Source organism: Sphingomonas adhaesiva (assembly GCF_002374855.1).
In the GTDB taxonomy this organism is placed as follows: Bacteria; Pseudomonadota; Alphaproteobacteria; order Sphingomonadales; family Sphingomonadaceae; genus Sphingomonas; species Sphingomonas adhaesiva.
Genome location: NZ_NWVC01000008.1, coordinates 57672 through 110584 on the forward strand (window position 1 = coordinate 57672; position 52913 = coordinate 110584).

Sequence of the window (52913 nt, forward strand, 5' to 3'; positions counted from 1 at the left end):
CCTCCCCGCGCAATTCGTGCCCCACCGCCCGAGCCTCCTCGGCAAACGCGCTGTCGAAGCCCGCCGCGTCGATTTCCGCCCGCTCGAACCTGGCCCAGGCATTGTCATCGGGGTCGATCGCGTTGATCCGCCGCACCAGATCGTGCGGCAAGCCGCGCTCGCGCTCCATGCGGTTGAACGCCTCGAACGGCGACGACGTGATGACGCCGCCGAAATCGAAGATCACGGTATCGCGCATTGAAACTCCTTGATGACGGGGTCGCGCCCCAAATCAGTATTGCAGGGACAGACCGGGGCGCGCCCAGCGCGTCTTCACCAGCTTTCCGGTGCCCGACAGGGTGATATACGCATCGCGCATGTCGTCCCCGCCGAAGCAGATGTTGGTGGTGAAGATGTCGGGCGTGGCGACGAATTCGACCAGGTCACCATCGGGCGAGACGACGCTGATCCCGCTCTCCCCGATCGTCGCGACGCAGATGTTGCCGCCCGCTTCCATCCCCAGCGAATCGAAGAACTTGTACCCGGCGGGTCGGTACAACGGGATGCCCGGCCCGCCCGGCCCGGCATCCGGCGCGACCTTGCCCGGCGCGGTCACGTTGAACTTCATCAGCCGGCAGGTGTAGGTTTCCGCGGCGTACAGCACGCTGCCGTCCGGCGACAGGCCGACGCCGTTGGGGTTGTTCGACGGGAATACCACTTCCTCGATGAAGCTGCCGTCCGCCCTGGCATAGAAGATGCCGACGATATCGTGGCAGCGCGCGGCATAATCGACCTTGCCGTGATCGGTGAACCAGAAGCCGCCGTGCGCATCGAACACGATGTCGTTCGGGCCGCGAAGCGTCACGCCATGGTCGCCGCTCTTGTACAGCACCTCGACCGCGCCGGTAGCGGGATCAATCCGCTCGATCCGTCCGCCCGAATAGTCGCTCGCGATGCCGTGCGGGGCCAGCATGTCGCCGTTTTCGGCCCAGTCGAACCCGCCGTTGTTGCAGCAATACAGCATCCCGTCCGGCCCCAGTGCCAGGCCATTGGGGCCACCGCCCGGCTCCGCGACGGTCTGTTTGCTGCCGTCGGGGCGGATGCGGGTGAGCCGTCCCGCCGCGATCTCGACCAGGATGATACTGCCGTCCGGCATCACCACCGGGCCTTCGGGGAAGCGCAGCCCGTCCGCCACCAGCTCGAAGTCAGCCATCATCCTCTCCTCACCTTGTCGTCTTTGCGCCACGATCGACCAACCGTCGCCCCTTCGCAAGGCTTGTCGGTACGGCTACACCGTGCGGCATGGAGAGCAAACGCACCGGCGGCCGGGTTCTGGTCGATAATCTCGTCGCGCAAGGGTGCGACCGGATCTTCACCGTGCCGGGGGAAAGCTTCCTCGCGGTGCTCGATGCCCTGCACGACACCCCGGCGATCGACGTGGTGACGTGCCGCCAGGAAGGCGGCGTCACCTTCATGGCATGCGCCGACGGGACGCTGACGCACCGCCCCGGCGTCGCGTTCGTCACGCGCGTGCCGGGCGCGACCAATGCCGCGATCGGGGTGCATGTCGCGATGCAGGATTCGCAGCCGATGATCCTGTTCATCGGCGACATCGACCGCGGCACGCGCGACCGCGAGGCATTTCAGGAGATCGATTTTACCGCGATGTTCGCGCCGATCGCCAAATGGGCGGCGCGGATCGACGATGCGCGGCGCATCCCCGAATATGTCGCTCGCGCCTATGCCACCGCGATCGGCGGGCGCCCCGGCCCGGTGGTATTGGCCCTGCCCGAGGACATGCTGCTGGACGAGGTGACCGCGGTCGATCGCGCCCGCGTCGAGCGGGTGGCGCAGGCGGTGGACGCCGATGCGCTGGATCACCTGCGCGACCTGATGGTCACCGCCGAACGGCCGGTCGCGATCGTCGGCGGCGCCGGCTGGGACGCGACCGCAGCAGGCGCCTTCGCGGTATGGGCGACCCATGCCGGCGTCCCCGTCGTCGCGGCGTTCCGCCGGCAGGATGCGGTCCCCAACGACTGCCCCGCCTATGCCGGCAATCTGGGCTATGGCCCCAATCCTGCGGTGCTGGCGCGCGTGCGGGAAGCGGACCTGCTACTGGTGGTCGGCGCCCGGCTGGGGGAGGCGACGACGGACGGCTATACGCTGGTGACGCCGGATCATCCCGGCCAGCGGCTGATCCACGTCCACCCCGACCCGGACGAGCTGAACCGCACCTATGCCACCGATCTGGCGATCTGCGCGGGCATGGCCGAGTTCGCCGAGGCGCTGCTGCCGATCGACGGCCCGGTGGTGTCGCACACCGCCGCGGCGCACGATGCCTATCGCGAATGGACCACCGCCCGCCCGCGCGACGGGGTGACGCTGGATCTCGGCCCGTGCGTCGCGGCGATGCGCGCGCGATTGCCGGCGGACACGATCGTCTGCAACGGCGCGGGCAATTTCTCCGGCTGGTGGCATCGCTACTGGCGCTATGCCGGACCGGGAACGCAGCTGGCGCCTACCGCCGGCGCGATGGGCTATGGCGTACCCGCCGCGGTCGCCGCGGCGCTGCGCCGGCCGGGACGGATGGTCGTGGCGGTAGCGGGCGACGGCGATTTCCTGATGAACGGCCAGGAACTGGCCACCGCCGTCCAGCATGGCGCCGACATGCTGGTCATCGTGGTCGACAACGGTACCTACGGCACGATCCGCATGCACCAGGAGCGCGAGTTTCCGGGGCGTCCGTGCGCCACGCGGCTCGCCAACCCGGACTTCGCCGCACTGGCGCGGGCCTATGGCGGCTGGGCGGAAACGGTGGAGACGACCGCCGCCTTCGGACCCGCGCTGGACCGCGCAATGGAACAGACCGGGCTGCGGCTGCTCCACTGCAAGACCGACGTCGAGCAGATCACGGCCGGAACCACGCTGAGCGCGATCCGCGACCGCTGAGCAGCGCACAGCAAAAGGGCCGCCCCGTCGAACGGAGCGGCCCCATCCTTCCGGTGCGACCCGAAGGAAAGACTGGTCAGATGTCGTCGCCGAGCGCGCCCTTGACCTTGCCCTTGAACTGTTCGCCCTTGCCCTGCGCCTGCTGCGCCTGGCCTTCGGCCTTCAGGCTTTCGTCATGGTTGTGCTCGCCAAGCGCTTCCTTGGCCTTGCCCACCATCTCGTTGACATTGCCCTTGATCTTGTCGACCAGCTCGCCCATCGCCTTACTCCATTACTGGCTGTTGAACCGATGGCCTAAGAACGGCGGGCGGCGCGGGATGTTCCGCGCCAAAATGACCTAGATCAATCCGGCGAGGGGGCTGGACGGATCGGCGTAGCGGCGCTGGCCCATGCGCCCGGCGCAATAGCTCATCCGCCCGGCCTCCACCGCCGATTTCATCGCCGCGGCCATCAGCACTGGGTCCTTCGCCTCCGCGATCGCGGTGTTCATCAGCACCCCGTCGCAACCCAGCTCCATCGCCACCGCCGCATCCGACGCACAGCCGACGCCCGCGTCAACCAGCACCGGCACGTTCGCCCCCTCCACGATCAGCCGGATCGTCACGCGGTTCTGGATCCCCAGCCCCGACCCGATCGGCGCGCCCAGCGGCATGATCGCGACCGCGCCGGCCTCCTCCAGCTGCTTCGCGGCGATCGGATCGTCGACGCAATAGACCATCGGCTTGAAGCCTTCGCGCACCAGCACCTCGGTCGCCTTCAGCGTCTCGCGCATGTCGGGATAGAGCGTGCGCGCCTCGCCCAGCACCTCCAGCTTGACGAGATCCCAGCCGCCCGCCTCGCGCGCCAGCCGCAGCGTGCGGATCGCCTCGTCCGCGGTGAAGCAGCCGGCGGTGTTCGGCAGATACGTGACCTTCTTCGGGTCGATATAATCGGTCAGCATCGGCGTGTTCGGATCGCTGACGTTCACGCGGCGCACCGCGACGGTGACGATCTCCGCCCCGGACGCCTCCAGCGCGGCGGCGTTCTGCGCGAAATCCTTGTACTTGCCGGTGCCAACGATCAGCCGCGAGCGGAACGTGCGCCCCGCGACCGTCCATGTATCCGCATCATGATCGCCGCCGCCGACAAAGTGGACGATCTCCAGCTCGTCGCCGTCCTCGACCATGACCTGCGCCAGCGTGGAACGGGGCACGACCTCCAGATTGCGTTCGACCGCGACCTTTTCGGGGACCAGCCCCAGCGATTGCGCCAGATCGGCGATCGAAAGGCCGGCGTGAACGCGCTTGTGTTCGCCGTTCACGGTAATGGTGATGGTGCCGTCGCTATGGGTCATGCCCGCCACTTAGGGTGGGCGGGCGGACGGGGCAACGTTGCGCTGCGCCGCGGACGGTGCGATGACCTGCGCGCATGAGCGATACCGTCTTCGTCCTCAATGGCCCGAACCTGAACCTGCTCGGCACGCGCGAGCCGGACATCTACGGCCACGACACGCTGGACGATATCGCCGGCGCGCTGGAGGACCGGGCGCGCGAACTGGGGCTGGCGATCGACATGCGCCAGTCCAACCACGAAGGGCATCTGGTCGACTGGCTCCACGAAGCGCAGGCGTATGACGCACGCGCCATCATCCTGAACGCCGGCGCCTTCACGCACACCTCGATCGCGGTGCACGACGCGATCAAGGCGATCCGCACCCCGGTGATCGAGGTGCATCTGTCCAACCCGCACACGCGCGAGGAATTTCGCCACACGTCCTTCGTCGGACGCGCGGCGAAGGGCAGTATCGCCGGGTTCGGCGCTTTGTCGTATATGCTCGCGCTTGAAGCAGCGGCCCGCTTCTGACAGGAGGCGCGCCCTAATCTAGGGGAATGGGTCGCATGACCGACAACAACAATCCGGGCGCGATGCAGGTCGATGTCGATCTGGTCCGCCAGCTTGCCGAGCTGCTCGACACCACGCAGCTGACCGAGATCGAAGTCGAGGACGGCGATCGCAAGATCCGCGTCGCACGCAAGGCCGCCGCGGTCGCCGCACCGGTCCATTACGCGCCGGCACCCGCCGCCGCAGCGCCGGTCGCCGCCGCGGGCGCCGCGCCGCAGGTCGACGTCGCCGGCCCGTCCGCGCCGTCTGATGCCAATGCGGTGCGATCGCCGATGGTCGGCACCGTCTACCTGGCCGCCGAGCCCGGCGCCAAGCCGTTCGCCGCCGTCGGGCAGAGCGTGGCGGCGGGCGACACGCTGCTGATCGTCGAGGCGATGAAGGTGATGAACCCGATCGTCGCGCCCAGCGCGGGCGTGGTGAAGGCGGTGCTGGTCGAGAACGGCCAGCCGGTCGAGTTCGACCAGCCGCTGGTCGTCGTCGAGTAAGCGGCGTGGCGCAGATCAAGAAGCTGCTGATCGCCAACCGCGGCGAAATCGCGCTGCGCATCCATCGCGCGTGCCGCGAGATGGGGATCAAGACCGTCGCGGTCCATTCCACCGCCGATGCCGATGCGATGCACGTGCGGCTGGCGGACGAGGCGATCTGCATCGGGCCGCCCGCGGCGACCGACAGCTATCTGAACATCCCGAACATCATTTCCGCGGCGGAAATCAGCGGCGCGGACGCGATCCATCCGGGCTACGGCTTCCTGAGCGAGAATGCGAAGTTCGCCGAGATCGTCGAGCTGCACAATCTGATCTTCGTCGGGCCGAAGCCGGAGCATATCCGGGTGATGGGCGACAAGGTGGAGGCCAAGCGCACCGCCGGTGCGCTGGGCCTGCCGCTGGTACCCGGCTCCGACGGCGCGATCAGCGACGTCGCCGAGGCCAAGGCGCTGGCCGAGCGGATCGGCTATCCCGTCATCATCAAGGCCGCCAGCGGCGGCGGCGGGCGCGGCATGAAGGTGTGCCAGTCGGCCGACCAGCTGGAAACGCTGATGCAGCAGGCCGGGACCGAGGCGAAGGCGGCGTTCGGCGATGCCACCGTCTACATGGAAAAGTACCTCGGCAATCCGCGGCACATCGAATTCCAGATCTTCGGCGACGGCAACGGCAACGCCATCCACCTGGGCGAGCGCGACTGTTCGCTGCAGCGCCGCCACCAGAAGGTGCTGGAGGAGGCGCCCTCCCCGGTGATTTCCGCCGACGAGCGCGAGCGGATGGGCGGGATCGTCGCCAAGGCGATGGCCGACATGGGCTATCGCGGCGCGGGGACGATCGAGTTCCTGTGGGAAGACGGCGAATTCTACTTCATCGAGATGAACACCCGCCTGCAGGTGGAGCATCCGGTGACCGAGGCGATCACCGGGCTGGACCTGGTGCGCGAGCAGATCCGCGTCGCCGAGGGCCACCCGCTGACGTTGCGGCAGGAGGACGTGATCTTCCGCGGCCATGCGATCGAATGCCGCATCAATGCCGAGGACCCGCGCACCTTCGCCCCCTCCCCCGGCCTGGTGAAGCAATATCACGCGCCGGGCGGGATGCACGTGCGCGTCGATAGCGGGCTGTATGCCGGCTACAAGGTGCCGCCCTATTACGACAGCATGATCGCCAAGCTGATCGTCTACGGCACCACGCGCGAGGGCGCGCTGCGCCGGTTGCGCCGCGCGCTGGAGGAATTCGTGATCGAGGGGATGAAGACCACCATCCCGCTGCACCAGGCGTTGCTGGACGATCCCGAGTTCCGCGAGGGCCAGTATACGATCAAGTGGCTGGAGGAATGGCTGGCGCGGCAGGAGGGGTAATTCCTGCCCGCGCGGCCGGTGGTGCGGCCGGGGCGGGGCATTGCGCGCGGTGACAGTTCGGCGCACGATGCCATTCTGTCCCATTGCGAAGGCGTTGCCATGCGTCCTGCCACCCGTCTGATCGCCGCCGCTTTGGCCACCCTCGCCCCGCTGACCGTCGCAGCGCAGCTGGCGCCCGGCGTGCGGATGCCGCCGGAGATCGGCGCGGCCTATGGCCGGCTGGGCAAGGCGATGATGGCGCATGACGCCGCCGGGGTGCGCGGCGTCTGGGCGGAGGATTTCATCGTCAACTCGCCCGCCAACCGGGTCTTGCGGCGCGAGGAGGTAATCGCGGCGATGGCCGACGACCTGCTCGACTATAAGGATTTCCACAAGCATATCAACGCGATCGACCAGAAGCCGGAGGTGACCGTCGTCATGGGCTATGACACGATGGTGCCGCTGAAAGGGCCGGGCGCGGGACGGCAGGTGACGCGGCCGTTTACCGATGTGTGGGCCAAACGCGATGGCCGCTGGCAGCTGATCGCGCGACAGGCGACGATCGCCGACGCCAGGTGACCCCGTGCGGGCTGACCGGCGCGAATGTTGCGAATGTTGAGACGCCGGACGGGTTTTTCCGCGAATGTTGAGGCGCGCGGGTGGCGCGTCACCGATGCGACCGCGGGCGGGCGGGCGGCGTGCCGTTCGCGGCGAGACTGGACGGTGAGAAGGAGCGTCGGCCCGTGTGCCTGCCCCCGTGTGCCTGATCGCGCCGGTGTAGGACAGCGTTCGACGCGGCGGGCGGCGCTGACCGCCAGGCGTTGCACCGCCGACCAACCTCGCCTTCATCCCGCCACGACTTCCCGTTTCCCTGCCCAGACCCGTCGGTTTCGGGAAAGCACGATCGGGCACAGCTTTCGGGAAAACGACGCTCGCGGGAGTCCGTCAGCGTGATGGGGGCGCGGCGGGATTCCCATCACAGGTTCCCAATGGGGAACGGTGAGGCTTGCTGCGTGGCCCCTGCCGAGCGATGACCGGCCCGCAACTTCTAACCGAGGCCATCATGTCTGGCAGTGAGCAAAGCTATCTTCGCGATGTTCAGTATCGCTTCCCCGATAGGTTGAAGGCGCGATCGATCCTGCATACCCGCTACGGTCGGGGCGACTGGTTCGAATGGCTGGCCTCCAATATTCCGCTACCGGCGGGCGGTGTCATCGCCGACGTGGGTTGCGGTGCGGGATCGTTCTGGACGAACGCACCGCAAAGTGTGCCATCCGACCTGAAGCTGCGTCTGTTCGATATTTCCGAAGGCATGATAGATGCCGCCCGCGCCTCCATCGCCGCCATGCAGCGGTGGCACGATGTTGAGGCTTCCGTCGCTGACGCGGTTGCGCTGCCGATGACCGCTGCCAGCGTGGACACAACGATCGCGATCCACATGCTCTATCACCTGACCGACCCCGCTTCCGGGCTGAAGGAAATGGCGAGGGTTACGCGCGGAGGCGGTGTCGTGGCTGTGGTACTAAACCCGGCAGGCACGATGGCGGAGCTGTCGGCGCTGGCGCGCGCACCGTTCGGAGGCGAGACTGATCCTCGGCCGGAGCCGCTGTCGTCGGAGCAAGGGCTTACGCTCATGCAGAGGGAGTTCGCCAGCGTCGATGTGGTCAGGTACGACGACGAGCTTCGCGTGACCGATCCCATCGATCTATTGGGCTATCTCGGTAGTCTACCGATCGCTGACAAGCCGGGTGTCATGGATAAGCTGGCGGCTATCGTTCAAGACGCCTTCCGTAGAACGGATGGCGTCTTCACCATCACCAAGGCATCCGAACTGCTCATAGGACGCAGATAACTGACGGCGTAGCCCTTTCCCGTTCCCCGATCCTTCCCGGAAGACCCGCGACCGTCATCAGCGCATCGCCCGCCACGCGCCTCTACCCCCTTCCCCCTCACCCCGCCGCCGCGCTAGCATGGCGCGCATGTTCATCGGCCATTACGCCCCCGCCTTCGTCGCCGCCGCGCTGCCGGGGCGGGCGCGGCCGCGGCTGGGGGCGGTGTTCGTCGCGGCGCAGCTGGTGGATGTCGCGTTCTTCCTGTTCGTGCTGGCGGGGGTGGAGCATATGCGGCTGACCCCCGGCCATACCGCGATGAACGCGGGCGATTTCTGGTCGATGCCGTACACCCACAGCCTGATCGGGACATTGGGGTTCGCCGCGGGCTGGGCGGTCATCGCGCGGCTCAGGCGGCAGTCGTGGCGGGTCGCGTGGATCGGGGCGGCGGTGGTGGCATCGCACTGGCTGCTCGATTGGCTGGTCCATGCGCCCGACCTGACGTTGCTGGGTGCGGGCCATCGCTACGGGCTGGCGCTGTGGAACCGGCCGCAGATCGAGATGCCGCTGGAGCTGGGGCTGATCGCGCTGGCGGTCACCTTCTACGTCACGCGGACGCGCGCGATCGGGTGGCAGGGGCGGGTCGCGCCGGTCGTGCTGGTCGCCGTCCTGGTGGCGGTGCAGGCGATCGACTGGACGACGCCGCAGCCCGCCGCGCCGGTCGATCCCGCGCCGCCCTCGCTCGCCGTCGTCGCGCTGGTCGCCTATGCCGTGCTGGCGGGGCTGGCGTGGTGGACCGGGCGCGTGCGGCGCGTTCGGGCTGGACCGGCGGTGTCCATGCTGTAGGACGGCGCCCATGAAGGCGACCATCTGGCACAACCCGCGCTGTTCGAAGTCGCGTCAGGCACTTGCGCTGCTGGAAGAGGCGGGCGCGGCGGTCACGATCGTCGAATATCTGAAGGCGCCGCCGACGCGCGACGAGCTGGCGCGGCTGTACGATCGCGCCGGCATCGCCCCGCGCGACGCGCTGCGCAAGGACGCGCCCGCGGTCGCCGACGATGCCGCCGCGCTGGACCTGATGGCGCGCGATCCGGCGACGATCGAACGCCCGCTGGTGGAGACCGACAAGGGCGTGCGGCTCGCCCGCCCGCCCGAGCTGGTGCGCGAGATCCTGTGACGCGCGCGCCCTTCACGCTGCCCGACGCCGCCTTCTGGCGACGTGCCCGCGCCACCCGCGCGAGCGTGGTGATCGACGCCGACGCCTATTTCCGCCGCGCGCGCGAGGCGATGCTGAACGCCAAGCACCAGATCCTGCTGGTCGGATGGGATTTCGACGCGCGGATCACGCTGGCGTTCGGGGAGGATCACCCGGAGGCGCCGACCGATGTGGGCGACTTCATCGGCTGGCTGGTGAAGCGGACGCCCGGCTTGCAGGTCTATATCCTGCGCTGGGACAAGGGCGCGCTGAAGACGCTGTTCCGCGGGCGGACGTTGTGGACGCTGTTCAAGTGGCGGTTCTTCCGGAAACGGATCCACCTGCTGCTGGACGGGCACCACCCGGTCGCCGCATCGCACCACCAGAAGATCGTGGTGATCGACGACGACCTGGCGTTCTGCGGCGGGATCGACATGACCGACGAGCGATGGGACACGCGCGCGCACCGCGACGACGACCCGCACCGCCGGTCGCCGTCGGGCGGGGCGTACAAGCCGTGGCACGACGCCACCACCGCGCTGGAGGGGCCGGTCGCGGTCGCGCTGGGCGAATTGTGCCGCACCCGCTGGGAGATCGCTGGCGGCGAGCGCGTGGCCCCGCCGCCGCCGCGCGCCGGCGCGTGCTGGCCGGAAAGCCTGGCGGCGGACTTCACCGACGTGGACGTCGCGATTTCCCGCTCGCAGCCCGAACATGGCGGACTGCCCGCGATCCGCGAGATCGAGGAGCTGTACCTTTCGCTGATCGCGGGGGCGCGGACGCGCATCTACGCCGAGAGCCAATATTTCGCATCGCGCCGCATCGCCGAGGCGATCGCGCGGCGGGTGGCCGAACCGGACCCGCCCGAGATCGTCGTCGTCAACCCGGTGACCGCGCAAGGGTGGCTGGAGCCGCTGGCGATGGACACCGCGCGTGCACGGCTGGTGGCGGAGATCGAGAAGCGCGACCATCGCGACCGCTTCCGCCTGTACCACCCGATGACCGCGGGGGGCGAGGCGATCTATTGCCACGCCAAGGTGCTGGTGGTGGACGATCACGTCATCCGCGTGGGTTCGTCCAATTTCAACAACCGCTCGATGCGGCTGGACACCGAATGCGACGTGACGATCGCGCAGGAGCCGGAGACGATCGCGCGCATCCAGGCGGATCTGGTCGCCGAGCATCTGGACGCGCCGATCGCGGATGTGGCGGCGGGGATCGCCGCCGACGGGCTGATCGCGACGATCGAGCGGCTGCGCGGCACGGGCAAGACGCTGGTCCCCTATGCGCCGCCAGAGCTCAACGACGTCGAGCAGTGGCTGGCGGACAACGAGGTGCTGGACCCCGAAGGGCCGGAGGAGATGTTCGAGGCGTTCGCCAAGCGGCCGGGGCTGCTGCGGCGGTTGCGGCGGAGCTGACACACCTCGGCGAAGGCGACCCCCTCCCCTTTCATGCCGGACCCTTCGACTTCGCTCAGGAGAGCCGTGTTCCGGCATCCACCGCGCCGCACATCCGCAAAGGGTTACTTTTGCGGCACGGTGGACCCCGGAACAGGTCCGGGGTGACGATGCGTGCGGTCTAGGCGGCTCGCATCGCCGCACGTACGGCGGCGCCACGGCGCGCCTTCTTCCATCTGGCATCCCCCGCCCCATGCCGCTATGCGCGCGCCATGACCGCCATCACCCCCGAGATCGTCGCCGACCACGGCCTGTCGCCTGAGGAATATGACCGCGTGCTCCACGCGTTGGGGCGCGAGCCGAACCTGGTCGAGCTGGGCATCTTTTCGGTCATGTGGTCAGAGCATTGCAGCTACAAGTCGAGCCGCATCCACCTGAAGAAGCTGCCGACCACCGGCCCGCAGGTGATCTGCGGCCCGGGCGAGAACGCCGGCGTGGTCGATATCGGCGACGGGCAGGCGGCGATCTTCAAGATGGAGAGCCACAACCACCCGTCGTACATCGAGCCGTATCAGGGCGCGGCGACGGGCGTGGGCGGTATCCTGCGCGACGTGTTCACGATGGGCGCGCGGCCGATCGCGAACATGAACGCGCTGCGCTTCGGCCGGCCCGACCATCCCCGGATGCGCCACCTGATCGCCGGCGTCGTCCACGGCATCGGCGGCTACGGCAATTGCGTGGGCGTGCCGACGGTGGGCGGCGAGGTGAACTTCCACCCCGCGTATGACGGCAACATCCTGGTCAATGCGATGACGGTGGGCATCGCGCAGACCGACAAGATCTTCTATTCCGCCGCGTCCGGCGTCGGCAATCCGATCGTCTATGTCGGCAGCAAGACCGGGCGCGACGGCATCCACGGCGCGACGATGGCCTCGGCCGATTTCGGCGAGGATGCCGATGCCAAGCGCCCGACGGTGCAGGTCGGCGACCCGTTCACCGAGAAGCTGCTGATCGAGGCGTGCCTGGAACTGATGGCGTCCGACGCGATCGTCGCGATCCAAGACATGGGCGCCGCGGGCCTCACCTCCTCCTCGGTCGAGATGGCGAGCAAGGGCGGGGTCGGCATCGAGCTGGTCATGGACGACGTGCCGCAGCGCGAGGAGGGCATGACCCCCTATGAAATGATGCTCTCCGAATCGCAGGAGCGCATGCTGATGGTGCTGAAGCCCGGCCGCGAGGAGTTCGCCAAGGCGATCTTCGAGAAGTGGGAGCTGGACTTCGCGGTGATCGGCACGGTCACCGATACCGGGCGCATGGTGCTCAAGTGGCACGGCGAGACGGTGTGCGACATCCCGCTCGCCCCGCTGGCGGACGAGGCGCCGCTGTACGACCGCCCGCACGTCCCCACCCCGCCCGCCAGGGCGCTGGTCGACGTGCCGGAGAGCAAGGATCCGGCCGCCGACCTGCTGGCGCTGATGGGATCGCCCGATATCGCCAGCCGCCGCTGGATCTGGGAACAATATGACCACATGGTCGGCGCGGACACCGTGCAGCGCCCCGGCGGCGACGCGGCGGTGGTGCGCGTCCACGGCACCGACAAGGCGCTGGCGATCACCACCGACTGCACCCCGCGCTATTGCTTCGCCGACCCGGTGGAGGGCGGCAAGCAGGCGATCGCCGAGGCGTGGCGCAACCTGACCGCGGTGGGCGCCAGTCCGCTGGCGGTCACCAACTGCCTGAACTTCGCCAACCCGCAGCGCCCGGAGATCATGGGCCAGATCGTCGGCTGCCTGGAGGGGATGAGCGACGCGTGCCGTGCGCTCGACTTCCCGATCGTGTCGGGCAACGTGTCGCTCTATAACGAGAGCAAGGCGACCGGGGGCGGTTCGGCGATCCTGCCCACCCCCGCAATCGGCGCGATCGGCCTGCTGGCGGACTGGCAGAAGAACATGACGATCGCGTTCAAGCAGACCGGCGACATCATCGTCGCGGTCGGCACGCGCCACGGGCATCTGGGCCAGTCGCTGTGGCTGCGCGAACTGCACGGGCGCGAGGAAGGGCCGCCGCCGCGCGTCGACCTGGAGGCGGAGCGCCGCACCGGCGACTTCATCCGCGCCGAGATCGCGGCGGGGCACCTGAGCGCCGTCCATGACGTGTCCGACGGCGGCATCGCGGTGACGATCGCGGAGATGGCGCTGGCGGGCAACATCGGGGCGATGATCGACCGCGCGCTCCCCTACGACACCGCCGCCGCGCTGTTCGCGGAGGACCAGGGCGTCTATATCGTCACCGTCCACGACCATGCGCTGCTCGACTTCCTGCAGGCGGCGCTGGACGCGGGCGTCGAGGCCGAGCCGCTGGGCCGCACGATCGGGACGCGCGTGATCTTCGAACTGCGCGACGGCGATTTCTGCGTCCCGCTCGACGAGCTGCGCCGCGCGCACGAAGGGTTCTTCCCCGCACTGATGGGTGGATGACGCCGGGCGATCCCCCCGCCCTCGCGTCGGAGCCGCCGGCCGGCCCCGCGCCGCGGATCGCGCAGCTGGACATCATCCGCGGGCTGGCGGTGATGGGCATCCTGGTCGCCAACCTGCCGGCCTTCGCGCTGCCCGCCGCCGCCTATTTCTCGCCATTGGCGTGGGGCGGCACCGGCATCGCGGACCGGGCGGCGTGGTTCGTCACCTTCGTGCTGGTCGAAGGCAAGATGCGCGGGCTGTTCTCGATGCTGTTCGGGGCGTCGATGCTGCTGGTGATGGACCGCGCGGCGGCCGGCGGGCGATCCCCGGCAGCGGTGCATCTGTCGCGGATGGCGGTGCTGTTCGTGATCGGGCTGGTGCACCTCTACCTGATCTGGTGGGGCGACATATTGGCGCATTATGCGCTGGTCGGCACGATCGCGCTGGCGTTCGCGCGCGCGCGCATCCGCTTGCTGCTGTTCACCAGCGCCGTACTGCTGCTGATCGACCTGTTGCTGGCCACGTCGGTCGCGGCGATGCTGGTGGCGACGCCCTCCCCCGCGACGGCGCCGATGACCGCGGCGGTGGTGCAAGGGTTCGGCGTGCCGCCGCGCGGCGAACTGATCGCGGAGATCGCGGCGTATCGCACGTCCTTCGCCACCGCCGCGCGGTTCCGGATCGCGCATGCCGGCACCCCGCTGGACGGCCTGTACATCTTTGGCCTGCAGACGCTGAGCGCGATGCTGCTGGGGATGGCGGCGTTCCGCTCGGGGTTCCTGACGGGGGCATGGTCGCGGCGCGCCTATCGCCGGATCGCGGTGATCGCGCTGGGGACCAGCTTGCCGCTCTATGCGCTGCTGGCGTGGCATTCGATGGCGGGCGGGTTCGGGTATCGCCGCATCTTCCTCGCCTCGATCGTGCTGGGGCCGGCGCTGCGCCCGGTCACGACGATCGGCTATGCCGCGCTCGTCCTGCTGCTGCTGCGCGCCGACGGGCGGTGGAGCGCGCGAATCGCCGCGGTGGGGCGCACCGCGTTCAGCAACTATATCGGCACCTCGCTGGCGATGCTGCTGCTGTTCACCGGCGCCCACCAATTCGGCGCATGGTCGCGCGCATCATTGTATCTGCTCGCCCCGCCGGTCTGGATGGTCATGCTGTGGTGGTCGCCGTGGTGGCTGGGGCGCTTCGGCCAGGGGCCGCTGGAGCGCGTATGGCGTCGTCCCGCTGACGCCCCATGGAAGATGCGAACGAGACGCAATTAGACTTGCGACCGGATCGCAGTAGCGATAATGTCCGTCCCAGCGGAGGGAGGTTCCATGGTCGTCTGCGTGTGCAATGCGATTCGCGAATGTCAGGTGCGGGAAGCGGCGCGATCCGGCGCGACCACCGTGTGCCAGGCGTATCGCAGCGTCGGATGCCAGGCGAAATGCGGCCAGTGCATCCCGTTCGCGCGATCCATTATCGCCGAGGAACGCGCGGCTGCGTAACATTCGCAATCGCGAAAAACCGCAGAAATCCGCCAATTTTTCGCTGTCGTAACGGCGGATTTCACGCTATCCGCCTGCCATTCCCACATCGGAGGCAGGCATGAAGGGCGACCCCAAGGTCATCGATTTCCTCAACGAATCGCTGAAGAACGAACTGACCGCGATCAACCAATATTGGTTGCATTACCGCCTGCTGGAACATTGGGGCGTCTACAAGCTCGCCGAATACGAGCGCCACGAATCCATCGACGAGATGAAGCACGCCGACTGGCTGGCGGAGCGCATCCTGTTCCTGGACGGGCTGCCCAATTTCCAGCTGCTCGGCCGGTTGCGAATCGGCGAGACGGTGGAGGAAGTCCTCAAGTCCGACCTGGCGATGGAGATCGAGGCGGTCGCGCAGCTGAAGGCGGCGATCGCCTATTGCGAGGAAGTGAAGGACTTCGTCAGCCGCGACCTGTTCCAGCGCATCCTGGCCAGCGAGGAAGAGCATGTCGACACGCTGGAGCGCCAGTTCGAGATGATCGAGCGGATGGGGTTGCAGAACTACATCCAGCTCAACGCGATCAGCGAGAAGGACAAGCCGTCGGGTTCGCACTGAGTCTGGTGAATGTGGCGCCCCGGCGAAGGCTGGGGCGTCCCGCGGCTTTTGACGTTTGCGGTGGCGAGGCGCCCCGGCCTTTCGCGAGGTTGGTGCTAGAGCCGGTGTTCCTGCCCCTTGCATCCCGTCACTCTGGCGCAGCCGCGACCTTTGAAGAAGTCGGCACCCCCGCCGCTCCCCTCCGTCACCCCGGCCCCTTCGGCTTCACTCAGGAGAGCCTTGTTCCTGGGGCCACCGTGCCGCGAAATCAGGCGTTTGCCGGTGTGCGGAGACGTGGATGCCGGAACAAGTCCGGCATGACGGCATGTGTTTCGCAAAAATCCCGCAAAAGCCGGGGTCCATGTGGCCGCGAAAGCAGCGACCGATGCGTGCGGGGAGAGATGGATGCCGGATCGAGTCCGGCATGACGACGGTGGGTTCCCGGAAACTTCGTGTTCCTCAGGTGGCTGTAACCGCGTCCCGCGTCAGCCCTGGCGGTTGCCGAAGCCGGTGCCGCGTCGGCGGACCGCCAGCGGGCTGGCGTGGAGTTCCAGTTCGGTCAGCGTGCGCATGAACAGCGGGCGCAGCGCGACCACGTCGGCGATCGCGTCGCGCGGCGATTCGTGGTGTTCGACGCACTGGCGCGCGAAATTCTCGATCGTTTCGGCCAGCGTCGCCAGCGGATCGGCGCCGAACTGGCGCGCCTCGCCCTTCAGCGTATGCGCCGGGATGACCATCGCGGCGGCATTGTCCTTGCGCACCGCATCCTCGATCGCGCCCAGCGACTTGATGCCGTCTTCGCGGAAATAGCCGAGGATGCGCACGAAGCCCGCGCCCAGCTCCGCCTGCGCCTTCGCCAGCGCCTGGCGGTCGACCAGAATACTCCCTTCGAACGACACGCTGCGCCTCCATCACGGCGGTAGCCCCCCGCCGGCCGGCCACGATAGGCGCGAGTGGTAAATGTTGCGTAATCGTCAGCCCTTGAACGGGTTCTTGGGCGCACGCAGCGTCAGGCGCACCGGCACCGCGCCGAAGCCCAGATCGCGGCGGATGCCGTTGACCAGATAGCGCTGGTAGCTGGTCGGCAGTTCGTCGACGCGCGTGCCGAACAGGATGAAACCCGGCGGGCGGGTCTTCGCCTGGGTGACGTAGCGCAGCTTGATCCGCTTGCCGCCGGGCGCGGGCGGCGGATTGGCCTCCAGCGCGCGTTCGAACCAGCGGTTCAGCTCCCCGGTGCTGACGCGCCGCGACCACGCCTCGCGCGTGGCGAAGGCGGCGGCCATCAGCTGGTCGATGCCCTTGCCGGTCGCCGCCGACACGGTCAGCAGCGGCACGCCGCGCACCTGCGCCAGCCCTTCGTCCAGCGCGGTCCGCACGCCGTTGAACAGTTTCGAGGCGTCTTCCGCCACGTCCCACTTGTTGAGCGCGATGACCAGCGCGCGCCCTTCCTCCAGCACGCGATCGGCGATGCGCAGGTCCTGCGCCTCCAGCCCGAGCGTCGCGTCGAGCAGCAGGACGACGACCTCCGCGAAATCGACCGCGTGGAGCGCGTCGGCGACCGACAGCTTCTCCAGCTTGTCCTGCACCTTGGCGCGCTTGCGCATCCCGGCGGTGTCGATCAGCCGCACGTCGCGCGGGCCGTCCGGGCCGTTCCACACCCAGTCGATCGCGATCGAATCGCGGGTGATCCCGGCTTCCGGGCCGGTGATCATCCGGTCCTCGCCCAGGATACGGTTGACCAGCGTCGACTTGCCGGCGTTGGGGCGCCCGACGATCGCCAGCTTCAGCGGGGCGTTGGGGTTGTCGGGATCGTCCTCTTCCTCGTCCTCGGGCGGCTGGAGCGGTTCGAGGTGCGGCAGCAGCGCCTCGAACAGGTCGGCGACGCCCTCGCCATGTTCGGCCGACAGCTGCACCGGATCACCGAAGCCCATCGCGAGCGATTCGAGGATCCCCGCCTCACCCGCGCGGCCCTCCGCCTTGTTGGCGACCAGCACGATCGGGGTGCTCGACCCGCGCAGCCAGCGGGCGATCTCCTCGTCCAGCGGGACGATGCCGGCGCGCGCGTCGATCATGAACAGCGCGACGTCGGCGCTGTCGACCGCCGCCTGCGTCTGCTGGCGCATCCGGCCGGGCAGCGAGTTGGGATCCTCATCCTCGTAGCCGGCGGTATCGACGATGCGGAAATCGAGGCCGAGGAGGTGCGCGTCCCCCTCCCGCCGGTCGCGCGTGACGCCGGGGCGGTCGTCGACCAGCGCCAGCTTCTTGCCGACCAGACGGTTGAACAGCGTCGACTTGCCGACATTGGGACGGCCGACGATCGCGACGATGGGGAGACGGGACATGCGCGTCACCTAGTCGCAATGGCGACGAACGACAATGGCGGCGCAAGGGGGGCAGCGCCGCGCCGCCCCCGCTGGATCAGCGATAGGCGGTGATCTCGCCCTTGTCGTTGAGGACGTACATCGTCTGGTTGGCGACGACCGGCCCCATCGAGAACGGCACCTTGCCCTTGATCGTCACCTGCACCGCGCCGTCCGACGGCGACATGCCGACCAGCTCGCCCTCCGAATTGGTCGCCCACAGCCGCTCGCCGGCCAGCACCGGGCCGAACCAGTTATAGGGATTGCTGCGCTTCTTCTCGTTCTTGAACGCGCGCATCTGGCTGATCCAGCGGATCTTGCCGTTGGCGCGCGACACGCACACCAGTCGTGCATCGTCGGTGACGACGAAGATCCATTCGCCCGCGACCCACGGCGTCGAGATGCCGGCGAGATTCTGTTCCCACAGACGCTGGCCGGTGGCGATCTCCAGCGCGACCATGCGCCCGCCCTCGCCAATCGAATAGACGCGGCCGTCCTCGATCACCGGATCGGCATCGACGTCCGCCAGGCTCGACACCGAGGTGGTGATCGACGTGCGCGACAGCGCGTCCTGCCACAGCGTCCGGCCGTTTTCGTAGCGATAGGCGGTCAGTTCGCCGCTGGAGAAACCGGCGACGATCGTGCCCGCGCTGGACGATGGCGCCGCGACGCCGAACACGCCCTGTGTTTCCGGGTTGCCGGTCATCGTCCACACGACCTTCCCGTCGGCCTGCCCCAGCGCGTAGATCTGATTGTCCTGGCTGAGGACATAGACCTGACCGTTGGCGACCGTCGGCGCGCCGCGCAGCGGCCCGCCCGGCTTGGCGCGCCACACGACCGCACCGTCGGCGGCGTTCATCGCGACCACGTCGCCCAGCCCGTCGGTGGCATAGACCTTGCCCTCGTCATAGCTGACGCCGCCGCCGAAGCGCGCGGTGCGGTTCTGCTCGTTCTCGGTCAGCGAGCGCGTCCACAGCGGCGCGCCGGTGTCCGCGGCGAAGGCATGGATGGTGGCATCGACGTCGCTGACGAACAGCTTGCCTTCGGCCACCACCGGCGCCGCGGCGAGCCGGGCGCGGTTGCTGCCGCCGTCGATCCGCGCGCTCCACAGCTTCGCCGGATTGGCCGACAGCAGCAGGCTGCCCATCGACTTGGAGGCATTGCCGCCGGGCTGCGCCCATGCCTCGTTGGCGACGGGGGTGGGCAGCAGGACCTGCACCTCGGCAATGGTCTTGTCGGCCTCCGCGGCGTTCTCCGACATCAGGATCGGCACGCGCTGCCCCACGGTCGGGGTCTTCTTCGGCGCGCTCTTGAAGATGCCGCACCCGCCAAGGCTCACCAGCGCGGCAACCGCCAGCCCGGTCGCGAAGCGTGTCTTCATTGCTTGGTCTTACCTTCGTTGCTGGCGGCCGTGGCGGCGGCAGCGGGAGCCGCCCCCATCGCGCCGGCCATCTGAACCGCACGTTGACGCAGCGTCGGGGGCACGTCCTTGTCCGCGCCGATCCGCGCGAACACCTGCCCCGCCAGATCGCGACGCCCCTGCTTGAGATAGGCGATCGCCATCAGCTCGCCCGCGCTGCCCAGCCACGGATTGCCGGCGACCGCCAGCGGACGCATCCGTTCCACCACCACATCGGGCTTGAGCGTGTCGAATTCCGCCGACGTCTGGCGGATCAGCGCCAGATCGCGGAACGGCTGCGCGACCGAGGCGTCGCCGGCGACCGCGGCGAACTTCGCCGCCGCGCCGCGCAAGTCCTGGTTCTGGAGCAGGACGTCGGCCTGGCTGAAGATCGCGAGCACGCGGTATCCGTCGCGCTGCGAGGCGGCCAGCTGCGCCAGCGGGGCGGCCGCGGCCTTGGTATCCTGCGCCGCCAGATCGTCATATGCCTTCTGCAGCGTCTCGCCCTCGCGCTCGGCGGCCTGATGCTGGCGATGCTGCCAGAACAGATATCCGGCGAAGGCGGCCAGTACCAGCACGATGCCCGCGATGATCGCGCGGCCATAGGTGCGCCAGACGTGCAGCGCCTGATCGCGGCGCAGCTCCTCGTCGACTTCACGCACGAACGCTTCATTGTTCTGGGGCGTCAAAGCCACCGGTCACTCCGCAGAAGAGAGGGGGAAACCGATGCGCCTTAGCCGCCCTTGCGCAACAGGGGAAGCGTTACGCATACGCACATGGCGCTCATCGCGGGGCATAGGTCTGCTCGTCGGTGGGGAAGGCGCGCGAGCGCACCTCGGCGGCATAGGCCTGCGCGCGTTCGGCGACGAAGCCGGCCATGTCGCCGTACCGCTTCACGAATCGCGGCACGCGCTCGAACAGGCCCAGCATGTCCTCCGCGACCAGCACCTGGCCGTCGCATTGCGCAGACGCGCCGATGCCGATCGTAGGCACCGCCACCGTGTTGGTGATCTCGATCGCGATCGGCTCCACCACGCCCTCGATCACCACGGCGAAGGCGCCCGCTTCCGCCACGGCGCGGGCATCGCCGACGATCTTGTCCGCCTCCGCCTGGCTGCGCCCGCGCGCGCCATAGCCGCCCAGCGCGTTGACCGCCTGCGGCGTCAACCCGACATGCCCCATCACGGGAATGCCGCGTTCCGACAGGAAGGCGACGGTCGGCGCCATCGCCACCCCGCCCTCCAGCTTCACCGCCGCCGCGCCGCTCTGCTTCATCAGATAGGCCGCGCTTTCGAACGCCTGCTGCGGGGAGGCTTCGTAGCTGCCGAACGGCATGTCGACGACGACGACCGCGTGATAGCTGCCGCGCACCACCGCCGCGGCGTGCGCGGCCATCATCTCCAGCGTGACCGGTACGGTCGACGGCAGGCCGTAGATCACCTGCCCCAGGCTGTCGCCGACCAGCAGCAGGTCGCAATGCGGGTCCATCAGCTGCGCCATGCGCACGGTATAGGCGGTGAGCATCACCAGCGGCTCGCCCGTGCCGGCCGCGATCTTCGCCTTGCGATCGCGCACCGCGGGGACGGTCAGGCGCTTCATCGGCGCTGACACGGGATTGGCGCGGCTGGTCGCGCTGTTGATCGTGAAGGTGGTGGACATGGTGCGACGCTACTCCCTGCCGGTCACTCTCGCCAGAACTTCAGCCGATCCAGCCGCGGCGACGGCCCAGATGCGCCAGTTTCAGCGCGCCCGCCGCGACCGCCAGGATCAGCAGCGGGAAATAGGCGACCCAGATGCCCTTCACTGCGACGATGTCCGTCACCGCGAACAGCCAGCCGAACTGGATCATCACCGCGACCAGCGCGATCGTCAGCAGCGGGATGGACAAAACCGACCCGGCGACCATCGCCAGCGCGCCCAGCAGGCTGCACCCGGTCGCCACCGCATAGACCGCCATGTACCAGATCGGCAGCGACGCGAAGAGCGCGCGGTCATAGTCGGTCGCCGGCCCCATCGCCTCCGCCCCCAGCCGGAATTGCTGGATGCAGGCGAACACGCCCGACAGCGACCACAGGAAGAACGCGATCACCGCCACCCGAAACCACCACGCGCCGCGCATCCGCGCCTCTCCCCTCCCCTGTACGCGGCGGACCATGGCGCGCGCGACGCGGGATGGCAAATGGATCAGCCGAACAGCGCGGCGTAGCGATCCGGCTTGAACCCCACCTCGACCCCGCCGTCATGTTCCAGAACGGGCCGCTTGATGAGCGAGGGGTGCGCGATCATCAGCGCGCGGGCCTTGTCGGCGGTTAGCTCCGCCCGGTCGGCATCGGGCAGCTTGCGGAACGTCGTGCCGGCGCGGTTGAGCAGCACCTCCCACCCGACGGCGGCGATCCAGCGGTCGAGCGCCGCGGGGTCGACGCCGGATTTCTTGTAATCGTGGAAGGCGAAGGGGACGCCGGCGGCGTCGAGCCAGGTGCGGGCCTTCTTGATCGTGTCGCAGTTGGGGATGCCGTATATGGTGGTGGTCATCAGGGTTTCTCCGATCTGAATGCTGCGGCAGGCGCCGCTTCTGAACCTGCTCCATCGGCATGGAAAGGACCGGCATGAGCAACGGGCGTTACAAGGGCGGAGGTACACGCGGCGGCCGATGGGGCTGCGCCCTGGCAGCGTTGTTCGGCATCCCGGTCTTCATGATGGCAATTGTGGTGGCGAGCCTCGGCGACTGTATGCCTGACGTCGAATGTCATCCAAGCCTTTGGCTTGAGGTCGTTCTTCCTACCGTTCTCGTCGCCGTACCGATTGGATTGGGCGTGCGCTGGTGGGTGAACCGAGGCGCGCGGGACGACGAGTGACGCCGGCGCTGCGGCATGTCCGCCGCGCGCTGCCCTCCCCTATTTCGCGATCCGTCCCTGCTTCATCCACTCGCGGTCGAAATCGTCGCGGGCGCGCAGCACCATGTCGCGCAGCAGGCCGGGGGCGACGAGCGTGCCGGCGCGGGCGCGGGTGAGGACGTCGGCGAGGTCCGGGTGCGCGGGCAGCACCACGTCGGCGGGCAGGCGCGCCAGCCGGGCGAAGCTGGTGCGGTAATCCGCGGCGATATCGGGATAGCGGCGGTTGGCGAACAGCCGGTTGCCCGCGACCGAGACGCTGCACGGGAACACCACGTCCAGCGGTCGCGTGGCCTGCGTCACGCGCATCGTCCAGCTGGTGCAGCCCGGCGTGTGCCCAGGCGTAGCGACGGCGCGCAGGGTCACGCCGCCCAGCTTCACCGCCTGACCGTCGCGCACGCCGCGCGCCATCGGCACGGGGGCGAAGCGGATGACGCCGTAATTGGTCTCGCCCGGCGGGATGCCGGTGCGCAGCGCGGGCACGTCCGCCGCGCCCGCCAGAACGCGCGCGCCGGTCGCGCGCTGCATCGCCGCCAGCCCGCCGACGTGATCGAAATGCGCGTGGGTGACGAGGATGTACTTCACCTCGCGCGGCGTCACGCCCAGCGCGGCGATGTTGCGCAGGATCGCGGGCACGTTCTGCGCCATCGTCGCGTCGATCAGGATCGCGCCGGCGGGGGTGCGGATCAGATAGGCGGCCAGCCCCTCCGTCCCGACATAGTCGATCGGGCCGATCAGCCGCACCGGCGGGATCGGACGCGTCCATTCGGGCGGATCGAGCGGCGCCGCGGCGGCCGTGGCAGCGGGCGCGGCGGCGGTGATCGTCGCCAGTGCGGCGAGCATCGCGGCGCGGGCGCCATGGCGACCGAAGGTCAGGCGAACCAAGTGGGACATCATGGGCCTTTTGCCGGGTGACGGGGCGGCGATCATGCCCCGCCGGTGGGGTCAGGGCAAATCGGCTCTTTTCCTCGTGTCGTCGTCGCGGATCTGCTGGGGACTGGCACGAACGTCCCCTTCGTGATGCAGGCTCCATCGCCGTCAGTAGGAGAGCGATGTTGAAACGGGCGTCTTGCCACGCACCAGCAACTGCGTTCGCGGCGCCATGGATGCCGGAACAGGTCCGGCATGACGGATGATCGGCGACGGCAGCGAGTCACGAAGCCGCGATCATGCCCCGCATGAGGGGCGCGGCATATCAGGCCGGCCCGCCCACGGCGCGTGACCGCGCCGAATGACGAAGCCGCGATCACGCCCCGCGTGATCGCGAGTCTTCGTCATTCCCACTCGATCGTGCCCGGCGGCTTCGAGGTGTAGTCGTAGGTGACGCGGTTGATCCCCTTCACCTCGTTGATGAGGCGGGTGGCGACGCGCGGCAGGAAATCGCCGGGGAACTGAAATGCCTGCGCGGTCATGCCGTCGGTGGAGGTCACCGCGCGCAGCGCCAGCACGCTGTCATAGGTACGCCCGTCGCCCATCACGCCGACGCTGCGCACCGGCAGCAGCACCGCGAACGCCTGCCAGATCGCATCATACAGGCCCGCGGCGCGGATCTCCTCCAGATAGATCGCATCCGCCTTGCGCAGGATGTCGCAGCGTTCGCGCGTCACCTCGCCCGGGATGCGGATCGCCAGCCCGGGACCGGGAAACGGATGGCGACCGACGAACACGTCGGGTAGCCCCAGCTCGCGGCCCAGCGCGCGCACCTCGTCCTTGAACAATTCGCGCAGCGGCTCGACCAGCTTCATGTTCATGCGTTCGGGCAGGCCGCCGACATTGTGGTGGCTCTTGATCGTCACCGACGGCCCGCCGGTGAAGCTGACGCTTTCGATCACGTCGGGGTAGAGCGTGCCCTGCGCCAGGAATTCCGCGCCGCCGATCTTCTTCGCCTCCGCCTCGAACACGTCGATGAAGGTCTTGCCGATGAACTTGCGCTTCGCCTCCGGGTCGGTGACCCCGGCCAGCCCGTCCATGAACAGGTCCTGCGCCTCCACATGGACGAGCGGAATGTTGTAGGCGCCGCGGAACAGCCCGACGACCTGCTCGGCCTCCCCCTCGCGCAGGATGCCGCCATCGACGAAGACACAGGTCAGCTGCTCGCCGATCGCCTCGTGGATCAGCACCGCCGCGACCGCCGAATCGACCCCGCCGGACAGGCCGCAGATGACGCGACCGCTGCCGACCTGTTCGCGGATCTCCGCGATCTTGGTCGCGCGGAACTCGGCCATCGTCCAGTCGCCCGCCAGCCCGCAGACGTGGCGCGCGAAATTGGCGATCAGCTTCGCCCCGTCGGGGGTGTGGACCACCTCCGGGTGGAACTGCATCCCGTAATAGCGCCGCGCCTCGTCCGCGACGATCGCATAGGGCGCGCCCTTGGACGAGGCGACCGGGGTGAAGCCGGGGGCGAGCGCGGCGACATGGTCGCCGTGGCTCATCCACACCTGATGCTGCTCGCCCGCCTGCCACAGCCCGTCGAACAGCGCGCAATCGGCGTCGACCGCGACATAGGCCTCGCCGAACTCGCCCGACGACCCCTTGTCGACGCGCCCGCCCAGCTGCTGCATCAGCACCTGCTGGCCATAGCAGATGCCCATCACCGGCACGCCGGCGTCGAACACCGCCTGCGGCGCGCGCGGGCTGCCGTCATCCACGACAGAGGCGGGGCCACCCGACAGGATCACGCCCTTCGGCCGCATCCGCGCGAACGCCTCGGCCGCGGATTGGAACGGCGCGATCTCGCTGTACACCCCCGCCTCGCGCACGCGGCGCGCGATCAGCTGGGTCACCTGGCTGCCGAAATCGATGATGAGGATGCTGTCGGGGTGTTCCATGGCGGGCCTGTAGCGGGTGGCGCGCGATGGTGGAAGGGGTGTGGAGTGGACGTTATGCCGCTACCGTTGCCGCGGCGGTTACCGGCAGCGGTTGGTCCGGCACCACAGGGACCGGCAGCACCTGCAGCGCGGGCCGGGCGATCAGATAGCCCTGCATGTAGCGCACGCCCATCGCGCACAGCGTCTCATATTCGGCGACCGTCTCGACCCCCTCGGCCACGACGGCGATGCCCATCCGCTCGAACATCGCGATCAGCCCCTCGACGATCATGCGGCGCGGCATGCTGGTGTCGACGTTGCGGATCAGCTCCATATCGAGCTTGACGACGTCGGTCTGAAGCCGCGCCAGCAGCGACAGACCCGCATGGCCTGCGCCGAAATCGTCCAGCGCGGTGGCGAACCCCATACGGCGATAGGTGTCGACGATGGTGGCGACATGCGCGGTATCCGCCATCTCCTCATTCTCGGTGAATTCGAAGATCAGCCGTTCCGTCGGAAAACCCACCGCTGCCGCGGTCTTCAGCGTCAGCTGGATGCAGGCGAGCGGCGAATAGACCGCATTGGGCAGGAAGTTGATCGACAAGCGCGCGCCGGTGGAGACGATCCCGGCCGCGACCGCCTGCGTGATCGCCGCGACGCGGCACTGCTGGTCGAAGGCATAACGGTTCTGCTCCGTCACGCGACCGATCATCTCACCAGCGGACTCGCCGTTGGTCCCGCGTACCAGAGCCTCATAGGCCCACGCCGACCCCGTCGTGATGTCGACGATCGGCTGAAAGGCCATAGCCAATGCGAAGTGATCGCCGGTATTTTGGCAACCCTGGCAACCACCCATCATCGTACCTCCGCCCGCACCCGTAGGGTGAGAGGATTAACAAAACGGTCGGCGGTCGGGATCGCCCACTCGTGGAATCCGGCGTGACGCGATGGCCATACACGAAAAAGGCCGCGCCATCGCTGGCGCGGCCCTTCTTGTTCCCGGATCGCGAGGCGCCGATCAGGCGGCTTCGTCGAAATCCTCGTCGGTCATCACCGGACCCGAATCCTGGCCCTTCGCCGACACGTCGCGGTCGACGAATTCGATGATCGCCATCGGCGAGGCGTCCGACGCGCGAATGCCGGCCTTGATGATGCGGGTGTAGCCGCCGTTGCGCGAGGCGTAGCGGGTCGCCAGCACGTCGAACAGCTTCACCAGCTGCGCGTCGTCGAGCAGGCGCGCGTGCGCAAGGCGGCGGTTCGACAGGCCGCCCTTCTTGCCCAGCGTCACCAGCTTTTCGATGTAGGGACGCAGTTCCTTCGCCTTGGCGAGGGTGGTGGTGATCTGCTCATGCTTGATGAGCGCGGCCGACATGTTGCGGAACAGCGCGGCGCGATGGGCCGAGGTACGCTGCAGCTTACGACCGCCAACACGATGACGCATGGTTCAATCCTTCTCGTTCGTCAGGGGGCCGTGTGAGGTACCCCGGGCCTGGTGACTTCAAGGCAGCCACCCTTGCCTGTTCTTATCCTGCCCAAGCTGGCTTGGGGAGGGGGACCAGCGAAGCTGGTGGAGGGGCGGTGCGGCAAAGCCGCACCGATCACGTCGGACGGGACGGTGTCGCGGCGTTGCCGCTTCCCCGCCCGCCGGCCGGGCTGGCCTGTCTCCGGCGCAAGCACGCTTGCGCCGGTGCAGGCTCAGCCCATAATTTCCTGCTCGAGCTTCTTGGCGACTTCCTCGATGTTCTCGGGCGGCCAGCCGGGGATTTCCATGCCCAGCCGCAGCCCCATCGAGGACAGCACTTCCTTGATCTCGTTGAGCGACTTGCGGCCGAAGTTCGGCGTGCGCAGCATCTCGGCCTCGGTCTTGCCGACCAGATCGCCGATATAGATGATGTTGTCGTTCTTGAGGCAGTTGGCCGACCGCACCGACAGTTCCAGCTCGTCCACCTTCTTGAGGAGGTAGCGGTTGATCTGCGCGGTGTCGCCCGGCGTCTCGCCCGTCGCGGCCGGGGCGGCGACGCCGACCGGTGCGCTGCGGGTGACCGCCGAATCGTCGAAGTGCACGAACAGCGCCAGCTGGTCCTGGAGGATGCGGCCGGCATAGCCCACCGCGTCTTCCGGGGTGACGGTGCCGTCGGTCTCGATCGTCAGCGTCAGCTTGTCGTAATCGAGATCCTGACCGACGCGGGTCGGGTCGACCTTGTACGACACCTGGCGCACCGGCGAGTAGAGCGCGTCGACGGGGATCAGCCCGATCGGCGCGTCGACCGGACGGTTGCCGACCGCCGCGACATAGCCCTTACCGACATCAGCGGTCAGTTCCATGTTGAGCGTCGCGCCCTCGTCGAGGTGGCAGATGACCAGCTCGGGGTTCATCACCTCGATGTCGCCCGACACCGCGATGTCGCCCGCCTTCACCTCGCCGGGGCCGGTGGCCGACAGCTGCAGGCGCTTGGGGCCTTCGCCCTGCATCTTGAGCGCGATCTGCTTCACGTTCAGCACGATGTCGGTCACGTCCTCGCGGACGCCGGCCAGCGAGCTGAACTCGTGCAGGACGTTCTCGATCTTGATCGAGGTCACCGCCGCGCCCTGAAGCGAGGACAGCAGCACGCGGCGCAGCGCGTTGCCGAGCGTCAGGCCGAAGCCGCGCTCCAGCGGTTCGGCGACGAAGGTCGCCTTGCGCTTGCCGTCACCGCTCTTCTTCTCGAGCTGATTGGGCTTCTTCAGTTCTTGCCAGTTCTTTGCGTTGACAGACAAGCTCTCGTCCCCTGGGGTTGGGCCGACGGTTGCGGGCGTCGGCCGGGTAATGGACGCAGCCGCTCGTCAGCGGCCACGCGAAGAAGAACGATCAGACGCGACGACGCTTCGACGGACGCACGCCGTTGTGCGGGATCGAGGTCACGTCGCGGATCGACGTGATCTGGAAACCGACCGCCTGCAGCGCGCGCAGCGCCGATTCGCGGCCCGAACCCGGACCCTTCACCTCGACCTCGAGCGTGCGGACGCCGTGCTCGGCGGCCTTCTTGCCCGCGTCCTCGGCAGCGACCTGCGCGGCGTACGGGGTCGACTTGCGGCTGCCCTTGAAGCCCATCATGCCGGCCGACGACCAGCTGATCGCATTGCCCTGCGCATCGGTGATGGTGATCATGGTGTTGTTGAAGCTGGCGTTCACGTGTGCGACGCCCGCGGTGATGTTCTTGCGTTCGCGCCGACGAAGGCGCTGCGGTGCCTGTGCCATATGGTATTCCTGACCTTGATTTCCAAGACGGAGGCCGGGAGGCTGTCAGCCTCTGACCCGCCTCCGGCGGAGAAGAAGTGGGAAATCGTCCCCCGGACGATTTCTTACTTCTTCTTGCCCGCGATCGGCTTCGCCTTGCCCTTGCGGGTGCGCGCGTTGGTGTGCGTGCGCTGGCCACGGACCGGCAGGCCCTTGCGGTGGCGCAGGCCACGATAGCAGGCCAGGTCCATCAGACGCTTGATGTTCATCGCGGTCTGGCGACGCAGGTCGCCTTCCACGGTGTAGTCGGCGTCGATCGCCTCGCGGATCTGCAGCACTTCCTGATCGCTCAGGTCCTGCACGCGGCGCTCCGCCGCGATGTCCAGCTTGGCGGTGATTTCCTTCGCCTTGGCCGGGCCGATGCCGTGGATATAGGTCAGCGCGATCACAACGCGCTTGTTGGTCGGGATGTTCACACCCGCGATACGTGCCATGAAACGGTTCTCCTGTGCTCCACAGGGTGCGGCATGGCTGCCACGCACCCCATCTCGTCGCATTGCGCTTCCGCCCCCTTGCCCGATTCGCCACCTGCGAAACGCAGGAAACGCGGCGCCCGCACAATTGCGTCGCCGGTAAACGAGAGGTTGGAAGTCGGGGCGGATAAGGGCGCGCGAACGCCCTGTCAAGCAACGGGTTCCATCCGGGGCCCGGTTCCGCCCGCCGGACCAAGGAACGAGCTTACGCGGCGGGAGGCACCCGATGCCGCATCCCCACCCACTTCCTGAGCGCCACCACGAACCACGCCAGTTCCACCAGCCCGAACGGCCATGCCCCCTGGAGGAAGCCATAGGCCGATCCCATCAGGCAACCGATCGCGAACAGCAGCGTCCAGAACGGTGCCCGGTCCTCCATCATATAGCACAGCAGCATGAAGCTGACGGCGAACAGCCCGAAGGCGGTCACGGCGTCCATCGCGATTCTCCCGGTAAGGATGCCGCCATAACCGAAAAGCCGGCGGAGGGGATGCCCTCCGCCGGCTCTCTCCCAACCGGCCCGGCACCACCGGGAGTGCAGGTGACGGGCGGGCTGACGCAATCGCCTTGCGTAGGCACCTTCTAACCGCGCAAAGCGCACCGCGGCGTGGCGCGACGATGAACTTTCGGTCATGTTGGCCGCGACCGGCACGGCCGACCCATCAGGAAGATACGATGACCTACCCCGCCCATCCCGCCACGATGCTGGCCGAGCCGCAGCGCGCCTATGCCTCGATCGAGACGCCGATCTTCGGCGCGCGTGCCGGGCTGGCGCTGACGCCTGCGGGGCTGCTGGCGATCGGGGGAATGGTGACGATGATCCTGGCGGGCAGCGCCGCGATCGTGGCGGCGACGCGACTCGCGCCCCCGCCCCCGCCCCCGCCTGCCCCGGATGTCAGCGCGCGTCGAGGATCGCGGCGATCGCGCGGGTGACCGCGTCGATATCGGCCATGCCGTCGACGCGGTGGACCAGCCCGCGCGCTTCGTAGATCGGAATGATCGGCGCGGTCTTGGCACGATATTCGGCCATGCGCGTGCGCACCGTCTCCTCATTGTCGTCGGGGCGGCGCTTGAACTCGGTCGAGCCGCATGCGTCGCACACGCCCGCGACCTTCGGCTGCTTGAACGTGTCGTGATAGCCCGCACCGCAATTGGCGCAGGTGAACCGGCCGACGATCCGCTCGACCAGCGCATCCTCGTCCACCGCCAGCTCGATCACATGGTCGAGCTGCTGGCCGCGCTCCGACAGCAGGCCGTCGAGCGATTCGGCCTGTGCGGCGGTGCGGGGGTAGCCGTCGAAGATCGCGCCGGTGCCGGTGCCGGCGTCGAGCCGCTCGCCGATCAGCGCGGAAACGATCGAATCGGACACCAGCCCGCCGGCATCCATGATCGCCTTGGCCTCGATGCCGACGGGCGTGCCCGCCTTCACCGCGGCGCGCAGCATGTCACCGGTGGACAGCTGCGTCATGCCGCGATCCTCCACCAGCCGCTGCGCCTGCGTGCCCTTGCCCGCGCCCGGCGGCCCCAGAAGGATGATGTTCACGAAACCTGTTCCTCCCTCTCGCGTCTCGCAACCCCGCGTCAGCGGCGCCGCGCGCCCTTCAGCTTGGCCTTCTTGATGAGGTCGCCATACTGGTGCGCCAGCAGGTGCGACTGGATCTGCGTCACCGTGTCCATGGTCACGTTCACGACGATGAGCAAGCTGGTTCCGCCCAGATAGAAGGGGATCGACAGCGCCGACACCAGATATTCCGGCACCACGCAGATGAACGTCAGGTACGCCGCACCGATCACGGTGATGCGGGTCAGCACGTAGTCGAAATACGTCTCGGTGTTCTTGCCCGGGCGGATGCCGGGGATGAACCCGCCGTACCGCTTCAGGTTCTCCGCCGTCTCCTCCGGGTTGAACACCACCGCGGTGTAGAAGAAGGAGAAGAAGATGATGCCCGCGGCATACAGCGCCATGTAGATCGGCGAGCCGTGCTGCAGATACTGGTTCAGCGTGATGATGATGTCGCCGAAGCGGCTTTCGCCCGACACGCGGTTGCCGGCGAACTGGGTGATCGTCAGCGGCAGCAGCAGCAGCGACGAGGCGAAGATCGGCGGGATCACGCCCGCGGTATTGATCTTCAGCGGCAGGTGGCTGCGATCGGCCTGCATCCCGCGCTGCGTCTGGCGCTTGGGATACTGGATCAGGATGCGGCGCTGCGCGCGCTCCATGAAGCAGATCAGCAGGATCAACCCGACCACCACCAGGATGATCGCGATCAGCGTCACCGGGCTCATCGACCCCGAGCGACCGCCTTCCAGCAGGTTGAGCAGCGTCGTCGGCAGGTGCGCGACGATGCCGGCCATGATGATGAGGCTGATGCCGTTGCCGATGCCGCGGCTGGTGATCTGCTCACCCAGCCACATCAGGAACATCGTGCCCCCGATCAGCGAGATCACCGCACCGACGCGGAACAGCGTGCCCGGTTCGATCACCGCGCCGCCGGCCTCCAGCCCGCGCGCGATGAAGAAGCCCTGCACCGCGGTCAGCGCGACCGTGCCGTAGCGGGTGTACTGGTTGAGCTTCTTGCGGCCCGATTCGCCTTCCTTCTTGATCGCCGCCAGCTGCGGGCTGAGCGAGGTGGCCAGCTGCACCACGATCGAGGCGGTGATGTACGGCATCACCCCCAGCGCGATCAGCGACGCGCGCGACAGCGACCCGCCCGAGAAGGTGTTGAAGAAATCGAGCACGCCGCCCTTCATCCGCTCGGCGAGCAGGTTGAGCTGCGTCGGGTCGATCCCCGGCAGCGGCACATAGCTGAGCAGGCGGAAGACGATCAGCGCGCCGATCGTGAACCACAGTCGCTTCTTGAGGTCGGTCGCCTGCGAGAATTTCGCGAGGCTGATGCTCTGCGCCATCTGGTCGGCTGCGGATGCCATCGTGCGGGTATATCCTGGAAACGAAGAACGGCGGGATGCGTTGTCACGCCCCCGCCGCCCATATAGGCGCCGCAGCGCCCATGTCTAATGGTCCGGCGACGAAGCGCGGTCCGATGCGGCGCACGGCCGCGCCGGACCGGGCGCGTTCGCTCAGCCCTGCTTCTTCGCCGCCTGCGCGGTGCGGTGCTTGGCCTTGGCCTTGTCCGCGGCCGCAACGACCTCGATCACCGACACCGAACCGCCGGCCTTTTCGATCGCCTCACGCGCACCGGCCGACACGCCGGCGACGGTGAACGCCAGCTTCGCCGAGAAGCTGCCCTTGCCCAGGATGCGCACGCCGTCCTTGCCACCGCGCGCCAGGCCGGCCGCCTTCAGCGCCGCATGGTCGATGTCGGTCGCGGTCAGCTTGCCCGCGTCGATCGCCTTCTGGATCGAACCCAGGTTCACCTCGGCATAATCCTTGGCGAAGATGTTGTTGAAGCCACGCTTCGGCAGCCGCATGTGCAGCGGCATCTGGCCACCTTCGAAGCCGGCGATGGACACGCCCTCGCGGCTCTTCTGGCCCTTGACGCCGCGCCCGCCGGTCTTGCCCTTGCCCGAGCCGATGCCGCGGCCGACGCGGATCTTCCGGTGGCGGGCGCCTTCGTTGTCGCGGAGTTCGTTGAGCTTCATGATATGCACTCGCTTTCGCTTTTGTCGCGCTGATGGAAAAAGGAAGGGGGCCGCTTAGCCCCCCTCCCCGTATTTGTCACCGGTGAAACGGCGAAGGCTCAGCCCTCGACCACCTCGACCATGTGCTGCACCTTGCGGATCATGCCACGCACCTCGGGGGTGTCGTTCAGCTCCGCGACCCGGTGCATCTTGTTGAGGCCCAGGCCGATCAGCGTCGCGCGCTGATCCTTGGTGCGGCGGATCGGCGAGCCGGTCTGCTTGACTTTGATCGTAGCCATTGTCGCTTACTCCACCACGGCCGCGGCTTCCGCCTCGGCACTGGCTGCGTCGGCGCCGTGGGCGCGGCCCAGCAGGTCGGCGATCTTCTTGCCGCGACGCTGTGCCACCGCCTTCGGCGAGGTCTGGCTGCCCAGCGCCTCGAACGTCGCACGGATCATGTTGTACGGGTTCGACGTACCGACCGACTTGGTCACGACGTCGTGCACGCCCAGGCTTTCGAAGACGGCGCGCATCGGGCCGCCCGCGATGATGCCGGTGCCCTGCGGCGCCGAACGGACCGTGACGCGACCGGCACCGAAGTGGCCGTTGCCGTCATGGTGCAGCGTGCGGCCTTCCTTCAGCGGAACGCGCATCATCTTCTTCTTCGCAGCGGCGGTCGCCTTCGAGATCGCCTCCGGCACCTCGCGCGCCTTGCCGTGGCCGAAGCCGACGCGGCCCTTGCCGTCGCCCACGACGACCAGCGCCGCGAAGCCGAAGCGCTTGCCGCCCTTCACCGTCTTGGACACGCGGTTGATGTGGACGAGCTTCTCGATCAGCTCCTCGCCACCGTCCTCGGTGCGGTTGCGGTCATCGCGACGACCACCGCCGCGGCCGTCACGACCACCGCGCCCGCCACCCGGACCACCACGGCCGCCACCCGGACCGCCACGGCCACGGCCGCCACGCGCACCGCGATCGCCGCCGCCCTGGTAACCGCCCGCGTTGCCGTCCTGCGGCGCCGCTGCGGCTTCGTTCTCCACAGCCTGCGGCTGCTGGTTGTTCTCGTCAGCCATGTCTTAGAACTCCAGTCCGGCTTCGCGCGCCGCCTCGGCCAGCGCCTTCACGCGGCCGTGGAACAGGAAGCCGCCACGGTCGAAAACGACCTGGGTGACGCCGGCGGCCTTGGCCGCCTCCGCCACGCGCTTGCCGACCTCGGTGGCTGCCGCGACGGTCGCGGTCTTACCGTCGTGGCCCGCCAGCGTCGAAGCCGACGCCAGGGTGCGGCCCTGCGCATCGTCGATGACCTGCGCATAGATGTGCTTGCCCGAGCGGTGCACGGACAGGCGCGGACGGGTGCCGGCACGCGCGCGCAGCGCGGTACGGTTGCGGCGACGCCGCTTCTCGAAAAGCGAAAGACCCTTGGTCACTTCTTCTTCCCTTCCTTACGGAAGATATACTCGCCGTCGTACTTGATGCCCTTGCCCTTGTACGGCTCCGGCTTGCGCCAGCGGCGGACTTCGGCGGCGAGCTGACCCACGCGCTGCTTGTCGGCACCGCTGATCTCGACGGTGGTGGCGTCCGGCGTCTTCACCTCAATGCCTTCCGGCACGTCGATGTTGACGTCGTGGCTGTAGCCGAGCTGCAGCTTCAGGGTCTTGCCCTGCGCCGCGGCACGATAACCGACACCGGTGATGAGCAGCTTCTTGGTGAAGCCCTCGGTCACGCCGGTGACCAGGTTCTGCACCAGCGTGCGCTGCATCCCCCAGAACGCGCGGGCGCGCTTGGTGTCGTTCGCCGGCTGCACGCCGATCGAGTCCGACTGGACGTCATAGGTGATGAGGTCCGACAGCGGCATCGACAGGGTGCCCTTGGGCCCCTTGACCGACAGCTCGTTGCCGTTGCGGGTCGCGGTGACGCCCGCCGGAATGGCGACCGCCTTCTTGCCGATACGGCTCATCAGAACACCTCCGCCAGCACTTCGCCGCCGACGTTCTGCTCGCGCGCTTCCGCATCGGAAAGCACGCCGCGCGGCGTCGAAACGATGGTGATGCCCAGGCCGTTCATGACGCGGGGCAGGTCCTGCGAGCCGCTGTAGATACGGCGGCCGGGCTTGGACACGCGCGCGACATGCTTGATCGCGGGCTGGCCCTCGAAATACTTCAGCTCGATGCGCACGCCGGCGGCGGGGCCCATCTGCTCCTCGGAATAACCGCGGATGTAGCCTTCGCGCTGCAGCACGTCGAGAACGCGGACGCGCAGCTTCGACGACGGCGAAAGGACGCTGTCCTTGCGCGCGCGCTGGCCGTTGCGGATGCGGGTGAGCAGGTCACCCAGGGGATCGGTCACTGCCATGTTACGTCCTTACCAGCTCGACTTGGTGAGACCCGGGATCAGGCCCTTGTTGGCCAGATCGCGCAGCATCACACGGGCAAGCCCGAACTTGCGGTAATACGCACGCGGACGACCGGTCAGCGCGCAGCGGTTGCGGATACGCGTCGGGTTCGCGTTGCGGGGCAGCTCGGCCATCTTCAGCCGCGCGATGAGACGCTCGGTCTCATCCAGGCTCTGGTCGTTGGCCTTCGCCTTCAGCGCGGCATACTTGCCGGCATATTGCTTCACGAGCTTCTTGCGACGCTCGTTCTTGTTCACGGAACTCAGTTTCGCCATGGACTTAAGCTCTCTTTGTTACGCAGCCTGACGCGGCTGCTCGTCGGCGGCCTCGTCCTGCGGGAACGGGAAGCCGAACAGCCGAAGCAGCTCGCGCGCTTCCTCGTCGGTCTTCGCCGTGGTGGTCACGATCACGTCCATGCCGCGCACCTTGTCGACGCGGTCATAGCTGATCTCCGGGAACACGATCTGCTCCTTGATGCCGCAGGCATAGTTGCCGCGACCGTCGAAGCTCTTCGGATTCAGCCCGCGGAAGTCGCGGACGCGCGGCAGCGCGATCGTGATGAAGCGGTCCAGGAACTCGTACATGCGCTCGCGACGCAGCGTCACCTTAACGCCGATCGGCATGCCTTCACGCAGCTTGAACTGCGCGATCGACTTCTTCGCCTTGGTGACGACGGGCTTCTGACCCGCGATCAGCTCCATCTCGGACGCGGCCTGGTCGACGCGCTTCTTGTCCTGGGTCGCCTCGCCGACGCCCATGTTGAGCACGATCTTCTCGATGCGCGGAATCTCGAGGACGTTCTTGTACCCGAACTTCTCGGTCATCGCCTTGACGATGCGATCGTCGTAGATCGCCTTCATGCGGGGCTTGTAGGCATCAGCCATCGATCTTCTCCCCGGTCTTGACGGCGACGCGGACCTTCTTGCCGTCCTGGGTCTCGAAACGCACGCGGGTCGGCTTGCCGTCCGCGGTGACATGCGCCACCTTCGAGATGTGCAGCGGCGCCTCGACGCGCTCCAGGCCGCCCTGCGGGTTCGCCTGGCTCGGCTTGCGGTGGCGGGTCGCGACGTTCACGCCCTCGACGACGACCTTGCCGTCCTTCGGCATGGCGAGCGTCACGGTGCCGGTCTTGCCCTTGTCCTTGCCGGACAGGACGACGACGCGGTCACCCTTCTTGATCTTCGCGGCGGCCATTACAGCACCTCCGGCGCAAGGCTGATGATCTTCATGTGCTTCTTGCCGCGCAGCTCGCGCACGACCGGGCCGAAGATACGGGTGCCGATCGGCTCCTCGTTCTTGTTGACCAGCACCGCGGCATTGCCGTCGAACCGGATCACCGACCCGTCCGCGCGGCGGATGTCCTTGGCGGTGCGCACGATCACCGCACGGTGGACGTCGCCCTTCTTCACGCGGCCACGCGGCTGCGCTTCCTTGACGCTGACGACGATGATGTCGCCCACGCCAGCGGTGCGGCGCTTCGACCCGCCCAGCACCTTGATGCACTGCACCCGCTTCGCGCCGCTGTTGTCAGCGACGTCGAGATTGGACTGCATCTGGATCATCGATCCGCTTCCTTCTCGCCTATGGGGTGGATACCGACCCAGCCCCGCCTAAAAAAACGACCCCCGGCAGCGGTCGAACCGCGCCAGGGGGAGCGGCCCTGTAGCCGCCCCGCGGGCAGAAGGCAATGCCCCCGCCCCGTCTTTCCGCCGCGCCGCTCGAATGGTCTCGGGCGCTGCCGCCGGACCCTGCCCGAAACGCCGTCAGCGGCGTGATCGCCGGCGCTTACGCGTCGACGTCGACCCGTTCCGGCGCGACGTGCGTGTTCACGCGCCCCACGACCTTCCAGGTCTTCAGCTTGGAGATCGGCGCGGTCTCTTCGATCCGCACGGTCTCGCCCGCCTTGTACTCGTTGCCCTCGTCATGGGCATGATACTTCTTCGAGCGGCGGATGATCTTGCCGTAGAGCGGGTGCTTCACCTTACGCTCGACGTTCACCACCACGGTCTTCTCGCCCTTGTCGGACACGACCAGCCCGGTCAGCACGCGCTTCGGCATGTGCTTAGGCTCCCTTAATTGCCGGACGCAGCGGTGCGCTGCGCCTGGATGGTCTTGATGCGGGCGATGTCCTTGCGGACCTCGCGCACGCGGCTCGGCTTCTCGAGCTGGCTGGTCGCCGCCTGGAAGCGCAGGTTGAACTGCTCGCGCTTCAGGTTGCCCAGCGCCTCGACCAGCTGGTCGTCGCTCTGGCCGTTGAAGTCAGTCTTGGCCATTACTCGCCTCCGAGGTGCGAGGTGTCGCCCAGGCGGGCAACGACCTTGGTCTTGATGGGCAGCTTCATCGCCGCGCGGCTGAACGCCTCGGCGGCCAGCGGGCCTTCGACGCCGTCCAGCTCGAACAGGATCCGGCCCGGCTTGACGCGCGCGGCCCAGAATTCGGGCGAACCCTTGCCCGAGCCCATGCGGACTTCGGCCGGCTTCGACGACACCGGCACGTCCGGGAACACGCGGATCCACAGACGCCCCTGGCGCTTGATGTGACGGGTGATCGCGCGGCGGGCCGCCTCGATCTGGCGAGCGGTGATACGCTCCGGCTCCATGGCCTTCAGGCCGTAGGAACCGAAGTTCAGCGTGGTGCCGCCCTTGGCGTCGCCATGGATGCGACCCTTGAACGCCTTGCGGAACTTGGTGCGCTTCGGTTGCAGCATTGCCTTTAATCCTTAGCGACGGTCATCGCGCGCCGGGCGCACGCCGGAGGTCTGGGCCTCCATCATGAGACGGTCGGTCGCGAACGGGTCGTGGCCGAGGATCTCGCCCTTGAACACCCACACCTTCACGCCGCAGACGCCATAGGCGGTGTGCGCCTCGGCCTCGGCATAGTCGATGTTCGCTCGCAGCGTGTGCAGCGGCACGCGGCCTTCGCGATAGCTTTCCGAACGCGCGATTTCCGCGCCGCCCAGACGGCCACCGCAATACACCTTGATGCCGTCGGCACCCAGGCGCATCGCCGACTGCACCGCACGCTTCATCGCGCGGCGGAACGCGATACGGCGCTCCAGCTGGTCGGCGATACCCTGCGCGACGAGCTTGGCGTCGACTTCCGGCTTGCGGATCTCGACGATGTTCAGCGACACGTCCGAGCTGGTCATCGCGCCGAGCGTCTTGCGCAGCTTCTCGATGTCCGAGCCCTTCTTGCCGATGATGACACCGGGGCGCGCGGCGTAGATCGAGATGCGGCACAGCTTGGCCGGACGCTCGATCACCACCTTGGAGATCGCCGCCTGCGGCAGCGTTTTCACGATGTACTGGCGGATCTTCAGATCCTCCAGCAGCAGCTTCTTATAGTCCGCGCCCTCGGCGAACCAGCGGCTGTCCCAGGTGCGGTTGATCTGCAGGCGCAGACCGATGGGGTTGCTCTTGTGACCCATTAGGCTTCTTCCTGCTCGCGCACGACGATCCGCAGCCGCGAGAACGGCTTCAGGATGCGGGTGGACTTGCCGCGGCCGCGGGTGGCGAACCGCTTCATGGTGATCGACTTGCCGACCGACGCCTCGGCGACGACGAGCGCGTCGACGTCGAGGTTGTGGTTGTTCTCGGCATTGGCGATCGCGGAGGCGAGCACCTTGCGCGCATCGACCGCCATCGCCTTCTTCGAGAAGGCCAGGATGTTCATCGCATCGGCCGCCGAACGACCGCGGATGAGACCCGCGACGAGGTTCAGCTTCTGCGCGGAACCGCGGATCTGCGTGCCGACCGACAGGGCTTCCTTGTCGCCGACCTTGCGGGGGGACTGAGGCTTGCTCATCAGCGCTTGCCCTTCTTGTCAGCCGCGTGACCCGGGAAATAGCGGGTCGGCGCGAACTCGCCGAGCTTCATGCCGACCATGTCCTCGTTGACGGAGACGGGCACGAACTTGCGGCCATTGTACACGGTGAACGTCAGGCCGACGAACGACGGCAGGATGGTGGAGCGGCGCGACCAGGTCTTGATCGGCGCACGGCCACCGGCGTCCTGCGCGGCTTCGGCCTTCTTGAGCAGGCTCAGTTCGACGAACGGGCCTTTCCAGACGGAACGAGCCATTACTTCTTCCTCGCGTGGCGGCTACGGATGATCATCTTGTCCGTAGACTTGTTGTGGCGCGTGCGCGCACCCTTGGTCGGCTTGCCCCACGGCGTCACCGGATGGCGACCGCCCGAGGTCCGGCCTTCACCACCGCCGTGCGGGTGGTCGACCGGGTTCTTCGCCACGCCGCGCGTCAGCGGGCGCTTGCCCATCCAGCGCGAACGACCGGCCTTGCCGAGGTTCTGGTTCTGGTTGTCCGGGTTGGACACGGCACCGACGGTGGCCATGCAATCCGCGCGGATGTAGCGCTGCTCGCCCGAGTTCAGGCGGACCATCACCATGCCGCGGTCACGCCCGACGACCTGCACATAGGTGCCGGCCGAACGCGCGATCTGACCGCCCTTGCCCGGCTTCATCTCCACGTTGTGGACGATGGTGCCGACGGGGACCTGACCGATCTCCATCGCGTTGCCCGGCTTGGTGTCCGCCTTCTTGGCCGCGATCACCTTGTCGCCCGGCGCGAGCCGCTGCGGCGCGATGATATAGGCCTGCTCGCCGTCCGGATACGACACCAGCGCGATGAACGCGGTGCGGTTCGGATCGTACTCCAGCCGCTCGACGGTGCCCTCGACGTCCCACTTGCGACGCTTGAAGTCGACGTAGCGGTACTTCTGCTTGTGGCCGCCCGCGATGCCGCGGCTGGTCACATGGCCCTTGTTGTTGCGGCCGCCGGTCTTGTTCTTGCCCTCGGTCAGCGCCTTGACGGGCTTGCCCTTCCAGAGCGCCGACTTGTCGACCAGGATCAGCCCGCGCTGCGCCGGCGACGTCGGGTTATAATGCTTGAGTGCCATCTTACTTGGCCCCCTCGGTGACGTCGATCGACTGGCCTTCGGCCAGGGTGACGATCGCCTTCTTCATGTCGGAACGCTGATAGGGCGCACCCTTCCAACGCTTGGTCTTGCCCTTCTGGACGATCGTGTTGACGCCGGTCACGGACACGCCGAACAGCGCCTCCACGGCAGCCTTGATCTCGGGCTTGGTCGCCTTGTTGGCGACCTTGAAGACCACCGCGTTCTGCTCGGAGAGCAGGGTCGCCTTCTCGGTGATGTGCGGCGCGACAATCACGTCATAGTGACGGTTGTCGATCGCCTTCGTCGGCTTAGCCATTGAAGCGCGCCTCCAGCTTCTCGACCGCGGCGCGCGTCAGCACCAGCGTATCAGCCTTGATGATGTCGTAGACGTTCGCGCCCACGGCCGGCAGCAGGTCCACGCCCGGCAGGTTGCGGCCGGCGCGGAAGCCCTCGGCCGCCTCGCCGTCGATGACCAGCGTGCGCTTGCCCGTGTTCAGCGTCGCGAAATGGCCCTTCAGCTCCTTGGTCTTGGCGACCTCGAAACCTTCCAGGACGATCAGCGAGCCGGCCTTGGCATGGCTGCTGAGCGCCATCTTCAGGCCCAGCGCGCGAACCTTCTTGTTCAGCGACGGGTTGAAATCGCGGACGCGGGCGCCGTGCGCCTTGCCGCCGCCGATGAAGACGGGAGCGCGACGATCGCCGTGACGGGCGACGCCGCCGCCCTTCTGGCGACCCAGCTTCTTGCCCGAACGGGCGACGTCCGCACGCTCACGCGTGCCGCGCGCGGTGGCGCGACGCTTCTCGAGCTGCCAGGTCACGACGCGATGCAGGATGTCGGCGCGCGGCTCGAGGCCGAAGACCTCGTCGTTGAGCTCGATATCCGCTCCGGCGGTGCCGGCGAAGGAAGAAACCTTGACCTTCACTGCTTAGCCCTCCTGGCTCTCGGCGGCTTCCGGGGCAGGCTCGGAAACGGAATTGTTGTTGGCCGCCGACTTGATCGACGCCGGGAACGGCGCGCTGTCGTGGCGCGGATGCTTGACGGCGTCCTTGACGAACAGCCAGCCACCCTTCGAGCCGGGCACCGAGCCCTTCACGAAGATCAGGCCGCGCTCGACGTCGGTGCCGACGATCTCGAGGTTCTGCTGCGTGCGGTTCTTGTCGCCCATGTGGCCGGCCATCTTCTTGTTCTTGAAGACGCGACCCGGATCCTGGCGGTTACCCGTCGAACCGTGCGAACGGTGGCTGACCGACACGCCGTGCGTGGCGCGCAGACCGCCGAAGTTCCAGCGCTTCATCGCGCCGGCAAAGCCCTTACCCTGGGTACGGCCCTGGATGTCGACCAGCTGGCCGGCAACGTAGTGATCGGCCGACAGCTCCGCGCCGACGTCGAGGAGGTTGTCCTCGCTCACGCGGAATTCGTGGACGATCGCCTTCGGCTCCACTTCGGCCTTGCCGAAATGGCCGCGCTGCGGCTTGGCGACGTTCTTGGCCTTGGCGACACCGGCGCCAAGCTGGACGGCGGTATAGCCGTCACGGTCTTTCTCGCGGCGGGCGACGACCTGAAGCGCCTCGATCTGCAGGACGGTGACCGGCACATGGCGGCCGTCGTCCTGGAACAGGCGGGTCATCCCCATCTTCTTCGCGATCACGCCAGTACGCATGACCTCGTGCTCCTTGACAGAGGCACCCACGGGCCCATCCCATGGGTGCTTGTGACCGGCGGCGTTCACCACCGATCGCGTCAGCCCGGAAATGCGAAGCGTGCCCCCGTCCCGGGCTGGGCGCCCCTCCCCTAAGGGACGGGCAGACGGGAGACGCTGTCCCGGCACCCGGAAAGGCGCCGGCGGTATCTCATCATGTCGTCATGCCAGCGGATACCGGCATCTCATGGAGGCGGCGTGCCGCCCTCCCCACAAAGATCCCGGCTTTCGCCGGGATGACGCGAGGAGGAGGATAAGACTCACCCCTCGCGAGAAGCGCCGCGCTTACGCCAGCTTGATCTCGACGTCAACACCGGCCGCCAGGTCGAGCTTCATCAGCGCGTCGACCGTCTGCGGGGTCGGCTGCACGATGTCGAGCATCCGCTTGTAGGTGCGGACCTCGAACTGCTCGCGGCTCTTCTTGTCGATGTGCGGGCCGCGGTTGACCGTGAACTTCTCGATGCGGGTCGGCAGCGGGATCGGGCCGCGGATGAGCGCGCCGGTGCGACGCGCGGTGTCGGCGATGTCGCCCGTCGCCTGGTCGAGCACGCGATGGTCGAACGCCTTCAGGCGGATGCGGATGTTGCTGTCCATATTCCCTACCGATGACTGCGTCACGACCCCGGCCGTCACTCCGGCACCGATGGCGCCGAAGGCTCGTGCCGCAGGTGGAACACCGGCGGGATGAGATCCCGGCAGCACCCTGTCGTTGCAGGGCCGCCGGGACGACGAGAAAGAGCCGTAACTCGAATTCCGAAGCGGCGCGCATATAGCGCCCCACATAAAAAGGCAACCGCCCGCCGCACGAAAAACGTGCGGCGGGCGGAACCATTTTCGATCGGCCGCCGGGGCGGCCGGCCGACTTACTTGGCGATGCTGCTCACCACGCCCGCACCGACGGTGCGGCCACCCTCACGGATGGTGAAGCGCTGGCCGACGTCCATCGCGATCGGGGCGATCAGCTTGATGCCCAGCGCGACGTTGTCGCCCGGCATGACCATCTCGGTGCCCTCGGGCAGCTCGACGGTGCCGGTCACGTCGGTCGTGCGGAAGTAGAACTGCGGACGATAGTTCGCGAAGAACGGCGTGTGACGGCCACCTTCGTCCTTCGACAGCACGTACACTTCCGACGAGAAGTCGGTGTGCGGCTTGATCGAACCCGGCTTGCACAGCACCTGGCCACGCTCGACCTCGTCACGGGCGACGCCACGGATCAGCGCGCCGACGTTGTCGCCAGCCTGGCCCTGGTCGAGCAGCTTGCGGAACATTTCCACGCCGGTCACGGTCGTCTTGCGGACTTCCGGGTGGATGCCGACGATCTCGACTTCCTCACCGACCTTGATGATGCCGGTCTCGACACGGCCGGTCACCACGGTGCCGCGACCCGAGATCGAGAACACGTCTTCGATCGGCATCATGAACGGCTTGTCCAGCGGACGCTCCGGCTGCGGGATGTACTCGTCGACCGCCTTCATCAGCTCCATCACCGCGTCGGTGCCGAGCTTCTGGTTCGAACCCGACAGCGCGCAGGTCGCCGAACCCTTGATGATCGGAATGTCGTCGCCCGGGAACTCGTACGAGCTGAGCAGCTCGCGGACTTCCAGCTCGACCAGCTCGAGGATTTCCTCGTCGTCGACCAGGTCGACCTTGTTCATGAACACGACCATCGCCGGCACGCCGACCTGACGGGCGAGCAGGATGTGCTCGCGGGTCTGCGGCATCGGGCCGTCGGTCGCCGACACGACCAGGATCGCGCCGTCCATCTGCGCCGCGCCGGTGATCATGTTCTTCACATAGTCGGCGTGACCCGGGCAGTCGACGTGCGCATAGTGGCGGTTCGCCGTCTCATACTCGACGTGCGCGGTCGAGATGGTGATGCCGCGCTCGCGCTCTTCCGGCGCCTTGTCGATGTTCGCGAAGTCGACCGCGGCGTTGCCCGCGACGTTCTCCGCCAGCACCTTGGTGATCGCTGCGGTCAGCGAGGTCTTGCCATGGTCGACGTGACCGATGGTGCCGATGTTCAGGTGCGGCTTGGTCCGCTCAAACTTAGCCTTGGCCATTGTTTCCCTACCTTATTGGATTCGTCTTCGCGAACGGAGCCGCGCCAGAACGCGGCCCCATAGCGAGTGTTTAACCGTTGTGCAAACCCTGCCCCGCTCTGACGAGCCGACACGGGAGTAAATCCTGTGTCGTCGGACGGGATCGGCGGGGCCGACCCGCCGGCCGGCCCTGCGGCGTCTCGGGAGCAGGTCGCCCTGCCCCGTGCGCCTTAGGCGAGCTTCGCCTTCACTTCGTCGGCGACGTTCTGCGGCACTTCGTCATAGTGCGAGAACTGCATCGAGTAGCTGGCGCGGCCCTGCGTGAACGAACGCAGCGAGTTCACGTAGCCGAACATGTTCGCCAGCGGGACCATCGCGGTCACCGCCTGCGCGTTGCCGCGCGTGTCGGTGCCTTGGATCTGGCCACGACGCGAGTTCATGTCGCCGATGACGTCGCCCAGATAATCCTCCGGGGTGACGACCTCGACCTTCATCACCGGCTCGAGCAGCGTGATGCCCGACTTCTGCGCCGCTTCGCGCATCGCGCCGCGGGCGGTGATTTCGAACGCCAGCGCCGACGAGTCGACGTCGTGATACGCGCCATCGTACAGCGTGATCTCGAAGTCGATGATCGGGAAGCCGACCAGCGAACCGGTCGCCGCCGTCTCGCGGAAGCCCTTCTCGATCGCGGGGATATATTCCTTGGGAATGTTACCGCCCTTGATCTCGTCCTTGAAGATGATGCCCGCGCCGCGCTCGCCCGGCGTCAGCTTCACCTTCACGCGGCCGAACTGGCCGGTGCCGCCCGACTGCTTCTTGTGCGTGTAGTCGATGTCGACCGGCTTCTTGAGGTATTCGCGATACGCCACCTGCGGCGCACCGACGTTCGCCTCGACCTTGAACTCGCGCTTCATGCGGTCGACCAGGATCTCGAGGTGGAGCTCGCCCATCCCCTTGATGATGGTCTGGCCCGATTCGTGGTCGGTCGACACGCGGAACGAGGGGTCCTCGGCGGCCAGGCGGTTGAGCGCGACGCCCATCTTCTCCTGGTCGGCCTTGGTCTTCGGCTCCACCGACAGCTCGATCACCGGCTCCGGGAACTCCATGCGCTCCAGGATGATCGGGTTCGCCGGATCGCACAGCGTATCGCCGGTCGTCGTTTCCTTCAGACCCGCGAGCGCGACGATGTCGCCGGCGCGCGCTTCCTCGATGTCCTCACGCGAGTTCGCGTGCATCAGGAGCATACGGCCGATCTTTTCCTTCTTGTCCTTCACCGAGTTCAGGTAGCTGCCCTTGGTCAGGACGCCCGAATAGATGCGCGCGAAGGTCAGCGAGCCGACGAACGGGTCGTTCATGATCTTGAACGCCAGCGCCGAGAACGGCGCCTCGTCCGAGGACGGACGCTCGTCCGGCGTTTCGCCGTCCAGCTTCACGCCCTTGATCGCCGGCACGTCGAGCGGCGACGGCAGGAAGTCGACCACCGCGTCGAGCAGCGGCTGGACGCCCTTGTTCTTGAACGCCGAGCCGCACACCACCGGCACGAACGACATGTTGAGCGTGCCCTTGCGGATCAGCGCCTTCAGCGCCTTCGCGTCCGGCTCGTTGCCCTCCAGATAGGCTTCCATCGCCTCGTCGTCCTGCTCGACGGCGAGCTCGATCAGGTCGTTGCGATACTTCGCCGCCTTCTCGACCATGTCGTCGGGGATCGGCTGATATTCGAACTTCGCGCCCAGCGATTCCTCGAGCCAGATGATCGCGCGGTTCTCGACCAGGTCGACCAGGCCCTTGAACCCGCCCTCGATGCCGATCGGCAGGTACAGCACCGCCGGCTTCGCGCCCAGGCGGTCGATGATCGACTGCACGCAGAAGTAGAAGTCGGCGCCGGTGCGATCCAGCTTGTTGACGAAGCACATGCGCGGCACGCCGTACTTGTCGGCCTGGCGCCACACGGTTTCCGACTGCGGCTCCACGCCCGCCACGCCATCGAAGCACGCCACCGCGCCGTCGAGCACGCGCAGCGAACGCTCGACTTCGATCGTGAAGTCGACGTGGCCCGGCGTGTCGATGATGTTGATCAGATGCTCGGGGCCCTTGCCCTCCTCGGCCTTCCACTTGCAGGTGGTGGCAGCCGAGGTGATCGTGATCCCGCGCTCCTGCTCCTGCTCCATCCAGTCCATCGTCGCGGTGCCTTCGTGCACTTCGCCGATCTTGTAGGACTTGCCGGTGTAGTAGAGAATGCGCTCGGTCGTCGTCGTCTTGCCGGCGTCGATGTGCGCCATGATGCCGATATTGCGGTAGAGTTCGAGCGGATGGCTGCGGGCCATGGGGGCTTCCTTAGCGATGTGGGGAGCTCAGCACTTGGCCGGCTCCCCACGATATAGGTCAGATTTGAGACGCTTCCAAGACAGGCAGCGTCCGCATCGCCGGTGTTACCAGCGGTAGTGCGAGAAGGCGCGGTTCGCTTCCGCCATGCGGTGCGTGTCCTCGCGCTTCTTCACCGCGTTGCCGCGGTTGTTCGACGCGTCGAGCAGTTCGCCCGACAGGCGCGCCGACATCGTGTTCTCGCTGCGACTGCGCGCCGCGGTGATCAGCCAGCGGATCGCCAGCGCCTGCGCGCGCTCCGGGCGAACCTCGACCGGCACCTGGTAGGTCGCACCGCCGACGCGGCGCGAACGGACCTCGATGCCCGGCTTGATGTTGTTCAGCGCATCGTGGAACACGCCCAGCGGCTCGCGCTTGGCGCGGGTCTCGACGGTGTTGAGCGCCGAATAGACGATGCCTTCGGCGACGGACTTCTTGCCGTCCAGCATCACCGAATTCATGAACTTGGACAGAACCTCATCCCCGTACACGGGATCAGGCAGGATTTCCCGCTTTTCGGGACGACGACGACGCGCCATGTGAATTTCCTTCTAAAGATCAACCGTGCCCCTGCGTACGCAGGGGCTCAAGGTCACGACCGACAACGCTCGGGGCTCTGGATCCCGGACAAGATCGCCTGATGGCGATCTTTCCGGGATGATCATGCCCCCGGCATGATCACTTCGGACGCTTCGCGCCGTACTTCGAACGGCTCTGCTTGCGGTCCTTCACGCCCTGCGTGTCGAGCACGCCGCGCAGCACGTGGTAGCGCACGCCCGGAAGGTCGCGCACACGGCCGCCACGGATCAGCACCACCGAGTGCTCCTGCAGGTTGTGGCCCTCGCCCGGGATGTAGCTGATGACTTCGCGCTGGTTGGTCAGGCGGACCTTGGCCACCTTGCGCAGCGCCGAGTTCGGCTTCTTCGGGGTCGTGGTGTAGACACGGGTGCAGACGCCGCGCTTCTGCGGGTTCTGCTCCATCGCAGGGACCTTGGACTTGGCCTTCTGCGGCTCGCGGCCCTTGCGGACCAGCTGGTTGATCGTCGGCATTGAAGCCTTCACCTCTATCTAGGTTACTTTGCTGGAGCCATCACAGCTACTTGGAATACGAAAAGGACCATGGGCGCCCGTCACCGGTCGCCGCGGCCCTCAATGCATCCAGCAATGTTCAAGCTGTCCGTGCGCGAGTCACCCCGCGACGCGAACCGGCGGGCCTATACGCATCGCCGCCGGCCGCGTCAATCGCACGGCCGGCGGCACGCCTGCGGGTCAGTCGACGCGCACCCCGCCCTTCACCACCGCGACCGGATGTTCCAGCACGCGCACGTCGGCGGTGGGATCGCCCGACACCGCGACCATGTCCGCCCAGCGGCCCGGCGCGATCACGCCGACGTCGTCGCGGCCCAGCGCCTCGGCCGCATTGAGCGTCGCGGCACGGATCGCCTGCAACGGGGTCATCCCCCATTCGACCATCTTGGCGAACTGCTTCGCATTGTCGCCGTGCGGATAGACGCCGGCATCGGTGGCGAACGCCATCTTCACCCCCGCGCGGACCGCGCGCTGGAACGTCTGGCGCTGCTTCAGGCCGATCATCCGTTCCTTGTCGAGGCTTTCCTGCTCGGTCCCGTTCGCGGTGCCCGTCGCCAGGATGTAGTCGTCGTTGTAGATGTCCATGTCGAACCATGTGCCGCGCGCGATCGCGAGCCGAATCGCCTCGTCCGAGGCGAGGCTGACGTGCTCGATCGTGTCGATGCCGGCGAGGATCGCGGTCTTGATCCCCTCGTCGCCATGCGCGTGCGCGGCGACCTTCATGTGGAGCATGTGCGCCTCGTCGGCGATCGCCTTCATCTCCTCCAGGCTCAGTTGCTGCCCGCCGACCGAATCGCCCAGCGAGAAGACCCCGCCGGTCGCGCAGATCTTGATGACCTCGGCGCCGTATTTGTGCAGCCAGCGCACCTTGGCGCGCGCTTCCTCGGGCGAATTGACCACCGAGGGCAGCTTCTTGTCATAGGAAGGCGGCAGCGCATTGTCGTCGCAATGCCCCCCGGTCGCCCCGATCGCATAGCCGGCCGCGACGATCCGCGGCCCGACCACCCAGCCGCCGTCGATCGCCTCGCGCAGGCCGACGTCCTGGAAATCCGACGCGCCGACGTTGCGCACCGTGGTGAAGCCCGCGCGCAGCGTCTTCGCCGCATTGGCGACGCCCACCGCGCCCCAGAAGCTGTCGGTGTATTTCAGCGTCTGATAGCCGCCGACCTCCGCCAGGCTGGTCAGGTGGACGTGCATGTCGATCAGCCCCGGCACGATCGTGGCGTCGCCCAGGTCGACCCGCTTCGCCCCCGCCGGCACCGCCCCGCCCGACGCGACCGCGGTGACCTTTCCGTCGACCACCGTCACGACCGGGCGGTCGACCATCCGCCCGCTCTGCACGTCGAGCATCCGCGCCGCGGTCACCACCACCGTTTCCGGCACCGTTTCCGGCGCCTTTTCCGCCGGTGCGCCCGCCGCCGGCAGCGCCACCGACGCCGCCATCGCGGCCACAACCGGCCGCGCCCACTTCGCTATCGTCATTCCCTGATATCCCCTTGATGTGCCCGCACGATGGCGCAGCCGCCGCGCGCGCGCCAGCACCTTTCGGGCTCAGTCCTTCAGCCGCGCCGACAGGAACGCGATCAGCGCTTCGACCCGCGCGGGGCGCAGCGCGCTGGGCGGGGTCAGCAGATGCAGCGCGGTCGGCGCGGGCGCCCAGTCGGGCAGGATCTCCACCACCTGCCCCGACGTCAGCGCATCGCCCAGGATGAACGCGGGCAGCCGCGCGATCCCCAGCCCGGCGATCAGCGCGGGCAGCAGCGCGGTGCCGTTGTTCGACTGCAACGGGCCGCTCGCCTTGACCGACACGTCCGCGCCGTCCGCCGACCGGAAGCGCCAAGGGCCGGTGACGTTGGTATAGCCGAGCAGCCGATGCTCGCCGAGCTGCGACGGATGCGTCGGCGTGCCGTGCGCCGATAGATAGGCGGGCGCCGCGACCAGATGCGCCGCGATGCCGCACAGCCGCCGCGCGCGCAGGCTGCTGTCGGGCAGGTCGGCGATGCGCAGCGCGACGTCGAACCCCTCCGCGACGATATCGACGCGCGCGTCGGACAGATGCAGCTCGATCTCGATCGCGGGATGTTCGGCCAGGAAATCGGCGATCACCGGCGCGACGTTCTGCAACCCGAAGCTCATCGGCGCCGCCACCCGGACGCGCCCGGCCGGCGCGCTGGCGCCCTGCCGCGCGGCTTCCTCGGCGGCCTGCGCCTCCGCGACGATCCGCGCGGCATGATCGGCGAGCGGGCGCCCCGCCTCGGTCAGCGCGAGCCGGCGCGAGGTGCGATGGAACAGCGACAGGCCCAGATGCGCTTCCAGCCGCGACACGCCCTTGGAGACGGTGGCCTTGCTCAACCCGATCGCTTCTGCCGCGCCGCTGAACGAGCGATGCTCGGCCACCGCGGCGAAGATCGCCCATGCCTCCAGATCGGGGAGCCTCATGCCGGAAGTCTATCGGGCGAAACGATCCGTTTCAATCGTTCACGTTTTCGTGCGCCGGCCGCGCACCTAGGTTCCGCCGCACCCATCTTCCGCCCCCCTTAGTTTCGAAAGGAGCCACGCATGACCAAGGTTCTCGTCCTCTATTATTCCTCCTACGGCCATATCGAGAAGATGGCCGATGCCGTCGCCGAGGGCGCGCGCGCCGGCGGTGCCGAGGTCGACATCCGCCGCGTCGCCGAAACCGCCCCGGACGAGGTGGTGAAGGCCGCCGGGTTCAAAACCGATACCTCCCACCCGCTGATCGAGGGGCCGGACGCACTGGCCAATTACGACGCGATCATCGTCGGCGCGCCGACCCGCTACGGCCGGATGCCCAGCCAGATGGCGGCGTTCTGGGACACCACCGGCGGCGTGTGGATGCGCGGCGCGCTGGTCGGCAAGGTCGGCGGCGCGTTCACCTCGACCGCCAGCCAGCACGGCGGGCAGGAGACGACGCTGTTCTCGATCATCACCAACCTGCTGCACCACGGCATGGCGATCGTCGGGCTGGACTATGGCTTCCAGGGGCAGATGGGCGTGAAGGAAGTGCACGGCGGCACCCCGTACGGCGCCAGCACGCTGGCCGACGGCGACGGCAGCCGCCAGCCGAGCCAGGTCGACCTGGAGGGCGCCCGATACCAGGGCAAGCGCATCGCCGAGACGGCGGCGAAGCTGTTCGGCTGACCCGCTGACGGATTGCCCCGGCCATGCGCCGGGGCGATCCGCTTTTACCTGCGGCGCGCCGGACGCGGCATCCGGCACTTGCCCTTGCGGCATTCGGGCGGCGGATAGGCACCCAGATAGACCGGCGGCGCATCGACGTTGCCGATCACCACGACATCGGGCGGCACTGCCGGATCGGCGGGAAAGTCACGCCGCGCCCGCGCGAACAGCAACCGCGCGCGCTGCGCCCCCTGCGCGGCGCCGGTCGCGCCGACCCATCGCCAGTGCCACGGCTCCCACTTCACCCCCTGCCGGTTGCCCGCGGGGAACGACATTTCGAAGCCGTAGCGCGGCGCGTTCGCCGCCAGCCAGCGGAACGCCGGGGTGGCGGCGATGCACGCCTCCACATCCGGGCAGCCGTTGACGCGCGGGCGAAACGCGAAATCCAGCGCGAAGCCGGTGGCATGTTCGCTATGCCCCGGCGGCGCGACCGAAATGGCCCGGTCCCCTGCCCCGCCATCCGCCTCGTCGCCGCGACAGAACACCGATTGCTGGTACAGGATCGCGCGATGGCACGAAAGCGCCAGGATCCGCCCGCCCACCGCCGGGTCAGCCGCCGCGGCGGTCAACAGCCGCTCCAGATCGGGCAGCACCTCGCGCCGCAGGACGCAGCCCTTTCCCGCCACCCATGGCGAGGGCACCGGCACCAGATCGTCCGGCGGTGCGTCGCCATAGGGCAGATGCCCCAGCACGCGCCCGTCCGCGGCGGCCGGCGCGCGGCCGACCGCGCACACCTGCGCCTGCGCCGGGATCGCGAGGACGAACATGACGAGGAACAGGATCGCGCGCTGCATGGCGTCCCTCTGGCCAGCGCGGCGCCATGATGGCAAGGGGGCAGCCATGTTAGGCGACCGTGTGCTCTTCCTCGACGGTGAGGCGTTGGTGATCGACAAGCCGGCGGGCCTGCCGGTGGACCCGCCGCGCGATGGCGCGACCAGCCTGGAGAATCACCTCGCCTCGCTGACCTTCGGCTTCCGGCGCTGGCCGGTGGCGGTCCACCGGCTGGACCGCGACACCAGCGGCTGCCTGCTGCTGTCGCGCAATCCGAAGGCGCACGCGCGGTTCCAGCAGGCGTTCGAGGCGGGCGCGGTGCGCAAACGCTATGTCGCCGTGCTCGACGGCGTACCGCCGGAGGCAAGCGGGACGATCGACCTGCCGCTGGGCAAGGTGTCGTCGGCGGAGCGCGGCTGGCGAATGACGCGCGATCCGCGCGGCAAGGCGGCGCGGACCGACTGGCGGGTGATCGGCGAGCATGCCGGGCGCGCGCTGGTGGAATTCCTGCCGGCGACCGGGCGCACCCATCAGATCCGCGTCCACGCGCTGGAGGGGCTGGGCGCGGCGGTGACCGGCGACCCGGTCTACGGCACCGCGCATCCCGGCGGGATGATGCTCCACGCGATCGCGCTGACGGTGCCGCGCCCCGGCAAGGACGACGTGGCGGCCCAGGCGCCATGGCCGGAGCGGTTCGCCGCGCTGGGCTTCGACCGCGATGGCTGAGCCGCGCAGGTCGGCCCTCGCCGTTGGGCAGGTCTGGAGCTTCCATACGCGCCCGTTCACCGGTTTCTCGCCGCCGGACACCGGGCGGTACGGCGCGTTCAGGATCATCGGCCTGACCGGCGACATTCTGGGCGTCGCAGTACTGTCCGGTGTGTGGCACACGCCACCGACCGCGACGGACGTCGCGGGCGCGATGGTGATCCATGAACACCGCTTCGCCTTTCGCGGCAAGCCGGCGGTGTTCGGCGCGCGGCCGGAGGAGTGGAACGCGTCGGGCGAACTCGACGCGCTAACGTTCGTCGCCGACCAGCCGGTATCGGCAGAGGATGAGGCGTTGTTCGCCATGCTCACCGGGTTCGCGCGCGGCGCCGGCTTCGGCGAGTTGTCGAACGTCGATACCATCGTCGAAGGCGAATGGCGCTGGGCGAACGATCGCGAGGCCCTGATCGCCGAAATCGCGCAGGAGGAAGCGCGTGAGGAGGCGCAGCGCGAGGCCGAGGCGAAGCGGTTTGAGACGCGGCTGGCGAAGCTCACCTGGACGCAACTTGCCGCCGAAACGCCGCTGGCGCGCTGGCAGCCGTCGTCGCCCTATCCCCCGCCCGCCTTTGCCGAGGCGGCGCGCGCGACGCTGCGCGCCGCGTGCGCCGAGCTGGCGGCGTTGGGGGACAAGCCGCGCAGGCCGGCGGTTCGGACGGTCCTGAAACGCACCGTCGAATGGTTCAACGCCGCCGACAATGCGGCGGGCGGCGTCATCGGCACCGGTGAGCGCGAGGACATCGTCGCGGCGTTGGAGGACATCGCCTATGCCGCACGCCAGCCCGCGCTGATGGACGACATCGATATGTGGCGCGAATGGTAGCGATCCCGATCTCCCGCAGCATCGCTATCGACAGCGACGAGCTGGAGGAATCGTTCACGCGCGCATCCGGCCCGGGCGGGCAGCATGTGAACACCACCGACAGCGCGGTCATGCTGCGCTTCGACGTGGCGCGCTCCCCCGGGCTGCCCGATGCGGTCAAGCACCGGCTGGCCGCGATCGCGGGGGCGCGGATGACGCGCGACGGCGTGCTGGTGCTGCGCAGCGAGGGCGCGCGGTCGCAACTGCTCAACCGGCAGGAAGTGCGCGACCGGTTGATCGCGATGATCCGCGAGGCGCTGATCGTCCCGAAGAAGCGCCGCCCCACCAAGCCGACGCGCGCGTCGCAGACGCGGCGGGTGGAGGGCAAGGCGCGCCGCGGCGCGGTGAAGGCCGGGCGCGGCAAGGTGCGCGAGTGAGCGAGGCGTTAGCTTAGCCTTAAAACGCGTCAACTATGTCGTGCGGCATGACGTTGTCCGTTGCCGCGCGCCCTGACGCCGACCTGGCGTCG

69 protein-coding genes (2 of these 69 cut by a window edge) are annotated in these 52913 nt (G+C 67.9%); 20 read left to right on the forward strand and 49 right to left on the reverse strand.

Features of this window, described 5'->3' with window-relative positions; translation table 11 throughout:
- Together COA07_RS14480 and COA07_RS14485 are read right to left on the reverse strand one after the other, a co-directional pair.
- On the reverse strand, window positions 1-238 hold the start of the coding sequence (locus COA07_RS14480) for an HAD-IA family hydrolase (RefSeq protein WP_066711305.1). The gene continues 413 nt to the left of window position 1, outside the view; only the first 238 of its 651 coding nucleotides appear in the window; the start codon lies at window positions 236-238; the stop codon falls past the left edge of the window.
- A 33-nt stretch (window positions 239-271) separates the two neighbouring features.
- Window positions 272-1192, reverse strand: coding sequence for an SMP-30/gluconolactonase/LRE family protein (locus COA07_RS14485; RefSeq protein ID WP_066711309.1), 921 nt, complete (start codon window positions 1190-1192; stop codon window positions 272-274).
- Between the two features lie 89 nt (window positions 1193-1281).
- On the opposite strand from COA07_RS14485, the gene COA07_RS14490 reads away from it, so the two are divergent.
- Window positions 1282-2928, forward strand: coding sequence for a thiamine pyrophosphate-binding protein (locus tag COA07_RS14490; RefSeq protein ID WP_066711306.1), 1647 nt, complete (start codon window positions 1282-1284; stop codon window positions 2926-2928).
- Between the two features lie 76 nt (window positions 2929-3004).
- On the opposite strand, the gene COA07_RS14495 is transcribed toward COA07_RS14490, so the two are convergent.
- Both COA07_RS14495 and thiS read right to left on the reverse strand, forming a co-directional pair.
- Window positions 3005-3187, reverse strand: a complete 183-nt coding sequence (locus COA07_RS14495; RefSeq protein WP_066711307.1) for a CsbD family protein — start codon at window positions 3185-3187, stop codon at window positions 3005-3007.
- A 78-nt stretch (window positions 3188-3265) separates the two neighbouring features.
- Complete coding sequence (thiS, locus tag COA07_RS14500; RefSeq protein WP_083956881.1) at window positions 3266-4261, reverse strand: sulfur carrier protein ThiS; 996 nt, start codon at window positions 4259-4261, stop codon at window positions 3266-3268.
- Between the two features lie 74 nt (window positions 4262-4335).
- On the opposite strand from thiS, the gene aroQ reads away from it, so the two are divergent.
- The 12 genes from aroQ (at window position 4336) to bfr (ending at window position 15590) form a co-directional block, all read left to right on the forward strand.
- Window positions 4336-4770, forward strand: a complete 435-nt coding sequence (aroQ, locus tag COA07_RS14505; RefSeq protein ID WP_066711308.1) for a type II 3-dehydroquinate dehydratase — start codon at window positions 4336-4338, stop codon at window positions 4768-4770.
- 35 nt (window positions 4771-4805) lie between these two features.
- Window positions 4806-5294: an acetyl-CoA carboxylase biotin carboxyl carrier protein gene (gene accB, locus COA07_RS14510; RefSeq protein WP_096641289.1), complete on the forward strand. Its 489-nt coding sequence runs from the start codon at window positions 4806-4808 to the stop codon at window positions 5292-5294.
- Window positions 5295-5299: 5 nt separating this feature from the next.
- Entirely contained in the window at window positions 5300-6652 is a 1353-nt protein-coding gene (gene accC, locus COA07_RS14515) for an acetyl-CoA carboxylase biotin carboxylase subunit (protein WP_066712829.1), read from the forward strand.
- 99 nt (window positions 6653-6751) lie between these two features.
- A complete protein-coding gene (locus COA07_RS14520; RefSeq protein ID WP_066712831.1) occupies window positions 6752-7210 on the forward strand; it encodes a nuclear transport factor 2 family protein in 459 nt (152 codons plus the stop codon).
- Between the two features lie 451 nt (window positions 7211-7661).
- Window positions 7662-8483 carry a class I SAM-dependent methyltransferase gene (locus COA07_RS14525; RefSeq protein ID WP_066712838.1) on the forward strand — a complete coding sequence of 274 codons (822 nt, stop codon included), beginning with the start codon at window positions 7662-7664 and terminating at the stop codon, window positions 8481-8483.
- Between the two features lie 118 nt (window positions 8484-8601).
- The gene (locus COA07_RS14530) at window positions 8602-9306 is read left to right on the forward strand and encodes a hypothetical protein (RefSeq protein ID WP_245842174.1); all 705 of its coding nucleotides are present in this window, start codon (window positions 8602-8604) and stop codon (window positions 9304-9306) included.
- A gap of 10 nt (window positions 9307-9316) precedes the next feature.
- Window positions 9317-9637, forward strand: coding sequence for an ArsC/Spx/MgsR family protein (locus COA07_RS14535; RefSeq protein WP_066706350.1), 321 nt, complete (start codon window positions 9317-9319; stop codon window positions 9635-9637).
- Between the two features lie 110 nt (window positions 9638-9747).
- Complete coding sequence (locus COA07_RS14540) at window positions 9748-11070, forward strand: phospholipase D-like domain-containing protein (protein ID WP_083956656.1); 1323 nt, start codon at window positions 9748-9750, stop codon at window positions 11068-11070.
- A 251-nt stretch (window positions 11071-11321) separates the two neighbouring features.
- Entirely contained in the window at window positions 11322-13526 is a 2205-nt protein-coding gene (purL, locus tag COA07_RS14545) for a phosphoribosylformylglycinamidine synthase subunit PurL (RefSeq protein ID WP_066706348.1), read from the forward strand.
- Entirely contained in the window at window positions 13523-14767 is a 1245-nt protein-coding gene (locus tag COA07_RS14550) for a DUF418 domain-containing protein (RefSeq protein ID WP_083956654.1), read from the forward strand. Before purL ends, COA07_RS14550 begins: the two co-directional genes overlap by 4 nt.
- A gap of 54 nt (window positions 14768-14821) precedes the next feature.
- Window positions 14822-14992, forward strand: coding sequence for a (2Fe-2S)-binding protein (locus COA07_RS14555; RefSeq protein ID WP_083956653.1), 171 nt, complete (start codon window positions 14822-14824; stop codon window positions 14990-14992).
- 100 nt (window positions 14993-15092) lie between these two features.
- Window positions 15093-15590: a bacterioferritin gene (gene bfr / locus COA07_RS14560; protein ID WP_066706345.1), complete on the forward strand. Its 498-nt coding sequence runs from the start codon at window positions 15093-15095 to the stop codon at window positions 15588-15590.
- Between the two features lie 464 nt (window positions 15591-16054).
- On the opposite strand, the gene COA07_RS14565 is transcribed toward bfr, so the two are convergent.
- The 7 genes from COA07_RS14565 to COA07_RS14595 all read right to left on the reverse strand — a co-directional run bounded on the left by COA07_RS14565 (window position 16055) and on the right by COA07_RS14595 (window position 21860).
- Entirely contained in the window at window positions 16055-16468 is a 414-nt protein-coding gene (locus tag COA07_RS14565) for an Hpt domain-containing protein (RefSeq protein WP_083956652.1), read from the reverse strand.
- A gap of 75 nt (window positions 16469-16543) precedes the next feature.
- Window positions 16544-17911 carry a ribosome biogenesis GTPase Der gene (der, locus tag COA07_RS14570; protein WP_066706343.1) on the reverse strand — a complete coding sequence of 456 codons (1368 nt, stop codon included), beginning with the start codon at window positions 17909-17911 and terminating at the stop codon, window positions 16544-16546.
- 76 nt (window positions 17912-17987) lie between these two features.
- Window positions 17988-19310 carry a PQQ-like beta-propeller repeat protein gene (locus tag COA07_RS14575; protein ID WP_066706340.1) on the reverse strand — a complete coding sequence of 441 codons (1323 nt, stop codon included), beginning with the start codon at window positions 19308-19310 and terminating at the stop codon, window positions 17988-17990.
- Window positions 19307-20023 (reverse strand): tetratricopeptide repeat protein, encoded by a 717-nt coding sequence (locus COA07_RS14580; RefSeq protein ID WP_066706333.1) that lies wholly within the window; start codon window positions 20021-20023, stop codon window positions 19307-19309. Before COA07_RS14580 ends, COA07_RS14575 begins: the two co-directional genes overlap by 4 nt.
- Window positions 20024-20111: 88 nt before the next feature.
- Complete coding sequence (gene panB / locus COA07_RS14585) at window positions 20112-20987, reverse strand: 3-methyl-2-oxobutanoate hydroxymethyltransferase (RefSeq protein ID WP_066706331.1); 876 nt, start codon at window positions 20985-20987, stop codon at window positions 20112-20114.
- A gap of 40 nt (window positions 20988-21027) precedes the next feature.
- Window positions 21028-21483 carry a hypothetical protein gene (locus COA07_RS14590; protein WP_245842175.1) on the reverse strand — a complete coding sequence of 152 codons (456 nt, stop codon included), beginning with the start codon at window positions 21481-21483 and terminating at the stop codon, window positions 21028-21030.
- A gap of 29 nt (window positions 21484-21512) precedes the next feature.
- Entirely contained in the window at window positions 21513-21860 is a 348-nt protein-coding gene (locus COA07_RS14595) for an ArsC family reductase (protein WP_066706326.1), read from the reverse strand.
- Between the two features lie 74 nt (window positions 21861-21934).
- Here COA07_RS14595 and COA07_RS18025 point away from each other — a divergent pair, with 74 nt between their 5' ends.
- Complete coding sequence (locus tag COA07_RS18025) at window positions 21935-22183, forward strand: hypothetical protein (RefSeq protein ID WP_141396549.1); 249 nt, start codon at window positions 21935-21937, stop codon at window positions 22181-22183.
- 39 nt (window positions 22184-22222) lie between these two features.
- Here COA07_RS18025 and bla read toward each other — a convergent pair whose 3' ends face one another.
- The 8 genes from bla to COA07_RS14635 all read right to left on the reverse strand — a co-directional run bounded on the left by bla (window position 22223) and on the right by COA07_RS14635 (window position 29215).
- Window positions 22223-23104 carry a subclass B3 metallo-beta-lactamase gene (bla, locus tag COA07_RS14600; RefSeq protein ID WP_245842176.1) on the reverse strand — a complete coding sequence of 294 codons (882 nt, stop codon included), beginning with the start codon at window positions 23102-23104 and terminating at the stop codon, window positions 22223-22225.
- Window positions 23105-23493: 389 nt separating this feature from the next.
- The gene (gene guaA / locus COA07_RS14605; RefSeq protein WP_066706324.1) at window positions 23494-25047 is read right to left on the reverse strand and encodes a glutamine-hydrolyzing GMP synthase; all 1554 of its coding nucleotides are present in this window, start codon (window positions 25045-25047) and stop codon (window positions 23494-23496) included.
- Window positions 25048-25099: 52 nt separating this feature from the next.
- Complete coding sequence (locus tag COA07_RS14610; protein ID WP_066706321.1) at window positions 25100-25831, reverse strand: EAL domain-containing protein; 732 nt, start codon at window positions 25829-25831, stop codon at window positions 25100-25102.
- Window positions 25832-26044: 213 nt separating this feature from the next.
- Complete coding sequence (gene rplQ / locus COA07_RS14615) at window positions 26045-26467, reverse strand: 50S ribosomal protein L17 (protein WP_066706319.1); 423 nt, start codon at window positions 26465-26467, stop codon at window positions 26045-26047.
- 254 nt (window positions 26468-26721) lie between these two features.
- Complete coding sequence (locus COA07_RS14620) at window positions 26722-27783, reverse strand: DNA-directed RNA polymerase subunit alpha (protein WP_066486289.1); 1062 nt, start codon at window positions 27781-27783, stop codon at window positions 26722-26724.
- A 91-nt stretch (window positions 27784-27874) separates the two neighbouring features.
- The gene (gene rpsK, locus COA07_RS14625; protein WP_066486290.1) at window positions 27875-28264 is read right to left on the reverse strand and encodes a 30S ribosomal protein S11; all 390 of its coding nucleotides are present in this window, start codon (window positions 28262-28264) and stop codon (window positions 27875-27877) included.
- A 104-nt stretch (window positions 28265-28368) separates the two neighbouring features.
- Complete coding sequence (rpsM, locus tag COA07_RS14630; RefSeq protein ID WP_066486292.1) at window positions 28369-28737, reverse strand: 30S ribosomal protein S13; 369 nt, start codon at window positions 28735-28737, stop codon at window positions 28369-28371.
- 244 nt (window positions 28738-28981) lie between these two features.
- On the reverse strand, window positions 28982-29215 hold the full coding sequence (locus COA07_RS14635) for a hypothetical protein (RefSeq protein ID WP_066706313.1): 234 nt from the start codon (window positions 29213-29215) through the stop codon (window positions 28982-28984).
- 236 nt (window positions 29216-29451) lie between these two features.
- On the opposite strand from COA07_RS14635, the gene COA07_RS14640 reads away from it, so the two are divergent.
- On the forward strand, window positions 29452-29709 hold the full coding sequence (locus COA07_RS14640; protein ID WP_066706310.1) for a hypothetical protein: 258 nt from the start codon (window positions 29452-29454) through the stop codon (window positions 29707-29709).
- On the opposite strand, the gene COA07_RS14645 is transcribed toward COA07_RS14640, so the two are convergent.
- From COA07_RS14645 to COA07_RS14785, 29 genes are all read right to left on the reverse strand, one after another.
- Window positions 29672-30319: an adenylate kinase gene (locus COA07_RS14645; RefSeq protein WP_066706307.1), complete on the reverse strand. Its 648-nt coding sequence runs from the start codon at window positions 30317-30319 to the stop codon at window positions 29672-29674. The two genes, COA07_RS14640 and COA07_RS14645, sit on opposite strands and share 38 nt — an antisense overlap.
- A gap of 38 nt (window positions 30320-30357) precedes the next feature.
- Window positions 30358-31704 (reverse strand): preprotein translocase subunit SecY, encoded by a 1347-nt coding sequence (gene secY / locus COA07_RS14650; RefSeq protein WP_066706304.1) that lies wholly within the window; start codon window positions 31702-31704, stop codon window positions 30358-30360.
- A gap of 150 nt (window positions 31705-31854) precedes the next feature.
- The gene (gene rplO / locus COA07_RS14655) at window positions 31855-32376 is read right to left on the reverse strand and encodes a 50S ribosomal protein L15 (RefSeq protein ID WP_066706301.1); all 522 of its coding nucleotides are present in this window, start codon (window positions 32374-32376) and stop codon (window positions 31855-31857) included.
- 98 nt (window positions 32377-32474) lie between these two features.
- Window positions 32475-32654, reverse strand: coding sequence for a 50S ribosomal protein L30 (rpmD, locus tag COA07_RS14660; RefSeq protein ID WP_066490049.1), 180 nt, complete (start codon window positions 32652-32654; stop codon window positions 32475-32477).
- A gap of 6 nt (window positions 32655-32660) precedes the next feature.
- A complete protein-coding gene (gene rpsE, locus COA07_RS14665) occupies window positions 32661-33428 on the reverse strand; it encodes a 30S ribosomal protein S5 (RefSeq protein ID WP_083956651.1) in 768 nt (255 codons plus the stop codon).
- A 3-nt stretch (window positions 33429-33431) separates the two neighbouring features.
- Window positions 33432-33782, reverse strand: coding sequence for a 50S ribosomal protein L18 (gene rplR, locus COA07_RS14670; protein WP_066490048.1), 351 nt, complete (start codon window positions 33780-33782; stop codon window positions 33432-33434).
- The gene (gene rplF / locus COA07_RS14675) at window positions 33779-34312 is read right to left on the reverse strand and encodes a 50S ribosomal protein L6 (protein WP_066706298.1); all 534 of its coding nucleotides are present in this window, start codon (window positions 34310-34312) and stop codon (window positions 33779-33781) included. The genes rplR and rplF overlap by 4 nt, the downstream gene beginning before the upstream one ends.
- Complete coding sequence (gene rpsH / locus COA07_RS14680) at window positions 34312-34707, reverse strand: 30S ribosomal protein S8 (protein WP_028966610.1); 396 nt, start codon at window positions 34705-34707, stop codon at window positions 34312-34314. Before rpsH ends, rplF begins: the two co-directional genes overlap by 1 nt.
- Window positions 34708-34716: 9 nt before the next feature.
- On the reverse strand, window positions 34717-35022 hold the full coding sequence (gene rpsN / locus COA07_RS14685; protein ID WP_066490044.1) for a 30S ribosomal protein S14: 306 nt from the start codon (window positions 35020-35022) through the stop codon (window positions 34717-34719).
- An 18-nt stretch (window positions 35023-35040) separates the two neighbouring features.
- Window positions 35041-35631: a 50S ribosomal protein L5 gene (gene rplE, locus COA07_RS14690; RefSeq protein ID WP_066490042.1), complete on the reverse strand. Its 591-nt coding sequence runs from the start codon at window positions 35629-35631 to the stop codon at window positions 35041-35043.
- Window positions 35624-35941 carry a 50S ribosomal protein L24 gene (rplX, locus tag COA07_RS14695; protein WP_066706295.1) on the reverse strand — a complete coding sequence of 106 codons (318 nt, stop codon included), beginning with the start codon at window positions 35939-35941 and terminating at the stop codon, window positions 35624-35626. The genes rplE and rplX overlap by 8 nt, the downstream gene beginning before the upstream one ends.
- On the reverse strand, window positions 35941-36309 hold the full coding sequence (rplN, locus tag COA07_RS14700) for a 50S ribosomal protein L14 (protein ID WP_022687056.1): 369 nt from the start codon (window positions 36307-36309) through the stop codon (window positions 35941-35943). The genes rplX and rplN overlap by 1 nt, the downstream gene beginning before the upstream one ends.
- 223 nt (window positions 36310-36532) lie before the next feature.
- Window positions 36533-36805 (reverse strand): 30S ribosomal protein S17, encoded by a 273-nt coding sequence (rpsQ, locus tag COA07_RS14705; protein ID WP_066490034.1) that lies wholly within the window; start codon window positions 36803-36805, stop codon window positions 36533-36535.
- A gap of 14 nt (window positions 36806-36819) precedes the next feature.
- The gene (gene rpmC / locus COA07_RS14710) at window positions 36820-37020 is read right to left on the reverse strand and encodes a 50S ribosomal protein L29 (protein ID WP_066706292.1); all 201 of its coding nucleotides are present in this window, start codon (window positions 37018-37020) and stop codon (window positions 36820-36822) included.
- Complete coding sequence (gene rplP / locus COA07_RS14715; RefSeq protein WP_066706290.1) at window positions 37020-37454, reverse strand: 50S ribosomal protein L16; 435 nt, start codon at window positions 37452-37454, stop codon at window positions 37020-37022. The genes rpmC and rplP overlap by 1 nt, the downstream gene beginning before the upstream one ends.
- Window positions 37455-37466: 12 nt before the next feature.
- Window positions 37467-38174: a 30S ribosomal protein S3 gene (gene rpsC / locus COA07_RS14720; RefSeq protein ID WP_066490031.1), complete on the reverse strand. Its 708-nt coding sequence runs from the start codon at window positions 38172-38174 to the stop codon at window positions 37467-37469.
- On the reverse strand, window positions 38174-38551 hold the full coding sequence (gene rplV / locus COA07_RS14725) for a 50S ribosomal protein L22 (RefSeq protein ID WP_066490029.1): 378 nt from the start codon (window positions 38549-38551) through the stop codon (window positions 38174-38176). The genes rpsC and rplV overlap by 1 nt, the downstream gene beginning before the upstream one ends.
- The gene (gene rpsS, locus COA07_RS14730) at window positions 38551-38826 is read right to left on the reverse strand and encodes a 30S ribosomal protein S19 (RefSeq protein ID WP_066490027.1); all 276 of its coding nucleotides are present in this window, start codon (window positions 38824-38826) and stop codon (window positions 38551-38553) included. Before rpsS ends, rplV begins: the two co-directional genes overlap by 1 nt.
- Window positions 38826-39659, reverse strand: coding sequence for a 50S ribosomal protein L2 (rplB, locus tag COA07_RS14735; RefSeq protein WP_066490023.1), 834 nt, complete (start codon window positions 39657-39659; stop codon window positions 38826-38828). The genes rpsS and rplB overlap by 1 nt, the downstream gene beginning before the upstream one ends.
- Window position 39660: 1 nt before the next feature.
- Window positions 39661-39975, reverse strand: a complete 315-nt coding sequence (locus tag COA07_RS14740; protein WP_066490022.1) for a 50S ribosomal protein L23 — start codon at window positions 39973-39975, stop codon at window positions 39661-39663.
- Window positions 39968-40582 carry a 50S ribosomal protein L4 gene (gene rplD / locus COA07_RS14745; RefSeq protein ID WP_066490020.1) on the reverse strand — a complete coding sequence of 205 codons (615 nt, stop codon included), beginning with the start codon at window positions 40580-40582 and terminating at the stop codon, window positions 39968-39970. Before rplD ends, COA07_RS14740 begins: the two co-directional genes overlap by 8 nt.
- 3 nt (window positions 40583-40585) lie before the next feature.
- Window positions 40586-41320: a 50S ribosomal protein L3 gene (gene rplC, locus COA07_RS14750; RefSeq protein WP_066490019.1), complete on the reverse strand. Its 735-nt coding sequence runs from the start codon at window positions 41318-41320 to the stop codon at window positions 40586-40588.
- A 324-nt stretch (window positions 41321-41644) separates the two neighbouring features.
- Window positions 41645-41953, reverse strand: coding sequence for a 30S ribosomal protein S10 (gene rpsJ, locus COA07_RS14755; RefSeq protein WP_007406109.1), 309 nt, complete (start codon window positions 41951-41953; stop codon window positions 41645-41647).
- A gap of 269 nt (window positions 41954-42222) precedes the next feature.
- The gene (gene tuf, locus COA07_RS14760) at window positions 42223-43419 is read right to left on the reverse strand and encodes an elongation factor Tu (RefSeq protein ID WP_066490016.1); all 1197 of its coding nucleotides are present in this window, start codon (window positions 43417-43419) and stop codon (window positions 42223-42225) included.
- Between the two features lie 209 nt (window positions 43420-43628).
- Complete coding sequence (gene fusA / locus COA07_RS14765; protein WP_066706287.1) at window positions 43629-45722, reverse strand: elongation factor G; 2094 nt, start codon at window positions 45720-45722, stop codon at window positions 43629-43631.
- A 105-nt stretch (window positions 45723-45827) separates the two neighbouring features.
- Window positions 45828-46298, reverse strand: a complete 471-nt coding sequence (gene rpsG, locus COA07_RS14770; RefSeq protein ID WP_066490012.1) for a 30S ribosomal protein S7 — start codon at window positions 46296-46298, stop codon at window positions 45828-45830.
- 139 nt (window positions 46299-46437) lie between these two features.
- A complete protein-coding gene (gene rpsL / locus COA07_RS14775) occupies window positions 46438-46809 on the reverse strand; it encodes a 30S ribosomal protein S12 (protein ID WP_019831557.1) in 372 nt (123 codons plus the stop codon).
- A 219-nt stretch (window positions 46810-47028) separates the two neighbouring features.
- A complete protein-coding gene (locus tag COA07_RS14780) occupies window positions 47029-48330 on the reverse strand; it encodes a Xaa-Pro dipeptidase (protein WP_245842177.1) in 1302 nt (433 codons plus the stop codon).
- A 69-nt stretch (window positions 48331-48399) separates the two neighbouring features.
- Window positions 48400-49287 (reverse strand): LysR family transcriptional regulator, encoded by an 888-nt coding sequence (locus tag COA07_RS14785; RefSeq protein ID WP_096641291.1) that lies wholly within the window; start codon window positions 49285-49287, stop codon window positions 48400-48402.
- A gap of 120 nt (window positions 49288-49407) precedes the next feature.
- On the opposite strand from COA07_RS14785, the gene wrbA reads away from it, so the two are divergent.
- Window positions 49408-50010, forward strand: coding sequence for an NAD(P)H:quinone oxidoreductase (gene wrbA / locus COA07_RS14790; protein ID WP_066711546.1), 603 nt, complete (start codon window positions 49408-49410; stop codon window positions 50008-50010).
- A gap of 44 nt (window positions 50011-50054) precedes the next feature.
- Here the strand turns inward: wrbA and COA07_RS14795 are convergent, their stop codons facing one another.
- Window positions 50055-50843: a M15 family metallopeptidase gene (locus COA07_RS14795; protein WP_066711547.1), complete on the reverse strand. Its 789-nt coding sequence runs from the start codon at window positions 50841-50843 to the stop codon at window positions 50055-50057.
- Window positions 50844-50889: 46 nt separating this feature from the next.
- Between COA07_RS14795 and COA07_RS14800 the strand changes: the two genes are divergently transcribed.
- The 4 genes in view from COA07_RS14800 to COA07_RS14815 are tightly spaced (at most 47 nt apart) and all read left to right on the forward strand, a layout consistent with a single transcriptional unit that may run on beyond the window.
- Window positions 50890-51546 (forward strand): RluA family pseudouridine synthase, encoded by a 657-nt coding sequence (locus COA07_RS14800; RefSeq protein WP_066711548.1) that lies wholly within the window; start codon window positions 50890-50892, stop codon window positions 51544-51546.
- Window positions 51539-52405 (forward strand): hypothetical protein, encoded by an 867-nt coding sequence (locus COA07_RS14805; protein ID WP_066711549.1) that lies wholly within the window; start codon window positions 51539-51541, stop codon window positions 52403-52405. Before COA07_RS14800 ends, COA07_RS14805 begins: the two co-directional genes overlap by 8 nt.
- The gene (gene arfB / locus COA07_RS14810) at window positions 52399-52821 is read left to right on the forward strand and encodes an alternative ribosome rescue aminoacyl-tRNA hydrolase ArfB (protein ID WP_066711550.1); all 423 of its coding nucleotides are present in this window, start codon (window positions 52399-52401) and stop codon (window positions 52819-52821) included. Before COA07_RS14805 ends, arfB begins: the two co-directional genes overlap by 7 nt.
- Before the next feature lie 47 nt (window positions 52822-52868).
- A protein-coding gene (locus tag COA07_RS14815; RefSeq protein ID WP_066711551.1) for a methyl-accepting chemotaxis protein crosses the window boundary here: on the forward strand, window positions 52869-52913 show its 5' portion. The gene runs 1872 nt beyond the window's last position; the window shows 45 of its 1917 coding nt (coding positions 1-45); its start codon is at window positions 52869-52871; its stop codon lies beyond the right edge, outside the window.

Excerpts from the sequence above, each read along its gene's own strand:
- COA07_RS14525 (WP_066712838.1), top strand. The coding sequence starts at position 7,662 with ATGACCGGCCCGCAACTTCTAACCGAGGCCATCATGTCTGGCAGTGAG.
- rplB (WP_066490023.1), bottom strand. The coding sequence starts at position 39,659 with ATGGCACTCAAGCATTATAACCCGACGTCGCCGGCGCAGCGCGGGCTG.
- der (WP_066706343.1), bottom strand. The coding sequence starts at position 17,911 with ATGTCCCGTCTCCCCATCGTCGCGATCGTCGGCCGTCCCAATGTCGGC.
- COA07_RS14495 (WP_066711307.1), bottom strand. The coding sequence starts at position 3,187 with ATGGGCGAGCTGGTCGACAAGATCAAGGGCAATGTCAACGAGATGGTG.
- COA07_RS14520 (WP_066712831.1), top strand. The coding sequence starts at position 6,752 with ATGCGTCCTGCCACCCGTCTGATCGCCGCCGCTTTGGCCACCCTCGCC.
- COA07_RS14785 (WP_096641291.1), bottom strand. The coding sequence starts at position 49,287 with ATGAGGCTCCCCGATCTGGAGGCATGGGCGATCTTCGCCGCGGTGGCC.
- COA07_RS14795 (WP_066711547.1), bottom strand. The coding sequence starts at position 50,843 with ATGCAGCGCGCGATCCTGTTCCTCGTCATGTTCGTCCTCGCGATCCCG.
- purL (WP_066706348.1), top strand. The coding sequence starts at position 11,322 with ATGACCGCCATCACCCCCGAGATCGTCGCCGACCACGGCCTGTCGCCT.
- rpsE (WP_083956651.1), bottom strand. The coding sequence starts at position 33,428 with ATGGCTGACGAGAACAACCAGCAGCCGCAGGCTGTGGAGAACGAAGCC.
- guaA (WP_066706324.1), bottom strand. The coding sequence starts at position 25,047 with ATGGAACACCCCGACAGCATCCTCATCATCGATTTCGGCAGCCAGGTG.
- COA07_RS14550 (WP_083956654.1), top strand. The coding sequence starts at position 13,523 with ATGACGCCGGGCGATCCCCCCGCCCTCGCGTCGGAGCCGCCGGCCGGC.
- COA07_RS14740 (WP_066490022.1), bottom strand. The coding sequence starts at position 39,975 with ATGGCTAAGCCGACGAAGGCGATCGACAACCGTCACTATGACGTGATT.
- rpsC (WP_066490031.1), bottom strand. The coding sequence starts at position 38,174 with ATGGGTCACAAGAGCAACCCCATCGGTCTGCGCCTGCAGATCAACCGC.
- rplQ (WP_066706319.1), bottom strand. The coding sequence starts at position 26,467 with ATGCGTCATCGTGTTGGCGGTCGTAAGCTGCAGCGTACCTCGGCCCAT.
- panB (WP_066706331.1), bottom strand. The coding sequence starts at position 20,987 with ATGTCCACCACCTTCACGATCAACAGCGCGACCAGCCGCGCCAATCCC.
- COA07_RS14555 (WP_083956653.1), top strand. The coding sequence starts at position 14,822 with ATGGTCGTCTGCGTGTGCAATGCGATTCGCGAATGTCAGGTGCGGGAA.
- rpsH (WP_028966610.1), bottom strand. The coding sequence starts at position 34,707 with ATGGCAGTGACCGATCCCCTGGGTGACCTGCTCACCCGCATCCGCAAC.
- rplV (WP_066490029.1), bottom strand. The coding sequence starts at position 38,551 with ATGAGCAAGCCTCAGTCCCCCCGCAAGGTCGGCGACAAGGAAGCCCTG.
- rpsN (WP_066490044.1), bottom strand. The coding sequence starts at position 35,022 with ATGGCGAAACTGAGTTCCGTGAACAAGAACGAGCGTCGCAAGAAGCTC.
- COA07_RS14595 (WP_066706326.1), bottom strand. The coding sequence starts at position 21,860 with ATGACCACCACCATATACGGCATCCCCAACTGCGACACGATCAAGAAG.
- rpsG (WP_066490012.1), bottom strand. The coding sequence starts at position 46,298 with ATGGCGCGTCGTCGTCGTCCCGAAAAGCGGGAAATCCTGCCTGATCCC.
- aroQ (WP_066711308.1), top strand. The coding sequence starts at position 4,336 with ATGAGCGATACCGTCTTCGTCCTCAATGGCCCGAACCTGAACCTGCTC.
- secY (WP_066706304.1), bottom strand. The coding sequence starts at position 31,704 with ATGGCATCCGCAGCCGACCAGATGGCGCAGAGCATCAGCCTCGCGAAA.
- rplN (WP_022687056.1), bottom strand. The coding sequence starts at position 36,309 with ATGATCCAGATGCAGTCCAATCTCGACGTCGCTGACAACAGCGGCGCG.
- COA07_RS14780 (WP_245842177.1), bottom strand. The coding sequence starts at position 48,330 with ATGACGATAGCGAAGTGGGCGCGGCCGGTTGTGGCCGCGATGGCGGCG.
- rplX (WP_066706295.1), bottom strand. The coding sequence starts at position 35,941 with ATGGCCGCCGCGAAGATCAAGAAGGGTGACCGCGTCGTCGTCCTGTCC.
- COA07_RS14540 (WP_083956656.1), top strand. The coding sequence starts at position 9,748 with ATGCTGAACGCCAAGCACCAGATCCTGCTGGTCGGATGGGATTTCGAC.
- rplO (WP_066706301.1), bottom strand. The coding sequence starts at position 32,376 with ATGAAGCTCAACGAACTCCGCGACAACGAAGGCGCCCGCCACCGGAAG.
- rpmC (WP_066706292.1), bottom strand. The coding sequence starts at position 37,020 with ATGGCCAAGACTGACTTCAACGGCCAGAGCGACGACCAGCTGGTCGAG.
- rpsS (WP_066490027.1), bottom strand. The coding sequence starts at position 38,826 with ATGGCTCGTTCCGTCTGGAAAGGCCCGTTCGTCGAACTGAGCCTGCTC.
- rplE (WP_066490042.1), bottom strand. The coding sequence starts at position 35,631 with ATGGCTGATGCCTACAAGCCCCGCATGAAGGCGATCTACGACGATCGC.
- rplF (WP_066706298.1), bottom strand. The coding sequence starts at position 34,312 with ATGAGCCGTATCGGCAAGAAGGCGGTCGCCATTCCGGCGGGCGTCACC.
- COA07_RS14610 (WP_066706321.1), bottom strand. The coding sequence starts at position 25,831 with ATGGCCTTTCAGCCGATCGTCGACATCACGACGGGGTCGGCGTGGGCC.
- bfr (WP_066706345.1), top strand. The coding sequence starts at position 15,093 with ATGAAGGGCGACCCCAAGGTCATCGATTTCCTCAACGAATCGCTGAAG.
- COA07_RS14640 (WP_066706310.1), top strand. The coding sequence starts at position 29,452 with ATGACCTACCCCGCCCATCCCGCCACGATGCTGGCCGAGCCGCAGCGC.
- COA07_RS14635 (WP_066706313.1), bottom strand. The coding sequence starts at position 29,215 with ATGGACGCCGTGACCGCCTTCGGGCTGTTCGCCGTCAGCTTCATGCTG.
- fusA (WP_066706287.1), bottom strand. The coding sequence starts at position 45,722 with ATGGCCCGCAGCCATCCGCTCGAACTCTACCGCAATATCGGCATCATG.
- rpsJ (WP_007406109.1), bottom strand. The coding sequence starts at position 41,953 with ATGGACAGCAACATCCGCATCCGCCTGAAGGCGTTCGACCATCGCGTG.
- accB (WP_096641289.1), top strand. The coding sequence starts at position 4,806 with ATGACCGACAACAACAATCCGGGCGCGATGCAGGTCGATGTCGATCTG.
- COA07_RS18025 (WP_141396549.1), top strand. The coding sequence starts at position 21,935 with ATGAGCAACGGGCGTTACAAGGGCGGAGGTACACGCGGCGGCCGATGG.
- rpmD (WP_066490049.1), bottom strand. The coding sequence starts at position 32,654 with ATGGCTACGATCAAAGTCAAGCAGACCGGCTCGCCGATCCGCCGCACC.
- arfB (WP_066711550.1), top strand. The coding sequence starts at position 52,399 with ATGGTAGCGATCCCGATCTCCCGCAGCATCGCTATCGACAGCGACGAG.
- COA07_RS14800 (WP_066711548.1), top strand. The coding sequence starts at position 50,890 with ATGTTAGGCGACCGTGTGCTCTTCCTCGACGGTGAGGCGTTGGTGATC.
- COA07_RS14805 (WP_066711549.1), top strand. The coding sequence starts at position 51,539 with ATGGCTGAGCCGCGCAGGTCGGCCCTCGCCGTTGGGCAGGTCTGGAGC.
- COA07_RS14530 (WP_245842174.1), top strand. The coding sequence starts at position 8,602 with ATGGCGCGCATGTTCATCGGCCATTACGCCCCCGCCTTCGTCGCCGCC.
- rpsM (WP_066486292.1), bottom strand. The coding sequence starts at position 28,737 with ATGGCACGTATCGCGGGTGTGAACATCCCGACCAACAAGCGCGTTGTG.
- rpsL (WP_019831557.1), bottom strand. The coding sequence starts at position 46,809 with ATGCCGACGATCAACCAGCTGGTCCGCAAGGGCCGCGAGCCGCAGAAG.
- wrbA (WP_066711546.1), top strand. The coding sequence starts at position 49,408 with ATGACCAAGGTTCTCGTCCTCTATTATTCCTCCTACGGCCATATCGAG.
- COA07_RS14535 (WP_066706350.1), top strand. The coding sequence starts at position 9,317 with ATGAAGGCGACCATCTGGCACAACCCGCGCTGTTCGAAGTCGCGTCAG.
- thiS (WP_083956881.1), bottom strand. The coding sequence starts at position 4,261 with ATGACCCATAGCGACGGCACCATCACCATTACCGTGAACGGCGAACAC.
- COA07_RS14590 (WP_245842175.1), bottom strand. The coding sequence starts at position 21,483 with ATGGTCCGCCGCGTACAGGGGAGGGGAGAGGCGCGGATGCGCGGCGCG.
- rplP (WP_066706290.1), bottom strand. The coding sequence starts at position 37,454 with ATGCTGCAACCGAAGCGCACCAAGTTCCGCAAGGCGTTCAAGGGTCGC.
- COA07_RS14490 (WP_066711306.1), top strand. The coding sequence starts at position 1,282 with ATGGAGAGCAAACGCACCGGCGGCCGGGTTCTGGTCGATAATCTCGTC.
- COA07_RS14575 (WP_066706340.1), bottom strand. The coding sequence starts at position 19,310 with ATGAAGACACGCTTCGCGACCGGGCTGGCGGTTGCCGCGCTGGTGAGC.
- rplC (WP_066490019.1), bottom strand. The coding sequence starts at position 41,320 with ATGCGTACTGGCGTGATCGCGAAGAAGATGGGGATGACCCGCCTGTTC.
- COA07_RS14485 (WP_066711309.1), bottom strand. The coding sequence starts at position 1,192 with ATGGCTGACTTCGAGCTGGTGGCGGACGGGCTGCGCTTCCCCGAAGGC.
- tuf (WP_066490016.1), bottom strand. The coding sequence starts at position 43,419 with ATGGCCAAGGCTAAGTTTGAGCGGACCAAGCCGCACCTGAACATCGGC.
- rpsQ (WP_066490034.1), bottom strand. The coding sequence starts at position 36,805 with ATGCCGAAGCGCGTGCTGACCGGGCTGGTCGTGTCCGACAAGGGCGAG.
- rpsK (WP_066486290.1), bottom strand. The coding sequence starts at position 28,264 with ATGGCACAGGCACCGCAGCGCCTTCGTCGGCGCGAACGCAAGAACATC.